Here is a 57,671-nt window from a genome sequence, read left to right on the forward strand (position 1 = left end):
CCCCCTTTTCAAGCAGAAGACGGCATACGAGATGAACATACGGGTCTCGTGGGCTCGGAGATGTGTATAAGAGACAGGCCCATCCCCAAGGGTATAAATAAGTAACACCAAGCCCCACCCAAGCGCACAGAACAAGACCGGCGCACCATTTCAGTGCCGCGAATGCACCGCAAAAACCACCCGCAAACGGTCAAATGCGTCAAAAGTTATACGGATGCGACATTAAGGTACGTTCGTGCCACCGTTTAACGCCGCCGACCGCTCTGGATCTTGCATTGGGTATGGGGCCTGCATAAGTATCCGCAGGCACGACTCACGAGGTCGTACCTCACAACTAAAAAATGACAACAAATCATGAGGCCAACATGCTTAAACACGCGGTCATTCCGTTTCTAGTCGGCGCAGGCTTGTTAGCCTCCGCACCTTTCGCCACCGCTGCGACTAACCTGGTGTTCTGCTCCGAAGGGAGCCCGGCCGGTTTTGATCCAGGCCAGTACACCACCGGAACCGACTTCGACGCCTCAGCCGAAACCATGTTCAACCGCCTGACCCAGTTCGAGCGCGGCGGCACCGCCGTGATTCCTGGTCTGGCGACCAAGTGGGACATTTCCGACGATGGCCTGACTTACACCTTCCACCTGCGTGAAGGCGTCAAGTTCCACACCACCCCGTATTTCAAGCCGACTCGTGAATTCAACGCCGACGACGTGCTGTTTACGTTCAACCGCATGATCAACAAGGACGACCCGTTCCGTAAGGCGTACCCGACCGAATTCCCGTACTTCACCGACATGGGGATGGACACCAACATCACCAAGATCGATAAAGTCGACGACCACACCGTCAAGTTCACTCTGAAAGAAGTCGATGCCGCGTTCATCCAGAACATGGCCATGAGCTTCGCGTCCGTGCAGTCCGCCGAATACGCGGCCCAACTGCTCAAGGATGGCAAAGCCGCCGACATCAACCAGAAGCCGATCGGCACCGGCCCGTTCGTGTTCAAGAGCTACCAGAAAGACTCGAACATCCGTTACACCGGCAACAAGGATTACTGGAAACCTGAAGACGTGAAGATCGACAACCTGATCTTCGCCATCACTACCGACCCATCGGTGCGTATCCAGAAGCTGAAGAAGAACGAGTGCCAGGTCACCCTGTTCCCGCGTCCGGCCGATCTGAAAGCGCTGAAAGAAGACAAGTCGCTGAAGATGCCGGATCAAGCTGGCTTCAACCTGGGCTACATCGCTTACAACGTGATGGACAAGGTCAAGGGCAGCAACGAGGCCAACCCACTGGCTGACCTGCGCGTGCGCCAGGCGCTGGACATGGCCGTGAACAAGCCGCAGATCATCGATTCGGTTTACCAGGGTGCCGGCCAACTGGCGGTCAACGCCATGCCGCCGACCCAGTGGTCCTACGACACCACGATCAAGGATGCCAAGTACGACCCTGAGAAAGCCAAACAGCTGCTCAAGGAAGCCGGCGTCAAGGAAGGTACCGAGATCGTCCTGTGGGCGATGCCGGTGCAGCGTCCGTACAACCCGAACGCCAAACTGATGGCTGAAATGCTCCAGTCCGACTGGGCCAAGATCGGCTTGAAAGTGAAGATCACCAGCTACGAGTGGGGCGAGTACATCAAGCGTTCCAAAGGTGGCGAGAACCAGGCCATGATCATTGGCTGGAGCGGTGACAATGGTGATCCGGACAACTGGCTCAACGTTCTGTTCGGCTGCGACTCGCTGAGCGGCAACAACTTCTCCAAGTGGTGCGACAAGAAGTTCGACGGCCTGGTGAAAGAAGCCAAACGCACTACCGACCAGGGCAAGCGCACCGAGCTGTACAAACAGGCGCAACACGTCCTCAAAGATGCAGTTCCAATGACACCTATCGCTCACTCGACGGTGTATCAACCCATGCGCGCCAACGTGCAGGATTTCAAGATCAGCCCATTTGGCCTGAATTCCTTCTACGGCGTCAGCGTCAGCAAGTAAGACATTGCAACGGCGGCGTTTCTGACGTCGCCGTTGCTTTATCTACCGGGAAAAAAGGAAAAGGCCTACACCCAAATCCGCCGCAGATGATTGCTTCGGTATAGGCGCGTCGACTTTTCCTACGAGCATTAAGGCAATTACGTATTTACTGCCAGAGGCACGGTGCCTACCGTCGCGTACTGACCAGTGTCTGCGTGGGCCACCGGTTTTGCCGTACGTATTGGATTGAGCTCAATGCGACCAGAAAGTCCCGGGATAGGGACCCTGACGCATTGCACAACACTAAAAAGAGGGAGCGTCATGCGCCATACCTTGATTTTTTCCGCACTGTTGGGCGCCGGCCTGTTGGCCGCCACGTCTGCAAGCTACGCCGCCAGCGACAGCCTGGTGTTTTGCTCGGAAGGCAGCCCGGCGGGTTTCGATACCGCCCAGTACACGACGGCCACCGACAACGACGCCGCCGAGCCGCTGTACAACCGCCTCGTCGAGTTTGAAAAAGGCGCGACCAATGTCGTACCGGGCCTGGCGACCAAGTGGGACATTTCCGAAGATGGCCTGAAATACACCTTTCACCTGCGTGAAGGCGTGAAATTTCATACAACCCCTTACTTCAAGCCGAGCCGCGATTTCAATGCCGACGACGTGTTGTTCACGTTCAATCGCATGCTCGATGCGCAACAGCCGTTCCGCAAGGCCTATCCCACCGAGTTTCCGTACTTCAACGGGATGAGCCTGAACAAGAACATCGCCAAGGTCGAGAAGACCGGGCCGCTGACCGTGGAGTTCACGCTCAACAGCGTCGACGCCGCGTTCATCCAGAACATCGCCATGAGCTTCGCTTCGATTCTGTCTGCCGAATACGCCGACAAGCTGCTGGCCGACGGCAAGCCGAGCGACATCAACCAGAAGCCGATCGGCACCGGGCCGTTCGTATTCAAGAGCTACCAGAAAGACTCGAACATCCGTTACACCGGTAACCCGCAGTACTGGGATCCGAGCCGGGTCAAGCTGAAGAACCTGATTTTCGCGATCAACACCGACGCGTCGGTACGTGTGCAGAAGCTCAAGGCCAACGAGTGCCAGATCACCCTGCACCCGCGCCCTGCCGATGTTGAAGCGCTGAAGGCCGACCCGAAACTGCAACTGATTTCCAAGCCGGGTTTCAACCTCGGCTATATCGCCTACAACGTGCGCCACAAGCCGTTCGATCAACTGGAAGTGCGTCAGGCACTGGACATGGCGGTGAATAAACAGGGCATTCTCAACGCTGTTTATCAGGGCGCCGGCCAACTGGCCGTCAACGCCATGCCACCGACGCAGTGGTCCTACGACGACACCATCAAGGACGCTGCCTACAACCCGGAAAAAGCCAAGGAACTGCTCAAGGCCGCCGGCGTGAAAGAAGGCACCGAGATCACCCTGTGGGCGATGCCGGTGCAGCGTCCATACAACCCGAACGCCAAGCTGATGGCCGAAATGCTCCAGTCCGACTGGGCCAAGATCGGTCTGAAAGTGAAGATCGTCAGCTACGAATGGGGCGAGTACATCAAGCGCACCAAGAACGGCGAGCACGACGTCAGCCTGATCGGCTGGACCGGTGACAACGGGGACCCGGACAACTGGCTGGGCACGCTGTACAGCTGCGACGCCATCGGCGGCAACAACTACTCCATGTGGTGCGACCCGGCTTACGACAAGCTGATCAAACAGGCCAAGGTCGTCACCGACCGCGACCAGCGCACCGTGCTTTATAAACAGGCCCAGCAATTGCTTAAACAGCAAGTGCCGATCACGCCTGTCGCCCACTCGACGGTCAACCAGCCGTTAAGCACCCGGGTCGAAGGGTTCAAAGTCAGCCCGTTCGGCCGCAACGTGTTCTCGGGTGTCAGTATCGATTAAACCAACCGATTAGCCGCAATGCTGAGGGGAGCCGTCTACTCCCCTCACGCAAGCGCTTTGCCGAAATTCGCCAATCCGGCCTTTTGCAAACGTTTGCGATGTGTGAACGAGTTCTAAACCAATAACCGGCATACCAAAAAAAGCCGGGATAAAAAGAAAGTAAAGGAGCTTCACCCATGAAACTGAGCAGCACCGCGATACTGGCCCTGGCCATCAGCAGCATCACCGCCACGGCTTATGCGGAAACCCAGAGCCAGGCGTTCACTCCGGTGACCGTCAACGAGAAGAGCGCCCAGGCCGAAGCCACCGGCTTCCTCGAAGGGCAATCGATCAGCGGTTCGACCCGTAACTGGTACGCCAACGAACAACTCAAGCGTGGCGGCAAGTTCGCTTACCGCAAGAATGGCCAGTCCACCGAAACCGATCGCCGGATCAACTGGGTCCAAGGCACGATCATCAAGTACAACTCGGGCTTCACCGAAGGCACTGTCGGCTTCAGCACCGAAGTGGCTGCTTACAACGCGATCGCCCTTGAGCGCGACCGCGAGAACCTCGCCGCAAACAACGGCGGCGCTCCAGGCACTCGCCCAGGCGCAGGCAACAACCGGACCTTGACCCGCGAAGGCGGTGACGCTGTCGGCCAGTGGAGCAAGCTGGGCCTGGCCAACGTCAAGGCGCGCATCTCCAACACCACCCTGACCGCCGGCCGCATGAACTTCAGCAGCCCGCAAGTCGACGTGATCGGTAACCGTCCGCTGCCATCGAGCTTCGAAGGTATCGCGATCCACAGCGAAGAGCTGAACAACCTGGCGTTCGACGTCGCAACCTTCGACCGCGTTTCGCCACGTACCGAAGAAAGCCTGAGCAAGTTCCGCTCCGAATACGGTGACATCAACGCTGAAGCCGATCACGTCAACACCGCCGGTATTTCCTACCAGCCGTTCGCCAGCCTGACCACCAGCCTGTGGGGCACCCAGGCCGAAGACCTGTGGAACCAGTACTACTTCGGCGCTACCCACGTTTTGGGTGACAGCTCGGTACTGAGCCTGACCACCGGTCTGAACTACTACAAGACCGTCGACGAAGGCAAAAAACTGCTCGGCGACATCGACAACGATACCTACTCGCTGTCGTTTGGCCTGACTCATCAGGCCCACACCGTGACCTTCTCGTACCAGGAAGTGAACGGTAACGAGTACTTCGACTACCTGCACGAAACCAACGGTATCTACCTGGCCAACTCCCTGCTCTCGGACTTCAACGGCCCGAACGAGAAGTCCTTCCAGGTTTCCTACGGCCTCAACATGGCTGAGTACGGTGTACCAGGCCTGAAATTCAACATCTACCAGGCACGCGGCTGGGGCATCGACGGCACTCACTACAAGGGTGGCGGCTACGATGGCGTGCAGGCGATGGATGGCGAGCACCACTATGAATACGGCGTCGGTGCAACCTACGCAGTACAGAGCGGCCCGCTCAAAGCCACGACCATTCGCGGCACTTACACCGCTCACCGTGCCAGCGAAAACCAGGCTGACGGCAGCATCAACGAGTTCCGTCTCGTAACCACCATCCCGTTCAACATTCTGTAAAAACGCCAACCAACGGCTGACTCATGATGAGTCGGCCGTTCGGTTTTCTGTCTTCAACCGATTGCAGAGGGTTATCGATGAAAATGCTTCCCCTACGTGCGGCCATCGCGGCTGCGTTGCTGAGTGTCGCTGTCGGCGCCTCGGCCAAACCCTTGGTGGTCTGCACCGAAGCCAGCCCGGAAGGCTTCGATATGGTCCAGTACACAACTGCAGTCACGGCGGACGCTGTGGCCGAAACCATCTTCAATCGCCTGGCCGATTTCAAGCCCGGCACCACCGAAGTGATCCCGGCGCTCGCCGAGTCCTGGGACATCAGCGAAGACGGCCTGACCTACACGTTCCACCTGCGCAAAGGCGTCAAGTTTCACACCACCGAATATTTCAAGCCGACCCGCGACATGAACGCCGACGACGTGGTCTGGAGCTTCCAGCGTCAACTGGACCCGAATCACCCGTGGCACAAACTGTCGAGCGTGGGCTTCCCCTACTTTGAAAGCATGGGCTTCAAGGAACTGCTCAAAAGCGTAGAAAAAGTCGACGACAACACGGTCAAGTTCACCCTGACCCGCCGCGAAGCGCCGTTCCTGGCCGACATCGCCATGGCGTTCTCGTCGATCTACCCGGCCGAATACGCCGACCAGTTGCTCAAGGCCAACAAGACTGGCGATCTGAACAACAAGCCGATCGGTACCGGCCCGTTCATCTTCCAGCGCTACGCCAAGGATGCGCAGGTGCGCTTCAAGGCCAACCCGGACTACTTCCGTGGCAAGCCACCGGCCGATGCGTTGATCCTGGCGATCGCCACCGACAACAACGTGCGCCTGCAAAAGCTCAAGGCCAACGAGTGTCAGGTCGCGCTGTATCCGAAACCGGATGACATCCCGAGCATCAAGAAAGACAGCAAGCTGAAAGTCGACGAGCTGGACGCGATGACCGTTTCGTACATCGCCATGAACACCCAGCACAAGTACATGAGCGACGTACGCGTGCGCAAAGCCATCGACATCGCGTTCGACAAGGAAGCCTACGTCAACGCGCTGTTCGGCAAAGGCAACGCTTCGGTAGCGGTCAACCCGTACCCGCCGACCCTGCTCGGCTACAACCATGATCTGAAAAACCCGCCACGCGACCTGGACAAGGCACGCGCCCTGCTCAAGGAAGCCGGGGTTCCGGAAGGCACCACCTTCACTCTGTTCACCCGTAACGGCGGCGGTCCGACCAACCCCAACCCGATGCTCGGCGCGCAGATGATGCAGGCTGACCTGGCGAAAGTCGGGATCAAGATCGACATCCGCGTGATGGAATGGGGCGAGATGCTCAAGCGCGCCAAGGCCGGCGAGCACGACATGGTCTCGGCCGGATGGGCGGGCGACAACGGCGACCCGGATAACTTCCTGACGCCTATGCTCAGTTGCGAGGCCGCCAAGAACGGCGAAAACTACGCACGCTGGTGCAACGAGAAATTCCAGGCACTGCTGGATGAAGCACGGGCTAAAGTAGATCCGGCCGAACGCGCCGCGCTCTACGAACAGGCCCAAGTGCTGTTTAATCAGGACCAGCCATGGATCAGCATGGCCCATACTCGGATGTTCACTGCAATGCGCAACAATGTAGAGGGCTACCACATCAGCCCTCTCACCACTAATAACTTCGCCACCACCCAGGTGAAGTAGATAAGAAACGCCCGGTGCTCCTGACCTATGGAACACCGGGCACGCCTAACCGGCTGATGAGGTACCACACAAGATGTTTAGTTTTATTGCCCGCCGACTGGGGTTATTGATCCCCACGTTTTTCGGCATCACCTTGCTGACTTTCGCGTTGATCCGCATGATTCCGGGCGACCCCGTGGAAGTGATGATGGGCGAACGTCGGGTCGACCCCGAAATGCACGCTCAGGCAATGGAACGCCTGGGGCTCAACAAGCCGCTGTATGCCCAGTATCTGGACTACATCGGCAAACTGGCCCAGGGCGATCTCGGTGAGTCGTTGCGTACCCGTGAAAGTGTGTGGACCGAGTTCACCTCTCTTTTCCCGGCGACCCTGGAACTGTCCATGGCCGCCCTGCTGTTCGCTGGCATCCTCGGGCTTCTGGCCGGGGTGATCGCGGCACTCAAACGAGGATCGCTGTTCGACCACGGGGTGATGGGCATCTCCCTCGCGGGCTATTCGATGCCGATCTTCTGGTGGGGCCTGATCCTGATCATGTTCTTCTCGGTGAGCCTGGGCTGGACCCCGGTGTCCGGGCGCATCGACCTGCTGTATGACATCGAGCCGAAAACCGGCTTCATGCTGATCGACACGCTGCTGGCCGATGACGTCGGCGCGTTCTTCGACGCTCTGCATCACCTGATCCTGCCGGCCATCGTGCTCGGCACCATTCCGCTGGCGGTGATCGCGCGGATGACCCGTTCGTCGATGCTCGAAGTGCTGCGCGAAGACTACATCCGCACCGCCAAGGCCAAAGGCCTGTCGCCGTCGCGCGTGGTGTTCGTGCACGGTCTGCGCAATGCGCTGATTCCGGTGCTGACCGTGGTCGGCCTGCAGGTCGGCACGCTGCTGGCCGGTGCGGTCCTGACCGAAACCATCTTCTCCTGGCCCGGCATCGGTAAATGGCTGATCGAAGCCATCGGCGCCCGGGACTATCCGGTGGTGCAAAACGGCATCCTGTTAATCGCCTGCCTGGTGATTCTGGTCAACTTCGTGGTGGACATCCTCTACGGCTTTGCCAACCCACGCATCCGTCATCAGCGCTGAGGTCAATACCCATGAGCACTCCAACATCCTCAGTAGCCACCGCCACGTCCGCCGTGGATCAAAGCCTGCTGTACCCGTCGCCGTACAAAGAATTCTGGCAAGCGTTCTCCAAGAACAAGGGCGCCGTTGCCGGCCTGCTGTTCATGCTGCTGATCATCTTCTGCGCGATCTTCGCGCCGTGGGTCGCACCGCATAATCCGAGCGAGCAATACCGTGACTTCCTGCTGACGCCGCCGGCGTGGCTCGAAGGCGGGCAGATGCAGTTCCTGCTCGGCACCGACGAACTCGGCCGTGACCTGCTGTCGCGTCTGATCCAGGGCTCGCGCCTGTCCTTGCTGATCGGCTTGTCGTCGGTGGTGATGTCGCTGATTCCGGGGATCCTGCTGGGTCTGTTCGCCGGTTTCTTCCCGAAAGTGGTCGGCCCGACCATCATGCGCCTGATGGACATCATGCTGGCCCTGCCATCGCTGCTGCTGGCCGTGGCGATCGTCGCCATCCTCGGCCCTGGCCTGATCAACACCGTGATCGCGATTGCTGTGGTTTCCCTGCCGTCCTACGTGCGTCTGACCCGTGCTGCCGTGATGGGCGAACTGAACCGCGACTACGTCACCGCCGCGCGTCTGGCCGGTGCCGGTCTGCCGCGTCTGATGTTCATCACCGTGCTGCCCAACTGCATGGCGCCGCTGATCGTGCAGGCAACCCTGAGCTTCTCCTCGGCGATTCTCGATGCCGCTGCACTGGGCTTCCTCGGCCTCGGCGTACAACCGCCAACCCCTGAGTGGGGCACCATGCTGGCCTCGGCCCGCGACTACATCGAACGCGCCTGGTGGGTGGTAAGTCTGCCTGGCCTGACCATTTTGCTCAGCGTGCTGGCAATCAACTTGATGGGCGACGGCCTGCGCGATGCGCTGGACCCGAAACTCAAGAACGCCGCCTGAGGAGATTCAAATGTCACTGCTAGAAATCAAGAATCTCAACGTCCGCTTCGGCGACAAGACCGCGACCCCGGTGGTCGACGGCCTAGACCTCAAGGTCGACAAGGGCGAAGTGCTGGCCATCGTTGGTGAGTCGGGTTCGGGTAAATCCGTGACCATGATGGCGCTGATGGGCCTGATCGAGCATCCCGGCATCGTCACCGCTGACTCGCTCAGCTTCGACGGCAAGGACATGCTCAAACTCAGCAACCGCCAGCGTCGGCAGATCGTCGGCAAAGACCTGTCGATGGTCTTCCAGGACCCGATGACCGCGCTGAACCCGAGCTACACCGTCGGTTTCCAGATCGAGGAAGTGCTGCGCCTGCACCTGAAAATGTCCGGCAAGCAAGCGCGCAAGCGTGCCATCGAACTGCTGGAAAAAGTCGAGATCCCGGGCGCCGCCAGCCGCATGGACGCCTACCCGCATCAACTGTCTGGCGGTATGAGCCAGCGCGTCGCGATCGCCATGGCGATTGCCGGCGAGCCGAAACTGTTGATCGCCGACGAACCGACCACCGCGCTGGACGTGACGATTCAGGCGCAGATCATGGATCTGCTGCTGGCGTTGCAGAAAGAACAGAACATGGGCCTGGTGCTGATCACCCACGACCTCGCGGTCGTGGCTGAAACCGCCCAGCGCGTCTGCGTGATGTACGCCGGTCAAGCCGTGGAAGTCGGTCAGGTGCCGCAACTGTTCGACATCCCGGCGCACCCGTACAGCGAAGCGCTGCTCAAGGCGATTCCCGAGCACAGCCTCGGCGCCTCGCGCCTGTCGACCCTGCCGGGCATCGTTCCGGGCCGTTATGACCGACCGCAGGGTTGCCTGCTGTCGCCGCGCTGCCCGTACGTGCAGGACAACTGCCGCACCCAGCGTCCGGGCCTTGATCCGAAAGCCAACAGCCTCGCCCGCTGCTTCTACCCGCTGAACCAGGAGGTGGCGTAATGGCCGTCGTACTTACCGCCCGCGACCTGACCCGTCACTACGAAGTCTCCCGTGGCCTGTTCAAGGGCCACGCCACCGTGCGCGCGCTCAACGGCGTGTCGTTCGAACTGGAAGCCGGCAAGACCCTTGCCGTGGTAGGCGAATCGGGCTGTGGCAAATCCACCCTCGCCCGCGCCCTGACGCTGATCGAAGAGCCGTCATCGGGTTCGCTGCAGATCGCCGGCCAGGAAGTTGCCGGCGCCGACAAGGCCGAGCGCAAGCAACTGCGCAAAGACGTGCAGATGGTGTTTCAGAGCCCGTACGCATCGTTGAACCCACGGCAGAAAATCGGTGATCAACTGGCCGAGCCGCTGCTGATCAACACCAAGCTGTCGGCCACCGAACGTCGCGAGAAAGTCCAGGCGATGATGAAGCAGGTCGGCTTGCGCCCTGAGCATTACCAGCGCTATCCGCACATGTTCTCCGGCGGTCAGCGCCAGCGTATCGCTCTGGCGCGGGCAATGATGCTGCAACCGAAAGTACTGGTCGCGGACGAACCGACTTCGGCGCTGGACGTGTCGATTCAGGCCCAGGTGCTCAACCTGTTCATGGATCTGCAGCAGGAATTCAACACCGCCTACGTGTTCATCTCGCACAACCTTGCGGTGGTGCAACATGTGGCCGATGACGTGATGGTGATGTACCTCGGTCGCCCGGTTGAACTGGGTCCGAAAAACGACATCTACGAACGCCCGCTGCACCCGTACACCCAGGCGCTGTTGTCGGCGACCCCGACCATTCACCCGGACCCGAACAAGCCGAAAATCAAAATCGTCGGCGAACTGCCCAACCCGCTGAACCCGCCACCGGGCTGTGCTTTCCACAAGCGCTGCCCGTACGCGACCGAACGTTGCACCACGGAAGAGCCGCTGTTGCGCGAACTGGATAATCGGCAGGTGGCTTGCCACTACGCCGAGCAATTCCTCGACGGCGCGGCGTAGGCCGCGGCAAGACCTGTAGGAGCTGACGAGTGCAACGAGGCTGCGATCTTTTGATTTTCACAATCAAGATCAAAAGATCGCAGCGTTCCGCAGCTCCTACAGGGGATTTGCGTTGAACCAGAGTTAACAAAAACCCCTTGTACCTCGATTGCGCATCAGTCGAGGCCGAAGGGGTTTTTCTTTGCCCTGTGATTTATGTTTGGCTATCGCCTTCGCAGTCCGGATCATCAGTGTCCCACTCATCGTGGTCGAATCGTCGTCCTCGCCGCTGTCGCCCTCATTTATATCTTCTTCGCCAAAAACGCATCTAACTCTTTCTGCGCCCAATCAGCAAACTCAAGGGAGCCCGTCTGGGCATCAAAAGTGCCCTCGCCCACAATGTGAATATCAGATCTGTTACCAAGTGGATCTGTTGCGAACAAATCAAATGAAACCTTGGCTTTACGTCCAGCAAAATTAAATATATCGAACGTGATACTTCCTCGGCTTACATAAGAAATTTCGGTTTCACGCTCCTTGTACGTAAAAGCATAAGGCTTCCCGGGGCCAAGTTCATAAGTCTGCCCCTGTTTAATCGTATCTTGACCTATAAAAAGAAACTCCTGATCAGGTCGGCAGACCGCCAGCAAAGTAAACGGCTGTTCACCCGGATTACCTGAATGAATGGTAAACGACCCACGGTCACCGTTGAAGTCAGGCTTGGAGACTTTTGCAGTCACTTTTGCACTAAAGCCACCTTCATCATGAAAATCCATACCGATCTCCCTTTTAAAATAGATAGAGTTGAAGCCGCATCCCATACTTATTGATGAGAACCAGGTCGTCTACTGTCAAACCTGACAGGTTAACGATTCAGCAACTGCATAACGATGCAATTCCACGCATTTTTTGACAAAAATTCAAACCATTCACACGTGATAAACCAGCTATTTATTTATATTCATCCGAAAATAAAAACCCGCAGCTTTCGCGGCGGGATACGGGGGAAGCCATAAGTGTCTTAATAAATTTAAAGTACTTGCCGGAGCGGATGCGCATATGCGATACGGTCGCCCCTCTGCCTCGATTGCGCATCAGTCGAGGCAGAAGGGTTTTTCTTTGGTCGACTATCTATGTCTGGCTATCGCCTTCGTCATCCGGGTCATCGGTATCCGGATCGTCCGTGGTCGAGTCGTCGTCATCGGCGCTGCCACCCTGATTCATATCCCCCGGTTCCGACTCGGACTTGGCGAGCATCAGCCCGCTATGCCCGACCTGCCCATTGAACGCTTGAGATTCGTGATCCTCGCACTCGGCCCATGCCGTTGCGGTGCCGAGGGATAGCATCACCATCACTTTCAACAACATCAAAACCCGTAGCAATCTGCTTTTCATGGCCGACTCCATCCTGTTGCGCTAAGACATGCTTGCCGGACTGGCTCGATGTGAAATCTAGTTGCGATCCGACCGGCTCACCACTTAGGACGCGACCGCGCAGGCAGAAATGCCATCGAACGCCAGATTGCTTTCGAATAACCCCGATAACTGAAACAGCTAAGCGCCGCGCGTGGCCTGCCAGGTCAACGGAATAGAGAGCAGCACCAGCAGCGCACTCATCAGCCACACACTGTGCCCGCCAAACTGGCCGTAGAGTTGACCGCTGAGCACCGGCGACAACAACGCGCTGGCGCTCCAGCTCATGAAGAACAGCCCGAAGTACTGACCGCTCTTGCCGCTCTGCGCGAACTGCATCGCCAGCACATTCAATGGCGGCATGAACAGCGCCTCGCCCAGCGTCCAGATCAGCGTCGAAAAACAGACAAAAGCCAACCCGGAACCGTACGGCAACATGCCCAATCCGCAGGCCAACAGCACACTGCCGACGAGCATTTGCCAACGCGAGCCCCAACGCTCGACCGAGTGCGACAGCGGAATCTGCAGCGCGATCACCAACAGCGCATTGAGCCCGAACTGCCAGCCGATCGCTTCGGTGCTCAGGTGGTAGTAATCACGCAGATAATTGCCCAGCGTGCTGTACACCGTGTCGAAAGCGATGCCCAATACGGCCGTCGCCGCCAGCAGCCAGAGGAACGGCTTGTCGCGATACGGCAGGCTTGAGCCATCGATCGATTCGTCTTCAACCACTAGCACCGCCCGCCGCCACGTCGTGCGCACGAACCACAGCAACGCCAGCATCGTCATCGCCGCACTGGCGAAAAACACCCAACGAAAATCCGCCTGAGCCAACACTCCGCCCGCCACCCCGGCAGCGGCCATGCCCAGATTACGCGCTACCCGGCTCAGCGCTTGCGCACGGGAACGTTGCGCGACTTCGCAATACTCCATGATCAGCCGCTGATGCAACGTCCGAATCGCGCCATCGATGACACCGCTGAGCAACAGCAAACCGGCCAGCCACGGCACCTGCGGCACCAGCCCCAACAGCATCAGCACCCACACCGAAACGAAAAACAGCGCCGCCGTCAGCCGCGCCGTGCGCACATGATCACTGAGCCAGCCGCCGAGCATCGAACCGACCAACAACCCCGCGCCATACGCCGAGAGCAGCCAGCCCACGGTTTCAATCGCCAGGCCCAGCTCCTGACGCAGGTACAACGCCATGAACAGCTTGACCATGGCGCTGAGGCGATTGATGAACAACAGAGCCGCGAGGACCCAGGCCATGGGGGTGAAATAGCCTTTAAGAAGCAACAGAGGATTCAGCCGACTCGTCACTCCATTGACCTCTTCGAACGACTTGCAGGGACTGGAACACTACCGGTCAGCATGGCGGTTGTCGCATACCTGCACACCAAAACCAGGAAAAAAAGGATTCGCCCTACAACCTGCTGTAGGACATGCCGCAGGCCGAGAACTCTTGACCTTGATTTTCAAGCTCGCATTCTCCAACAGCCGAGCTGGATTGATTGCATCAAACAGAAAATCGTCGGCTCGCAGATCGCCTTCGCGAGCAGGCTCGCTCCCACAATTGGATTGGGGACGACCTCAAGAAACAGGTCGGCTGTCAGAGCAGGCTCGCTCCCACAGAAAAGCAAAGCAGCGCAGTTGCCCGCGGCAAAGCCGCCCCACTCAACAATGAGCGCAAGCTCGAGTGCTTTTGATCTTGCTGTTGATCCACCGGCGACGTCGGAAGGCTGAGTGGAGGGATTGATCCGGGGGGGGGAGCGTAGCGACCGTTCGACGAAGTCGAACACAGCGGAAGGAGGTGCAGCGAAGCAAACCGTAGCCGCTGCGCCCGGATCAGTCCCGGAGCGAAGGAACCCGAGCCTGCGAGGGCCGAACGCAGGAGCAAGCCTTTTCGGTTACCTTTTCGGCGTTTGGAAAAGGTGACTCGCCGTAAGGGCGAAACCGCCAGCCGCAGCACCCGCAGCAACGGATATTCACCCAAAACCCCAACAGCCTGGTCGGCCCAAAGGCCGCCAAGACCAAAACCGGCAGCCCATAAAAAAGCCCCCAAGGCCTACACCTCAGGGGCTTTCAGAAAAACACCTCAAATCTTAATGATGCTCCCGCGTCGCGCGGAATTTCACATCCGGCCAGCGCTCTTCCATCAACGCCAGATTCACCCGTGTCGGCGCCAGGTAAGTCAGGTGACCACCGCCATCGAGCGCGAGGTTCTCCACCGCCTTGTTGGAAAACTCCTCAAGCTTCTTCTTGTCGTCGCACTCGATCCAGCGCGCCGAATACACGGTGATCGGCTCATACGAGCACTCGACCTTGTATTCCTCTTTCAAGCGGCTGGCGACCACATCGAACTGCAGCACACCAACGGCGCCGAGAATGATGTCGTTGCTGCGCTCGGGGAAGAACACCTGCGTCGCGCCCTCTTCCGCCAACTGCTGCAGCCCCTGACGCAACTGCTTGGATTTCAGCGGATCACGCAGACGCACGCGACGGAACAGTTCCGGGGCGAAGTGCGGAATACCGGTGAAACCGAGGACTTCGCCTTCGCTGAAGGTGTCGCCGATCTGGATCGTGCCGTGGTTGTGCAGACCGATGATGTCGCCGGCGTAGGCCTCTTCCAGTTGCTCACGCTCGGAGGAGAAGAACGTCAGGGCGTCGCCGATGCGCACGTCCTTGCCGGTACGCACGTGGCGCATCTTCATGCCTTTTTCGTACTTGCCCGAGCAGATACGCATGAAGGCGATGCGGTCGCGGTGTTTCGGGTCCATGTTCGCCTGGATCTTGAAGATGAAACCCGAGAACTTCTCCTCCACCGGCTCGACAGTACGCTCGTTGGCCACACGGGCCAGCGGACGCGGCGCCCAATCGACGACAGCATCGAGCACGTGGTCGACACCGAAGTTGCCCAGCGCGGTACCGAAAAATACCGGGGTCAGTTGACCGTCGAGGAATTCCTGCTGGTTGAATTCGTGGCAGGCGCCCTGCACCAGCTCCAGCTGTTCGATGAAGCGCTCGTACTCATCGCCCAGGTGCGCGCGCGCCTCGTCGGAGTCGAGTTTCTCAATGATCTTGGTTTCGGTGCGCTCGTGACCGTGACCGGCGGTGTAGACAATGATGTAGTCGTCGGCCAGGTGATACACGCCCTTGAAATCGCGGTAGCAACCGATCGGCCAGGTGATCGGCGCAGCCTTGATCTTCAGAACGGCTTCGATCTCGTCGAGCAGTTCGATCGGGTCGCGGATGTCACGGTCGAGTTTGTTGATGAAGCTGACAATCGGTGTGTCACGCAGACGGCAGACGTCCATCAGCGCAATGGTCCGTGGCTCAACACCCTTACCGCCGTCGAGCACCATCAGGGCCGAGTCCACCGCTGTCAGGGTGCGGTAGGTGTCTTCGGAGAAGTCTTCGTGGCCCGGAGTGTCGAGCAGGTTGATCATGTGTTCGCGATAGGGGAACTGCATGACCGACGTGGTAATGGAAATACCCCGCTGTTTCTCCATCTCCATCCAGTCGGATGTCGCATGGCGATCGGATTTACGGGATTTCACCGTACCGGCCACTGCAATCGCCTTGCCCATCAACAGGAGCTTTTCGGTGATCGTGGTTTTACCGGCATCGGGGTGGGAAATAATGGCGAAAGTGCGGCGTTTCGCGACTTCGGCGGCCTGTTGGGTCATGGGAAATCGCCTGGCGGTGATTCAAAAAAGGGCCGCGATTATAGCCCAACTCGCTGCAATAACCGAACCGTTGAGCACATTAAGGGTGGCCAAATGCTGCCTCAGATGGGAACCTTTTAAAGCACGGAGACGTCCATCCCCTGTTACGAACTTTCGTCAGGGGCTGAAAAATCAGCAAGTTAGCCTGACGAGGCTGCGCTCATGGCTCGCTTTCAGACCGCTTTGCCGGCTCTGAAAAACGGCTACTTTTCGCGAACGACGCTCCCGGCAGCCAAGGCTTGGCATGCCACACGGGACTGCGCTCGCCGACTACAAAAAAGGAGTCCGCCTGTGGCTATCCGCTATGGCAAAGGGCTGATGGGAGGTGCGGTGGTGATCGCGCTCCTGGCCCTGCTGATCCACTGGATCGGCATCAACACGATCGAACACTACCGCGACGATTTGTTGTTTTACCTGCAAGCTCATCTGATTCTCGTCCTCGCCTCCATGCTGGCCGCCCTTGTCGTGGGCATCCCCGCCGGTATCTTCCTCAGCCGCCCGAGCATGGTCGGCCGCGCCGAACGCTTCATGCAGATCTTCAACATCGGCAACACCGTGCCACCGCTGGCCGTGCTCGCGATTGCGCTGGGCATCCTCGGCATCGGCAGTGGCCCGGCGATCTTCGCCCTGTTCCTCGCCTCGCTGTTGCCGATCGTGCGCAACACCTATGAAGGCCTGAAAAATGTGCAGGGCTCGCTGAAAGAAGCCGCTGTCGGCATCGGCATGACGCCGCGCCAAGTGCTATGGAAAGTCGAATTGCCCAACGCCGTGCCGATCATCGTCGGTGGCGTGCGGGTCGCACTGGCGATCAACGTCGGCACCGCGCCGCTGGCGTTCCTGATCGGCGCCAACAGCCTCGGCAGCCTGATCTTCCCCGGCATCGCCCTGAACAATCAGCCGCAACTGCTGCTCGGCGCCGCGTGCACCGCGCTGTTGGCGCTGTTGCTCGATGGCGTGGTCACCCTCGCCAGCCGTCTCTGGCTGGAACGCGGTTTGCGCCCGTCTTAAGGCTTTGCGAAGGAATATTTATGAAACGACTTAGCTTGATCTTAGGCTGCGTCCTGCTGTTCGCAGGAATCGCGCAAGCCGCTGAAAAACCGCTCATCCGCCTCGGCGCTCGGGTCTTCACAGAGCAGACCCTGCTCGCCGAAATCACCGCGCAATACCTGCGCAGCAAAGGCTACGACGCGCAGATCACCGGCGGTCTGGGCAGCAACCTCGCGCGCAGCGCCCACGAAAGCGGCCAATTGGACCTGCTCTGGGAATACACCGGCGTGTCGCTGGTGGCCTACAACCATGTCACCGAGAAACTCGACAGCGCGCAATCCTACGCCCGGGTCAAAGAACTCGACGCGAAAAAAGGCCTGGTCTGGCTGACGCCGTCGAAATTCAGCAACACCTACGCCCTCGCTTTGCCGAAAAAAGTCGCCGAGCAATACCCGCAGATCGGCAATATCAGCCAGCTCAACGAAGTACTGCGCGCCGAAGCCAAGACCAACCACCTGGTGGCGCTGGATACCGAGTTCGCCAACCGCTCCGACGGGCTCGATGGCATGGTCAAGCTCTACGACATGAACCTGACCCGCAAGAACATCCGCCAGATGGACGCCGGCCTGGTCTACACCGCGCTACGCAACGGTCAGGTGTTTGCCGGCCTGGTCTACACCACCGATGGCCGTCTCAATGCCTTCGGCCTGAAATTGCTGGAAGACGACAAGCATTACTTCCCCGACTACACCGCCGCTCCCGTGGTGCGTCAGGCCACGCTGGACGCCAACCCGAAACTGGCCGAACAACTCAAGCCGCTGGCCGAACTGTTCGACGACGAAACCATGCGCCAACTCAACGCGCGGGTCGACGTCGACCACGAAAGCCCATCGTCCGTTGCCGCCGATTTCCTGCGCCAGCACCCACTGAATTAAGAGAGGAGAAGTCATGGAATTTCTGAACGCCTTTTCCCATCTCGACTGGCAGCAGGTGATGCACCTGACCTGGCAGCACATCACTCTGGTCGGCATCGCCGTGACCCTGGCGATTGTCGTTGGCGTGCCACTGGGCATCCTGATGACCCGCTTTCCGACCCTTGCCGGGCCGTTGCAGGCCAGCGCCACGGTGCTGCTGACCGTGCCGTCGATTGCCCTGTTCGGTCTGCTGTTGCCGTTCTACTCCAAGTTCGGCCAGGGCCTCGGGCCACTGCCAGCGATCACTGCCGTGTTCCTTTATTCACTGCTGCCGATCATGCGCAACACCTACCTCGCCCTGACCGGCGTCGAGCCGGGCATCCGCGAAGCCGCGCGCGGCATCGGCATGACCTTCGGCCAGCGCCTGCGCATGGTTGAACTGCCGATCGCGGTGCCGGTAATCCTCGCTGGCGTGCGCACCGCCGTGGTGATGAACATCGGCGTGATGACCATCGCCGCGACCATCGGCGCCGGCGGCCTCGGTGTGTTGATCCTCGCCTCCATCAGCCGCAGTGACATGTCGATGCTTATCGTCGGCGCGCTGCTGGTCAGTCTTCTGGCGATTTTCGCCGACCTCGTTTTGCAGTGGCTGCAACGCTCGCTGACTCCAAAAGGATTACTCAAATGATCGAACTTCAAAACCTCAGCAAAACTTTCCAAAGCAACGGCAAAGATGTCAAAGCCGTGGACTCGGTAAGCCTGACCGTCAATGAAGGCGAGATCTGCGTGTTCCTCGGGCCATCGGGTTGCGGCAAAAGCACCACGCTGAAAATGATCAACCGCCTGATCAAACCGACCTCGGGCAAGATCCTCATCAACGGCGAAGACACCACCGATCTCGACGAAGTGACGCTGCGCCGCAACATCGGCTACGTGATTCAGCAGATCGGTCTGTTCCCGAACATGACCATCGAAGAGAACATCGTCGTGGTGCCGAAACTGCTCGGCTGGGACAAACAGAAATGCCACGACCGCGCCCGCGAACTGATGAGCATGATCAAGCTCGAGCCCAAGCAGTATCTGCATCGCTACCCGCGTGAATTGTCCGGCGGTCAGCAACAGCGTATCGGCGTGATTCGTGCGCTTGCGGCTGACGCCCCACTGCTGTTGATGGACGAGCCCTTCGGCGCGGTCGACCCGATCAACCGCGAGATGATCCAGAACGAGTTCTTCGAGATGCAGCGCGCGCTTAACAAGACCGTGATCATGGTCAGCCACGACATCGACGAAGCGATCAAGCTGGGCGACAAGATCGCCATTTTCCGCGCCGGCAAACTGCTGCAAATCGACCACCCGGACACCCTGCTGGCGCATCCGGCGGACGATTTCGTCAGCAACTTCGTCGGTCAGGACAGCACGCTCAAGCGCCTGCTGCTGGTGAAGGCCGAAGACGCGGCGGACAACGCGCCGTCGGTCAGCCCGGAAACGCCAGTGGCCGATGCGCTTGAATTGATGGACGAGCACGACCGCCGTTATGTCGTGGTTACTTGCGCAGAGAACAAGGCGCTGGGTTACGTGCGCCGTCGCGACCTGCATCGCCAGACCGGCACCTGCGCGCAATTCCTGCGTGAGTTCAACGCCACCGCAGCGTACGACGAGCACCTGCGCATCCTGTTGTCGCGCATGTACGAGTTCAACCGCGCCTGGCTGCCGGTGATGGATGCCGAACGGGTATTCCTCGGTGAAGTGACGCAGGAGTCGATTGCGGCATACCTCAGCTCGGGACGTTCGCGGGGGATGAAGACCAGTATCGTCTCGCCGGCTGAGACGGTGGTCGCATAATCCGTCTGCGTGGTTGAAACCCGATCCCTGTGGGAGCGAGCCTGCTCGCGAAAACGCAATATCAGTCGACGCTGATGGCGGCTGTGAAAATGCCTTCGCGAGCAAGCTCGCTCCCACAGGATTGCGTGATTTCGTTGATCTTCACAGGGTGACAAAGAATCTCAACAGCCTCTCCCGCAAGAGCGTCGTCAATTCAGCTTTTTCAAGGTCCAAATCCCCCCTCAACACCCTCTCTCGACGCCAACGTCGCCGATGTTGCCGCTATCACACTTACCCGCGATCTAGCTGACAAAAGCCCCGAACGTGCAGATATGTTTAACACTCGAAAATTCGCCGGGAACATCTGCCCGTCATCTCGGTCGGGTAGAAGGAGTGATGAACGCGACGCACGTCAGAAGCGTGCAAAAACGCGACATTTTTAGTTGATCTCGCGCCCCTCACGCCCTAAAGTTCGCGCCGAACGTCCATGCTGGAAACGATCCATCCGGCTCAAGTACTGACGACGAGACAGCAAGGCCAAGGGATAGCTGCACATCTCTGGGCCTTTTTGCTTTCGGCGACATGCCTTGGGAAGTAGGCGAACCAAAGTGGGGATACGGAGGGCGTTCATGCACCCATTGTTTTTACGAGTTTGCCCATAGGAGCACCCAGCATGTCGATCCAGGTCGAAGATTATTTCGCGCGCGCTACATTCGACAAAATGAAGGCGTTCGCCGACAAACAGGAAACCCCGTTCGTGGTGATCGACACCGCGATGATCGCCCAGGCCTACGATGACCTGCGCGCCGGTTTCGAATTCGCCAAGGTCTACTACGCGGTCAAGGCCAACCCGGCCGTCGAGATTATCGACCTGCTCAAAGACAAGGGCTCGAGCTTCGACATCGCCTCGATCTACGAGCTGGACAAGGTCATGGATCGCGGCGTCAGCCCGGACCGTATCAGCTACGGCAACACCATCAAGAAATCCAAGGACATCCGCTACTTCTATGAGAAGGGCGTGCGTCTGTTCTCCACCGACTCCGAAGCCGACCTGCGCAACATCGCCAAGGCTGCACCGGGTTCGAAAGTCTATGTGCGCATCCTCACTGAAGGTTCGACCACCGCTGACTGGCCACTGTCGCGCAAGTTCGGCTGCCAGACCGACATGGCCATGGACCTGCTGATCCTGGCTCGCGACCTGGGTCTGGTGCCGTACGGCATCTCGTTCCACGTCGGCTCGCAACAACGCGACATCAGCGTCTGGGACGCGGCGATCGCCAAGGTCAAAGTGATCTTCGAACGTCTGAAAGAAGAAGACGGCATCCACCTCAAGCTGATCAACATGGGCGGCGGCTTCCCGGCCAACTACATCACCCGCACCAACAGCCTGGAAACCTACGCCGAAGAGATCATTCGCTTCCTCAAGGAAGATTTTGGTGATGACCTGCCGGAAATCATCCTCGAGCCGGGCCGTTCGCTGATCGCCAACGCCGGTATTCTGGTCAGCGAAGTGGTACTGGTTGCGCGCAAGTCGCGCACTGCTGTCGAGCGCTGGGTGTATACCGATGTGGGCAAGTTCTCCGGCCTGATCGAAACCATGGACGAAGCGATCAAGTTCCCGATCTGGACCGAGAAGAAAGGCGAGATGGAAGAAGTCGTGATCGCCGGCCCGACCTGCGACAGCGCCGACATCATGTACGAGAACTACAAGTACGGGTTGCCGCTGAACCTGGCGATTGGTGATCGTCTGTACTGGTTGTCGACCGGTGCGTACACCACCAGCTACAGCGCGGTCGAGTTCAATGGCTTCCCGCCGCTGAAGTCGTTTTACGTTTAAGGAGCAGCTGCAAGAGAAAAGCCCATGACGTGTCATGGGCTTTTTTGTGTCCGCAAATCCCATGTAGGAGCTGCCGCAGGCTGCGATCTTTTGATCTGGCTTTTAAAAAAATCAAAGGCAAAAGATCGCAGCCTGCGGCAGCTCCTACAGGGATTGCGCGTAGCGTTGGGAATATTGATTGGCCATGGCCTGGATTCTGGGATCCGTAGCGCTCGCCAGCGTCTGACTCGCCACCCGCAGGAAATTCAGATTCCCCCCGGCCAAGGCTTTCTCCAGCCAATCGACCGCTTCATCAACCCGCCCCTCCGCCGCCAACACCGCCGCATAACTGAACTGCCCACGAAAATCCCCTGCCTCGGCAGAACGCCGATACCACTCGCGCGCCGCCAGCGGATCCGCCGGACACACTTGCCCTTCCTCCAGATAACGCCCCAGCAGATTCATCGATTTCGCATGGCCCAACTCAGCCGCGCGCCGGTACAACGCCAGCGCCTGCTGATGATCAACCGTCACCCCGCGCCCGGTCGCCAGCAAGTTGGCCAGGTTGTACATCGCCCAATCAAGCCCCGCCTCGGCGGCGGCTCGATAATGCTGCGCCGCCACCGAGGCATCCGCCGCACATCCCCAACCATGCTCATGGCAACGCCCCAGCATGTTGCGCGCCATCAGATGCCCGCGATTGGCGGCAATAGCGAACCAGCGCAGCGCCAATGGCTGATCCTGGGCGATGCCTTGGCCATCCAGCAGGATCTGCCCAAGCAACGCCTGCGCTTCAACCTCGCCCTCGCCCGCCGCCAGCAAAATCGCCTGCGCAGCGCGGGCCGGGCTTTCTTCAAGCATTGCCGCCAACCCGGCCGCATCGAGGACTTCCTCGCGGCGTAGCTGGAAACTCATACCTCGACCCAACGCCGCAGCAAGTTGTGATAAGTGCCGGTGAGGCGGATCAGCGAAGGGTGATCGGGGACGTCCTGAGTCAGTTGCTGAATCGCCCCGTCCATCTCGAACAGCAACGCGCGCTGGCTGTCTTCGCGCACCAGGCTCTGCGTCCAGAAAAATGACGCATAACGCGCACCACGTGTGACCGCATTGACCTTGTGCAAACTGGTGCCCGGATACAACACCATGTCGCCGGCCGGCAGCTTCACGCGCTGGGTGCCGTAGGTGTCCTGAATCTCCAGTTCGCCGCCGTCATAATCTTCAGGCTCGCTGAAAAACAGCGTCGCCGACAAATCGGTGCGCACTCGCTCGATGCTGCCCTTCGGCTGGCGCACGGCGTTGTCGATGTGAAAATCGAAACTGCCGCCGGCCGTGTAGCAGTTCACTAGCGGCGGGAAGACTTTGTGCGGCAGTGCGGCAGACATGAACAGCGGATTTTTCCACAGCCGCTCAAGCATCGCCGCGCCGATTTCCTTCGCCAGCGGGTGGCCTTCGGGCAGTTGCAGATTGTGCTTGGCCTTGGCCGACTGGAAGCCGGCGGTGATCTTGCCGTCGGCCCAATCCGCTTGCTCCAGAGCCTGGCGGATGCGCTGCACTTCGTCTTTTGCGAACAGCCCGGGAATGTGCAGCAGCATGGCGATGTCACCTGATGGCAAGAAGGCGGCAATGGTATTGATTCTTATTGACCGTGTAAAACCCGCAAGACGGATGAACAGGCAGAAACCGTAAGGGCAAATTGTAAAGAATGTAAATTCAATGCGAATAACAATGTTTCGCAATTGATACGAATACCTGTTTACCCTATATTCCGCCGCCTCAAATCCTTGGGGAGGGGAATAAAAATGGCACGTCAACACGCACAATTACCGGTCAGTTCACCACGTCTGCTCGCCTCGGCAATCGGTGTCGCAATCACCGCCGGCTCCGCTGGGCAGATGGTCTTCGCGGCGGAAAAAACCGAGAGCAAAACTTCCGGCAACGCCATTGCCCTGGATGCCACCGCCATCACCGGCGAAGCCCAGGACTCGACCTCCTATCAGGTCGAAAAAGCCTCCTCGCCCAAGTACACCGCGCCACTGGTCGACACGCCGCGCTCGGTCACCGTCATCCCGCAACAAGTGCTCAAGGACACCGGCGCGCTGAATATGCAGGACGCCTTGCGTACCGTGCCGGGCATTACCTTCGGTGCCGGTGAAGGCGGCAACCCGCAGGGCGACCGTCCATTCATTCGCGGCTTCGATGCTCAGGGTGACACTTACCTGGACGGCGTGCGCGACACCGGTTCGCAGAGCCGCGAAATCTTCGCTGTTGAAAACATCGAAGTCAGCAAAGGCCCGAACTCGGCGATTGGCGGTCGTGGCGCCGCCGGCGGCAGCATCAACCTGGTGAGCAAGAAAGCCCATCTGGGCAACTCGTTCGACGGCGGCTTCACCTACGGCTCCGACCAGACCCAACGCTACACCCTCGACGGCAACTACCAGTTCAGCGACAGCGCCGCCGGCCGTCTCAACCTGATGAGCCACGAGAGCAACGTCGCCGGTCGCGACAAGGTCGATTACGACCGCTGGGGCATCGCGCCGTCGCTGGCCTTCGGCCTGGGCACCGATACCCGCGTCAACCTCGACTACTACCATCTGGAAAGCAACGACACCCCGGACTCGGGCATCCCGTACACCATTCCCACCGGTGGTTCGGCCGCACGCACCAAGTCCAACCCGGACAAGCCGTACGCCGGTGGCGATCACGACAATTTCTACGGTCTGGATCGTGACTTCCGCAAGGGCCGCACCGACACCGCGACCTTCGCCATCGAGCACGACCTGAACGATGCGCTGACCATCAAGAACACCCTGCGCCACGGCAGCAGCATGCAGGATTACATCCTCACCCAGCCGGACGACAGCAAGGGCAACGTCAACAACGGCAGCGTCTGGCGTCGGGCCAACACGCGGGTGAGCAACACCGAAACCACCACCAACCAGACCGACCTGTTCGGCACCTTCTACGTGGCCGGTTTCAAGAACAGCTTCTCCACCGGTGTCGAATACACCCGTGAGCAGAGCGAGAAATCCTCCTACAACGTCAACACCGACACCACCCCGCGCACCAGCGCCGTCACCACCAACTGCAACCCGGGCCTGATCGGCGCCGCCAGCGGTTACAACTGCACCTCGCTGTCGAACCCGAATCCGAACGATCCGTGGAACGGCGCGATCTCGCGCAACTACGCCGGCACCGACACCCAGGCCGACACCTACGCGCTGTACGTGTTCGACACGCTGGAGTTGTCCGAGCAGTGGCTGGTGAACATGGGCCTGCGCTACGACCACTTCGACACCGACTACAAGACCTACAACGCCGCAGGCACCACCACCTCCAAGGGTGATGACACCAGCGAATTCGTCACCGGCCAGTTCGGCGTGGTCTACAAGCCGGCGGAAAACGGCAGCATCTACGCCTCGTATGCAACCTCGGCGACACCGCCGGGCAACACCTTGGGCGAAGGTCAGGAAGGCAACCCGCTGGGCGGCACCCCGGATCGCAGCGGCAACCTGCTGAGCAGCGACATGGAGCCGGAAACCACCAAGAACTACGAGATCGGCACCAAGTGGGATCTGCTCAACGATCGCCTGTCGCTGACCGCCGACATCTTCCGCACCGAGAAGGAAAACGCTCGCGTGCAGGTCGACACCAGCTCCTACGAGAACGCCGGCAAGACCCGCGTACAAGGCTTCGAACTGTCGGCCAGCGGCAAGATCACCGACAAATGGCAAGTCTTCGCCGGTTACGCCTTCATGGACAGCGAACAGGTTGATGGCGGCCCGCTGGGTCGCGCCAACGACGGCAACGATCTGCCGAACACACCGAAAAACAGCGCCAGCCTGTGGACCACGTATCAGGTCACGCCAAAGCTGACGATCGGTGGTGGCGCGTTCTACGTCGACGACGTCTACGGCAGTGTTGCCAACACGACGATGGTCGATTCGTACGTGCGTTACGACGCGATGGCGGCCTACAAGCTGACCAAGAACGTCGACCTGCAACTCAACGTGCAGAACCTGACCGACGAAACCTATTACGACAAAGCCTTCTCGACCCACTTCGCCAATCAGGCGGCGGGACGCACGGCGCTGTTGAGCACCAATTTCCACTTCTGACCCTGTAGGAGCTGCGGCACGCTGCGATCTTTTGATCTTGCTTTTGATTCTGCAAAAAAATCAAAAGATCGCAGCCTTCGGCAGCTCCTACAAAGAACAATCGGCCCCGTTCATTCAGTTGAACGGGGCTTTTGTGTGTTACGCAAAACGCTTCTTGATAACCCACGGCATAATGCGCGCCGTGATGACAATTTCCGAACGGACGGCGAGTGACGTGTTGAAGAAAACCCTGTTCCAGTTGCACTGGTTTTTTGGCATCACCGCAGGGCTGGTGCTGGCGCTGATGGGCATCACCGGCGCGGCCTATTCGTTTCAGGACGAGATCCTGCGCGCGCTCAATCCGTCCGTTCTGCAAGTGGAAAAGCAGGTCGCTGGAGTGCTGCCGCCAGTGGAACTGGTGGAACGCATTGAAGCTGCGTCCGGCAAGAAAGTCGCGATGCTCTGGGTCGAGACCGACAGCGGTCACGCCGCACGGGTATTCTTCACTCCGCCCAAGGGCGAACGGCGTGGCGCGATGCGCTACTTCGATCCGTACACTGCCGAATTCAAGGGCGATGCCACCGGCCAGGACTTCTTCGGCCTGATGCTGCAACTGCACCGCTTCCTCGCCATGGGCGACACCGGGCGCAACATCACCGGCGCCTGCACCTTGATGCTGTTGTTCTTCTGCCTTTCTGGTCTGTATTTGCGTTGGCCGCGTCAGTGGAACAGCTGGCGCGTGTGGTTGACCCTGGACTGGAAAAAGAAGGGCCGCGCGTTCAATTGGGATCTGCACTCGGTGGCCGGCACCTGGTGCCTTTTGGTTTATCTGCTGCTGGCGTTGACCGGTTTGTCATGGTCGTACGAGTGGTACAACAAAGGCCTGACCCGACTGCTTTCCGACGCGCCGCAAAACGAACGCGTACGCGGCGGTCGCGGCCCGGCGCCGGAAGGCCCGGCACCGACCGCCGACTACGCGGCGATGTGGAGCAGCATCTACAGCGCTGCCGGCCCGGGTCTGGCCGCGTACAACATTCGCATGCCGGCGGTGGCCGGCCAGCCGGCGACGGTGTTCTACCTGCTCGACAGCTCGCCCCATGACCGCGCGCTGAACCAGATCACCCTCGATCCGGCCACCGGAGTGGTCAAACGCGTCGACCGCTATGCCGACAAAAGCTTCAAGGCCCAACTGCTGACCAGCATTTATGCCCTGCACGTCGGCAGTTATTTCGGTCTTGTCGGGCGCATCATCGTGACGATTGCGGCGGTGTGCATGCCGCTGTTTTTCATCACTGGCTGGCTGCTGTATCTGGACCGTCGGCGCAAGAAAAAGCAGATCAAGGATGCCCGCCAAGGTCTCGCACAACCGTCCGCCGATGCTTCGGCATGGCTGATCGGTTTCGCCAGCCAGAGCGGTTTCGCCGAACAACTGGCGTGGCAGACCGCCGGACAATTACAGGCCGCCGGGCTGCCGGTCAACGTGCAGCCGCTGGCCAATCTGAGCGAACAGGATCTGCGTGAGTCGAACAACGCATTGTTCGTGGTCAGCACCTTCGGCGACGGCGAAGCGCCGGACAGCGCCCGTGGTTTCGAACGCAAAGTGCTGGCCAAGGCCTCGACACTCGACAGCCTCAACTACGCCGTGCTCGGCCTCGGCGATCGGCAGTACGCGCACTTCTGCGGCTTCGCCAAGCGCTTGCATCAATGGCTCGGCGAGCACGGCGGCAAGACGCTGTTCGCCCCGGTGGAAGTCGATAGCGCCGATCCCTACGCGCTGCGGCACTGGCAAACCCAACTCGGCCAGCTAACCGGACAGGCGCCGAGCGAAACCTGGCAAGCACCGAGCTACGACAACTGGACGCTGGTCCGTCGCGAACTGATGAACCCCGACAGCAGCGGCGCGCCGGTCTTTCTGCTCGGCCTCAAAGCCCCGGACACCCGCAGTTGGCTGGCCGGTGACCTGGTCGAAGTGCTGCCACGCAACTGCCCGTGGGCCATCGAACATTTCCTCGACGGCCTCGGCATTCGTGGCGAAACTCAGGTGAAGGTCAACGGCATCGACGAGCCGCTGGAAGTCGCCCTCGCCTCACGCCAACTGCCCGAACACCGCGCACATCTGGTCGGTTTGCATGCGCAGTCGCTGGTCGACGCGATGGTGCCGCTGGCGATGCGCGAATACTCGATCGCCTCGATTGCCGCTGACGGCGTGCTGGAACTGATCGTGCGCCAGGAACAGCACAACGACGGCAGCCTCGGCATCGGCTCCGGCTGGCTCACCGAGCATGCGCCGGTTGGCGGCAGCATCAGCCTGCGCGTGCGGCGCAACAGCGGTTTCCATCTGCCGAACGAGCCGGTGCCGATGATCCTGCTGGGCAACGGCACTGGTCTGGCCGGCCTGCGCAGCTTGCTCAAGGCACGCATTGCCGACGGCCAGCAACGGCAGTGGCTGCTGTTCGGCGAGCGTAACCGCGAGCACGATTTCCTCTGCCGCGCCGAGCTGGAGGAATGGCTGGTCAATGGTGATCTGGCGCGGCTGGATCTGGCGTTTTCACGGGATCAGGCTGAGAAGATTTATGTGCAGGATCGCTTGCGTGAGTCGGCGGATGAATTGAAGAAATGGTTGGCAGATGGTGCCGTCATCTATATCTGCGGCAGCCTTCAAGGTATGGCCTCAGGCGTGGACCAGGCCCTCAACGATATCCTCGGCAGCGCCGAAGTCGAACGCCTGATCGAACAGGGCCGCTATCGCCGGGATGTTTACTGACCCAACACCATCCCCTTGTGGTGCGAGCCTGCTCGCGAAGGCGATTTAACAGTCAACATTGGTGTTGGCTGTAAGTCCGCTTTCGCGAGCAGGCTCGCTCCCACAGGGGACGCGTTGCTCAGACCGGTTGGAGTTTCTGTTCGAAAACAGCGATGCCATCCAGATCCCGCAACACCACGCTCATCTCGCCGCTCTGCCCTTCGATATTCACCTCACCAAAAAACTGAAACCCGGCAAACGGCGAGGTGTTCTGTGCGGGCGGTGCTTTCTCGAACACCACCTCTGGGCCAAACGTCTTGTCCAGTGGATTCGGCCCGAAACTGCCGGCGTTCAACGGCCCGGCAACAAATTCCCAGAACGGTTCGAAATCCTGAAACGCGGCACGGTCCGGGTGGTAGTGATGCGCGGCGCAGTAATGCACGTCCGCCGTCAGAAACACGAAATTACGCACCTGCTGCGCACGTAAAAATCCGAGCAATTCGGCAATTTCCAGTTCACGCCCCTGCGCCGGGCCGGGGTCGCCGTTGGCCACGGCTTCCCAACGCGCAACGCCCGGGCTGACCTCGCCGTCCGGAACGCCCAGGCCGATGGGCATGTCGGCGGCGATGACTTTCCACTGCGCCGTCGACGCCTGCAATTCACGCTTGAGCCAGTCCAGCTGTTCACGCCCGAGAAACGGTTTTGCCACGCCGAGGTTGTCGTCGTTGGCTTCTCGATAGCTGCGCATATCCAGCACGAACACGTCGAGCATCGGCCCGTAGCTGAGCTTGCGATAAATGCGCCCGCCGCCGTCCGCCGCTTGTAAACGCATCGGCGCATATTCCAGCCACGACTGCCGCGCGCGGCCGACCAGCTTGTGGATATCTTTCTCCTGATAGCGCTCATCCAGCTGCTTGCCCGGTGACCAGTTGTTGACCACTTCGTGATCGTCCCACTGCCAGATCTGCGGCACTTCGGCGTTGAAGCGGCGGATGTTTTCGTCCATCAGGTTGTAGCGATAGTTGCCGCGATAATCGTCGAGGGTCTGCGCGACTTTGCTCTTGGCTTCGGTGGTGATATTGCGCCAGATGCGCCCGCTTTCGGTGGTCAGTTGCGCGGGCACCGGGCCGTCGGCGTAGATGGTGTCGCCGCTGTGTATAAAGAAGTCCGGCAGGCGCAGGCGCATGGCTTCGTAGATGCGCATGCCGCCGATGTCCGGGTTGATCCCGAAACCCTGGCCGACGGTGTCACCGCTCCAGACAAACCGAATGTCGCGTTTTGTCGTTGGCACGCTGCGCAGATGGCCGAACCACGGTTCGCTGGCGACGCCGCTCTGGGCGTCTTCGAAGTGCACGCGATAGAAAATTGCCTGGTTGGCCGGCAGGCCGGTGAGTTCGACGCGGGCGGTGAAATCGCTGCGCGCATCGGCCAGTGGCGAGACGAATTTGCGCGGGTTGCCGAACAGGCTGCCGGTGTCCCACTCGACCACCATGCGCGCCGGCCGATCGCTGCGGCTCCAGATCATCGCGCGGTCGCCGAGCAGGTCGCCGGACTGCACGCCGTCGGTGAGTTGCGGACGATCCTTGACCGAGGCAATCACCGCCGGCGCCAGCCCCGGCAGCAACAGCCCGGCGCCGACCGCTTGCATGACGCGACGCCGACCGAGATTGAAATCGCTCATGGTGTTCTCCCTGCAAAAGGGAAAACTTAAGCACGGGTGTATGAACCCGCTATGACAATGCAGACTCCTGTGGGAGCGAGCCTGCTCGCGAAGGCGTCCCGCCAGTTACCACATCTTCAGCTGACACTCCGCTTTCGCGAGCAGGCTCGCTCCCACAGGGATTTGGTGCTGTCGGTCAGGCCTTGGCGGGCTCCAGCGGTAGTTCGACAGCCTCAGGCCGTTTGAGCAGCGCATATACCACCGCCGTTACCAGGCTCCCCGCGACGATCGCCAGCAGATACAGCAGCGCATGGTTGATCGCATTGGGGATCGCCAGCACAAACAAGCCACCGTGCGGCGCCATCAGTTTGCAGCCGAAGTACATCGACAAGGCGCCGGTCAGCGCGCCGCCAGCGATGCTCGCCGGGATCACCCGCAGCGGATCTTTCGCGGCAAACGGAATCGCCCCTTCCGAGATAAAGCACAGGCCCAGCACGAACGCCGCTTTGCCGGCCTCGCGCTCGGTCTGGGCGAACTTGCGCCGGGCAATGAAGGTGGCGATGCCCAGGCCAATCGGCGGCACCATGCCGGCGGCCATGGTCGCGGCCATCGGTGCGTAACTCTGCGAGGCCAGCAGCCCCACCGAAAACGCATAGGCAGCCTTGTTGATCGGCCCGCCGAGGTCGACGCACATCATGCCGCCGAGCAACACGCCGAGCAGAATCGCGTTGGTGGTGCCCATGCTGTCGAGGAACTGGGTGAGCGCGGCGAGCATGCCGGCGACCGGTTTGCCGACCACGTAAATCATCACCAGGCCGGTGGCCAGACTGGCCAGTAACGGGATGATCAAGATCGGCTTCAGCGCTTCCAGGCTCTGCGGCAATTTCACATAGCGGGCGATGGCTTTGGCGGCATAACCGGCGATGAAACCGGCAATGATGCCGCCGATGAATCCGGCGCCCAGAGTGCCCGCCAGCAAGCCGCCGATCATCCCCGGCGCAAGGCCCGGGCGGTCGGCAATCGAGTAAGCGATGTACCCGGCCAGCAGCGGCACCATCAGCTTGAACGCGGTTTCGCCGCCGATCTGCATCAGTGCCGCCGCCAGCGTGCCTTCTTCCTTGTACGCGGTGATGCCGAACACGAAGGACAACGCGATCAGCAAACCACCCGCCACCACCATCGGCAGCATGTACGACACCCCCGTGAGCAGGTGTTTGTAGACGCCGGTTTTTTCCGACTTGGCCGCAGCCTTGCCGTCGCTTGCCGCACTTTCCACTGCGCCTTCGGCCAGGGCTTTTTTCAGGGTCGCTTCGGATTGCTTCAGGGCAACGCCAGTGCCGCAGCGATAGATTTTCTTGCCGGCGAAACGCTCGGTGGCGACGTCGATATCCGCCGCCAGCAGCACCACGTCTGCGTCGGCGATGGCCGTTGCGCTGAGCGGGGTTTTCGCGCCCACCGAGCCTTGGGTTTCGACCTGCAATTCATAACCCAGGCGCTTGGCAGTCTGCTGCAACGCTTCGGCGGCCATGAAGGTGTGGGCGACGCCGGTCGGGCAGGCCGTGATGGCGACGATGCGTGGCGCACGTGGCGCATCAATAGCCGGTTCGACTTCGCTCGCCACATAGACTTCGGCTTCTTCAGCACCGCGACGCAGCACCGCTTCGACATCCTGCAAGGCCTGCGCCGGAGCGATCTGGAACACGCGCTTGCCGACAAAGCGACTCATGTCCACCGCGCCAGTGGTGACCAGCAACACCCACTCGGCGGCTTCGATGGTCGCCGCCGACAATTCGCGTTCCGGGTGCGCCGGATCGACCACTTCAACGCTGGTGCTCCAGCCCTGACGCTGCGCCGCTGCATCGAGCAGACGCGCGCACAGCACACTGGTGACCATGCCGTTCGGGCAAGCCGTAACAATGGCTAACTTCATGACAAACCCTCTTATTGTTCTGTCAGGGGACGCACGCGCACGCCCTGTTCGAGCTGCGCCAGTTGCGCAGCGTCGTTGATACCAAAACCGATCTGGGTCACCGCCATTGCCGCAATCGCGGTGGCGGTGCGCAGGGTTTGCTCGGGGGTGTCGGCGCTGAGCAGACCGTGGAGCATGCCGGCCAGCAAGGAATCGCCGGCACCGACCGTGCTGGCCACGCTGACCTTCGGCGGCGAGGCATGCAGGGCCGAGCCGACACTGAACCAGTTGACCCCGTCGGCGCCGTGGGAGATCACCACGTGCTCGATGCCTTGCCCGTGCAGACGTGCGGCGGCTTGTGCTTCGGCGATTGGCGAGACCACTTCGCAGCCGAGTGCGTGGGCCAGTTCCTCGGTGTTCGGCTTGATCAACCAGGGGCTGGCCTGCAACGCGGCGCGCAAGGCTTCTCCGCTGGAATCGAGGGCGACTTTCAAGCCGAGCGCGTTCAAGCTTTCAATCAGCTCGCGCAACCATTGCGCGGTGACGCCACGCGGCAGACTGCCGGCGACCACGACGGCATCGTGCCCCGGTGCGATCTGCTGCAAGCGATCAAGCAAGGCTTGCTGCGCCGTTGCATCGACCACCGGGCCTGGCCCGTTGATGTCGGTGATGCGCCCGTCCTGCTCGGCGACCTTGATGTTGCTGCGCGTCTCGCCCGGCACGCGGATGAACGCGTCGACGAAACCGCGCTTGGCGAACAGGGTTTCGAACGCTTGCTGATTGTCTTCGCCGAGAAAGCCGCTGACGGTGACCTGATGGCCAAGATCCGCCAGCACTTGGGCGACGTTGACGCCTTTGCCCGCAGCGTGGGTGTGCATCTCCTCGCTGCGATTGACCTGACCGGCATCCAGCCGTGACAGCTCGACGGTGAGGTCGAGTGCCGGGTTGAGGGTCAGGGTAAGAATCTTGGCCATTTACAGGGCCTCCACTAATGCGCGCACTTCATTCGCGCTGCCCACGGCCAGGGCCTGTTGGGCGAGGGTTTGCGCCTGGGTCAGGCTGAGTTCACGGATGCGCGCCTTGACTTCGGCAATGCTGCGACCGGACACGCTAAGCTCGTCGACACCGAGGCCAACCAGCACCGGCACCGCCAGCGGATCAGCCGCCAGTTCGCCGCAGACGCCCACCCATTTGCCATGGGCATGGGCGGCGCGCACGGTGATGTCGATCAGTTGCAGCACCGCCGGGTGCAAGCCATCCGCTTGAGCAGACAGGGTCGGGTGACCACGGTCGATGGCCAGGGTGTATTGGGTCAGGTCGTTGGTGCCGACGCTGAAGAAGTCGACTTCCTTGGCCAGAACCGGCGCGAGCAGTGCGGCGGATGGCACCTCGATCATGATCCCCAATTGCAGGTCGGCGACTGGAATTTCCAGACGCAGGCGTTCGGTCATGTCGCGGGCCTGGCGCCACTCTTCGACGCTGCCGACCATCGGGAACATGATCCGCAGCGGACGGTTGTCGGCCGAGCGCAGCAAGGCGCGCAGTTGCGCTTCCATGATCTGCGGCCGCTGCAGGGTCAGGCGGATGCCGCGCACGCCGAGGAACGGGTTTTCTTCCTTGGCGATCGGCCAATACGGCAGCGGTTTGTCGCCGCCGACATCGAGCGTACGCACCACCAGCGGCCGCCCGGCCAGACCATCGAGGACGCGACGGTATTCGGCTTCCTGGGTCGCCTCATCCGGGGCCTGTGGGTGGGCCATGAAAATCAGTTCGGTGCGCAGCAGACCAATGCCTTCGGCGCCCTGCTCCACCGCGCTGGTCACGCCTGCGCTTTCGCCGATGTTGGCGAACACTTCGACGGCGTGGCCGTCGGTGGTGTGTGCCGGTTGATGGCGTTGTTCGGCGGCGATCTTCAGGCGTTGCTCGCGGGTGTCGCGCTCTTCAGCGGCACGCTTGAGGGTCGCGGCATCGGCGTCGACATGCAGACGGCCACGCTGACCGTCGAGCAACAGCGGCGTGCCCGGCTCGAGCAACAGCACCGCTGCACCCGCGCCGACCAGTGCTGGAATACCGAGCGCGCGGGCGACGATGGCGCTGTGCGCGGTAGCACCGCCGCGCGCGGTGAGAATCCCTGCCACTCGCGCAGGATCCAGGCGCGCGACATCGGACGGGCCGACTTCGTCCATCACCAGAATGTACGGTTGCTCAGGTTCGTTCGCGGTTTGCACGCCACACAGCTGCGCCAGCACCCGGCGACCGATGTCGCGCAGATCGGCGGCACGCTCGGCGAGCAAAGCGTCCTGCAGCGATTCCTGCTGTTTGGCGGCGGCTTCGATCACCGCCATCCACGCCGCTTCGGCGCTTTCGCCTTGCTTGAGGCGGGTGTCGACTTCGTCGGTCAGATCCGGGTCGTCGAGCATTTCCTGGTGAGTGATGAAAATCTCGCGAATTGCCTTGGCCTTGCTGCGTTCGATCAAGCCTTGGATGTCGCGGCGCACGTCGCTCAGCGCTTGCTTGAGGCGCTCGCGCTCGATTGCCGCCGACTCGCCGCGCAACGGGTAATCGATGGCTTGCAGCACCTGAATGTGCGCAGGGCCGATGGCGATGCCCGGTGCGGCAGGAATCGCCTGCAACAGGCTGCCGGAGGCCGGCGCGATCAGCACTTCGGCGATGTCGGCGATCACTTCGCGCTGCTGACTCACGGCCGGCAGCGGCTCGACTTCCTCACCGAGGCCTTCTTCAATCGCCGCGAGCAAGGCCGGCAAGGCATCGCTGGCGATGCTCGGTTCGGCGATCAGCTCCAGCACCTGACCGCGCCGGGCGCCGAGGCTGAGCAGTTTGCTCAGGCTCTTCACCGACACGGCGCTGTCCTGGCTGTCGACGATGCGCACGCGGATTTCGCCATCAAAGCTTTTCGCCAACTGCGCGAGAATTTTCGCCGGGCGTGCGTGCAAGCCATGGGCGTTGGCCAAGGCAATGCGCGCACTCGGCCAATCGGCAGGCAATTCACCGCCGAGCACTTCGAGGACTTTGCGGCTGCTGGTGGCGCGGCCCAGTTCGTGGCCGCGACCTTCGATCAGCAACGCGCACAAACGCTCGAGCAACGCCTGATGCGCTTCGCCCAGACTGGCGAGGCAGAACAGACCGCTGAGCGGCTGGCCGAGGTAGCGCATCGGTTTGTCCGGGGTGACGAACGCCAGCCCCGGACGCTTCACGGTCTGCTCGCTGTGCAGCCACCACAGGCCATCGCCCAGTGGCAGCGCTTCGACTTGTTGCAACACGCCGGCAAAGCCGTTGCTCACACAATCGGCCTGACGCAGCAGACGTGCGCCGCGCCAGACCAGTTCTTCGAAATCGTCGGCCGACACGCCGAGGCCGATCATCTGCGCATCCAGCGCCAGTTCCTGCGGCGCGCCTTGCAGCAGTTTCAGCAGCGCTTCGGGCGAGCTGGCACGACGGAGGGCCTGGCCCAGATCGGTCTCGCCGAGGGCGCGGGTCAGCAGTTGCAGCAGGCGCAGGTGTTCGTCGGATTTCGCCGCGATGCCGATCGCCAGATAAACGATCTGGCCATCGCCCCAATCGACGCCGTCGGGAAACTGCATCAGGCGCACGCCGGTGGCGAATACCTGATCGCGGGTTTCCGGCGTACCGTGGGGAATGGCGATGCCTTGACCGAGAAAGGTCGAGCCCTGGGCTTCCCGGGCCTGCAGGCCGGCGAGGTAGCCGTCGGCAACCAGACCGTCGGCAACCAGATGACTGGCCAGCAATTGCAGGGCAGCGGGTTTATCCACGGCCGACTGGCCCATGGATATCTGCTCTATAGTGAGCTCGAGCATGCGATCTCCTTTTTGGCGCAGTTCAACGCCAGGTATTGTTTTGAATGGTTCACAGCTTAGGCGCTCTGCCGCGCTTTTCAGCGGCAGTTTTGGCGGTTTCACGGCAGGACCGGCCAAAGGCACCTAAAACGTAGAAAATACGCTTGCTGAAACGTTTAATCTAGATTGATCGGCACGTTACTCGATAATGTCTCATCCTTGAAGTCCAACTGGTCGGATCTGCCCAGGCAATAAGTCGGCTGCCCTTATCGGGTAGGATTGGCGAAAATGTCGCGGCATGCTCGAAAAAACAAGGAAATACCGGGTTGAAACTCAGTGATATCGCGCGGTTGGCCGGCGTCTCCGTCACCACCGCCAGCTACGTCATCAACGGCAAGGCCGAACAGCAACGCATCAGCAACGCGACCGTCGAGCGCGTGCGCGCGGTGGTCGATCTGCATGGCTTTACGCCCAATCCGCAAGCGGCCGGCCTGCGCAGTCGGCACACGCGCACCCTGGGCTTTATCCTGCCGGATCTGGAAAACCCCAGTTACGCGCGGATCGCCAAGTTGCTCGAACAAGGCGCGCGGGCGCGCGGTTATCAATTGCTGATCGCCAGTTCCGACGATGCGCCGGACAGCGAGCGCCAGTTGCTGCAACTGTTCCGCGCGCGTCGTTGCGATGCGCTGATCGTCGCCAGTTGCCTGCCGGCCGGTGATGACAGCTATCGGCAGTTGCAGGCCAAGGGTCTGCCGATCATCGCCATCGACCGGGTCATGGAACCGGAGCATTTCTGCTCGGTGATCAGCGACGACCGCGAGGCCAGCCTGCATCTGACCCAGAGCCTGCTCGATCCGCAGCTCAAACAGATCGTGCTGCTCGGCGCACGGCCGGAGCTGAGCATCAGCCAGGAGCGTGCCGCCGGCTTCCGCGCAGCGCTCAACGATTTCAAAGGCGAGGTGCTGGTCGAGCACGCCGAGTCGTTCAGCCGCGAGTGCGGCAAGCAATTGATGGAAGAACTCCTGCAGCGGCTGGGGCATTTGCCTGACGCGCTGGTGACCACTTCCTACGTGCTGCTGCAAGGCGTGTTCGATGCGCTGCATGATTTCCCGCTGAAATCGCGGCCGCTGCGCCTCGGCACCTTCGGTGACACGCAGTTGCTGGATTTCCTGCCGCTGCCGGTGAACGCCATGTCCCAGCAACACCAGTTGATCGCCGACAAGGCCCTGGAACTGGCCCTGGCCGCCGTCGAGCAGGACGATTATCAACCGGGCGTGCAAGCCATTGCGCGGACCTTCAAGCAGCGTATTCATCGGGACTGAATCGTGGAGCTGATCGACAGCCACACCCACCTCGACTTCCCCGACTTCGACGCCGATCGCGCAGAGTTGCTGGCCGAAAGCCGCGCCCTCGGCGTGCGGCGCATCGTCGTGCTGGGCGTGCATCAGGGCAACTGGCAACGGGTGTGGGATCTGGTGCAGAGCGATGCCGACCTGTACGCCGCGTTCGGATTGCACCCGGTATTTCTCGATCAGCATCGCCCCGAAGATTTGAGCGCGCTGGGGGGCTGGCTGACGCGCTTGCGCGGGCATCGACAGTTATGCGCGGTGGGCGAAATCGGCCTGGATTACTTCATCGAAAACCTCGATCGCGAACGGCAACAGGCGTTGTTCGAAGCGCAGCTGCAACTGGCGGCGGACTTCGAGTTGCCGGCGCTGATCCACGTACGCCGCAGCCACGCAGCGGTGATCGCCACGCTCAAGCGCTTCAAGCTCAAACGCGCGGGCATCATCCACGCCTTCGCCGGCAGTCGCGAGGAAGCGCGGGAGTACATCAAGCTCGGGTTCAAACTGGGTATCGGCGGCGCACCGACCTGGCCGCAGGCATTGCGCATGCATCGGGTGCTGCCGGAACTGCCGCTGCAATCGGTGGTACTGGAAACCGACTCACCAGACATGGCCCCCGCCATGTTCCCCGGCCAGCGCAACAGCCCGGCGCATCTGCCGGCGATTTGTGCGGCGCTGGCCGAGCTGATGAATATCACGCCTGAACAACTGGCCAACGCCAGCACCGCCAACTGCTGCGAAGTCTTCGGCTGGTAACACCGCAATCCCCTGTGGGAGCGAGCCTGCTCGCGAAAGCGGTGTGTCAGTTACAGCTATTTTTCAGACAGACCGCTATTACGAACAGGCTCTCCCCTACATTCTAGATTGTGCTAAATGATGTAATCACTTAGTGCTTTCAGCACACTACTGCGAAATATTAGATATTCCAATAAGTTCAAGGAATTTGACCAAGACCACAAAGCGGAGGGCACAGAACAGCACATACCACGGCCAAAGTTTGATTTAACCTGCCTACTTCTAAACAGCAAGTCACTTTCCGGGAAAAGTATAGAAGACGGAATTCTCCCCGCTCTCATCAGAGAAAGGAAGATCAAAATCAAACCTGACATACACTCGAGCTTTTTTATTTGCCCCTACATACCCTCCGACAGCCCACTCGTTCCACTTATCGTCCTGTCGCATATTGTCTTCAGAATCTTCACCCCACCATTGAACATCATCAAAACTGAAATGTATGTTGGCCTTATGCCTTCCAAAATAATCTGGATCATTAATTGTGTACTCCGTGGAATAACAGTAAAAAATACTTCCATCGCTACTCCACCAATATCTGTATCTTATTTGTCCCCGGTAAGCTCCCCTGACCGCATGAAGCTCCCCGTCATATAAAGTCGCGTTCTTGCTAAGCCTTTCAAAATTCTCTTTGGTGATAGTATTTTTTTTAGAAACGTTCTCTACACCAGGCGCAGGTCTGCCACCGGAAAATCTGTTACTTGCTTTCATGATCGCTCCTTAAAACATAGTAAAGACAAGATGAAAATAGGTCGGGTCGTTCAGGCCAATTTAGTAAATCCGATTGACCCAACTCGTCCTACTGTAAAACCTGACAGTCCCGACGAGCGGCTTCACTCAGCCGTGCCGAAATCAAGAATCTACGAAGATGCTTGCGCTGAACGCGAAAACGGAAAACTGCGATGGATGTCTAAAGGGCGAGCGAGAGGCAGGGGGATACATCAAGCGGGATTCAACTGGGTCTCGGCAGTGCAACGACCTGCCGGAACTGCCGCTGCAATCGGTGGTACTGGAAACCGACTCACCAGACATGGCCCCCGCCATGTTCCCCGGCCAGCGCAACAGCCCGGCGCATTTGCCGGCGATTTGTGCGGCGCTGGCCGAGCTGATGAATATCACGCCTGAACAACTGGCCAACGCCAGCACCGCCAACTGCTGCGAAGTCTTCGGCTGGTAATACTGCCGTCCCCTGTGGGAGCGAGCCTGCTCGCGAAAGCAATCTGTCAGTGACATCGTCAATGCCTGACCCACCGCCTTCGCGAGCAGGCTCGCTCCCACATTTTTGATCCGGTTCCAGCCTTTCAGACGCGAAATGCGCTGATCAGTTGTTTGAGCTCAACCACCTGCGCCGACAGCGCGCGGCTGGCATCTTCGGTCTGGTGCGCACCTTGTGCTGTGCGTTCGCCAGCGCGGTTGATCTCGACGATGTTCTGATCGATGTCGTGGGCCACGGCGGTCTGCTGTTCGACGGCAGCGGCGATCTGCTGGTTCTGGTCGACGATCATGCCCACCGCGCCAAGAATGTTCTCCAGCGCCTGCTGAACTTTCTCCGACTGGCCCACCGTGCCGTTGGCCATCTGATGGCTGACGCCCATGGCCTTCACCGCCGCGCCGACGCCGCCATGCAGTTTGGCGATCATCTGCTCGATTTCTTCGGTCGATTGCTGGGTACGCTTGGCCAAGGTGCGCACTTCATCTGCGACCACGGCAAAGCCGCGCCCCTGCTCGCCGGCTCGCGCCGCTTCGATCGCCGCATTGAGTGCTAGCAGGTTGGTCTGCTCGGCGATGCTCTTGATCACTTCCAGTACACGGCTGATCGACTGGCTGTCGCTGGCCAGTTGATTGATCACCAGCACCGACTGATCGATTTCGCTGGCCAGTGCGGCAATGCTGCCCTGCTGCGATTCCACCAGCCCGCGCCCGCTGAGGGTTTCGTCGTTGACGCTGTGGGCGCTGCTCACCGCCGCAGCAGCACTGCGCGCGACTTCCATTGAAGTCGCCGACATCTGGTTCATCGCCGTCGCCACTTGTTCGATCTGCGACCGCTGCCCAGCGACAGCCTGATTGCTCTGCGCCGACACGCTTTCGACCTGGCCGGCCTGACGCTCGACCTCGCCAACGGTGTGGCCGACGCGCTCGATCAGGTCGTGAATCTTCTTCACCGTGCCGTTGAACACCTCGCCCAACTCGCCCAGTTCATCGCGGCTGCTGGCCTTGAAGTTGACGGTCATGTCACCGGCGGCGACCTTGTCCATCATGGCGCCAAGGCTTTTCAGGGTGGTCCGGGTCGAGGCGTAGAAACCGCCATAAAGATAGAAAATCAGCACAAAGACCACCGACAGCGCCGAGGCTTGCAGAATCATGTGCGTGCGGTTCTGCGCCAGACGCTGCTGCAATTGGCTGTCGAGGAATTTCAGCGTGGCCTGATTGAGCTGGTAGGTGTGTTCCATCAGCCCGGTCACTTGGTCGTAAAACGCCTGCCACGGCGCATCGAGGGTGTCGGCCATCACCACTTGTTCTTCGAACAGCTCGCTGGCCTGCTTGAGCGAAGCCTTGCTGCTGTCGGCCTGGGCACTGAGGGATTCGCGTGCGGCGTTGCTGGAGCCGAGGGCGTCTTGCAGTTTCAGGGCGTACTCGGCCTGGAGTTTTTCGAGCTGCACCAACAACTCGTCAAAACGCGTGCTCGAGGAACTGTTGAGAAAGCCCTGGCCCAACGAATACGAACCCATCGCCCGGCCTTCGCCGAGGGTCTGCGTGACGCTGGGGGTGATCAGCGTAACCAGTTCGCTGAGCTGACGAATGTCGCTCTGGTTGTCGCGGCTCAACCCGGCCTGACTGGTGATGATCTGGCTGAAAATCTGCGCACTGGCCAGCAACTTGCCGATCAACGCGCTTTTGCTTTGCAGCGAGCTCTCTGCTTGCTGGGCCTTGAACGCGGCGATCATTTCATCGCGCTTGGCCTCGAATTGCTTGATCTGCTCGGGGTCTTCGGTCATCGCCGTCAGCCCTTCGAGGCGCGCGAGCAAAGCCTGCTCCAGCGTCTGGATCTGCGCTTCGACATTGCCGGCCTTGCCGGACTGGCCGAGGGTGACGTCGATCTGCACCAGATTGTTCAGGGTTTCCAGATCCCGGCGCAGGGTCAGGCTGCTGCCCAGCAGGTCGAGGCTCTGCAATTCGACACGGGTGCCCTGAAATTCGCGATAGGAATCGCGTACCAGATAGAAATTGGTCACCAGCATCGGCACCAGGAACAGCACGCTGATCAGGCTGAACTTCATGCCGAAGCTCAGACGGTTCATCAGCGAGACGGCGGGATAGAGCAAGCTCTTCACTGGAAGTCTCCCTTGGTTTTTCTTGTTTTTATTGGCAGGCGCGGGACGACAGCAGATAGCCACTATCGGGCGCTATCTCTGTATAGCGTAAATCGGCGGGAGGTTTTGTAACTTATGGTTACTGATGAATGGTGGAACAGGGTTTTCAGGGCTGCGACGCAGCCCATCGGGGATAAATCCCCTCGCCACAATGAGTTTCACGCTGGCTTATCAGTGAACCAGAACCGTCCACAAGGCAAACCCGGCATACCACAGCACTGCCGCGCGCAGCAGCAGTTCCCACAGGCAATCGAGGGTGTTGATGCCGTCCGGGCCGACCACTGGCGGTGGAACTTCCCCGGCTGCCAGGCCGACCTTGTTGATCAACTGCGCAGCGCTGATGTTCCAGTTGAGCAGCTCATGCAGCATCACTCGGCTGACCGCAACGAAGTTGCCGACCAGCGCAAGACTTGCCGCCAGCAAACGCACCGGCACCCAATCGAAAGCGTGACGCAATTGCGCAGCACGCTCGACCAGCGCCGGATTGCTGCCGTGCTCTTGGGCCAGCGCCAACAGGCGATAAGCCAATGCCGCCACCGGACCGAGGAGGAAGTACCAAAAGATCACCGCAAAGAAACTCTGGTAGGCCTGCCACAGCAGATGCCCCTGCACTTGTTCAAGCAATTGCTCGCCGCTGTCGGCGCAGATGTCCAGGTCGCGCTTGGCCACGTGGGCCGCCGCTTGCAGATCCTCACGGCGCCAGGAATCGCGGAACGGTCCGAGGCCGCCGAGCAGGTCGCCACGCCCGAGGCTGTAAATCACCACCAGCAAATGCACCGGCAGCGCCAGCAGACCGTACGCCACCGGTTCCAGCACCAGCAGCAACAGCGCCAGCAACGCCACCGGGCACAGCACCAGAATCGTCAGCACCAGCCACGGTTGCCTGGCCAGCCGTTTGCTGTTTTCGAGTTTGTGCAGTTCGCGGATCCATCCGCCGTCGCGTTGAAGCCGATGACGCAGGGCCGAAAACTTCTCGATCCACACCGCCAGCAGTAACACCAGAAAACTCATTGTCCTTCCTCTTTTGCCAGGGCTGCGCGGTAGCGTGCCCAGTCGAATGCCGGTCCCGGATCGGTCTTGCGCCCCGGCGCGATATCGCTGTGGCCACAGATACGCTGATCGGTGATCGCCGGAAAGCGCTTCTGCAACTGCCGGGTCAGCGCAGTCAGCGCGCGATATTGCTCGTCGGTGAACGGCAGATCATCGGTGCCTTCCAGCTCGATGCCCACGGAAAAATCGTTACAGGTTTCACGACCTTCGAACATCGAAATACCGGCATGCCACGCCCGCGCAAGACAAGAGACAAACTGGGTGACCTTGCCGTCACGTTCAATCAGAAAATGCGCCGAGACGCGCAGGTCAGCGATGCCTGCAAAGTAGGGATGTTCGGTGACATCCAGACGATTCTGGAAAAATTCCTGCACCTTGCCCGTGGCGAATTGCGCCGGCGGCAGGCTGATGTTGTGGATGACCAACAGGGACACTTCGCCCGCCGGGCGCTCATTGAAGTTGGGCGACGGGCAGATCTGCACGCCATGACACCACCCGCTCGCGGGATCCAACTGCATACCGATTCCTTCAACGCCGACCATGTGGGCGCCCAGTATGCCGCGATCCGCACCCGGCGCGCGATCACTTGCCGCGATTGAGTCGCCGCAGGTCGCCCAGCACCGATTCCAGTGCGCGGTCGAACAGCAAGGTGTCATCCAGCGCACGCGCGGCGCCACGGCTGAAAGCCAAGGCGAGGTCGGCGCGGCTGTGCTCCAGCACTTTCGTCCCGGTGCGGTCGACGAAGACATATTTGCCGGTCTCTTCGATGATCGCGGCGAGTTTGCAACGCAAGGTCTGTTCGTCGTCTGCGTCGAACACCACCCAGTGGCCCACACGCAACTGCTCGACCTGAGACAGGCCGGCAGCGTCTTGCGCCAGGCGCGGCGCCGGGGTGGCTGCCGTCTGGCCGGCACTGTGCTGCAAGAGCTCGTGGGTAACTTCGATCAGCGGCGTGGTGCTGTGATCGGCATCGTCGAAACGCTCCAGCACGCGTACGTGCAGAGCCTCCAGTTCGCTGAAAAATTCGCTGGTGGCAAACGGGTCGAACGCGGTACTGCTCAGGCCATCTCGCAGCGACTTGAGCAAACCCGGGACCAGTGCCAGCAGGCGCAGGCTGGATTCGCCGTCGTCATGGCGCTGCACGCTCCAGACCAACTGTTCCATGGTCTGCACGTCGGCGTGCCATTCGGCAGACTGATCGCCATGCTTGAGGCAGGTCAGCAACAGCACTTTGCTCCAGGCCTGCTGGACGAAACTCACCACCGTCGCCGGCAGCACTTTGCCCAGTAGCGCCTGTTGCAACGCCTGCGCGACACGCCGTTGAGCCAGCTCGGCCTTCGCCCGGCCTTCCTCGGCGTCCCGCAAGCGTTGTTCAAGCAGTCCAGTGCGCCGGCGCTCTTCCTGAGTGAAGGCGAGGAAGTCGGCGAGCAGTTCGGAGAAGATCGCCGGGTCGTCAACAAAATCACTCAGCAAGCGCTGCACCACTTGCTCGATGCGCACGTAGAGGTTGTCGCGCTCAGCGCCGTCGCAATCGCTCCAGCCCATTGCGGCCTCGGCGATTTCGTTGAGCAGGCGCCGCGCCGGGTGCGTGCTGCGGCTGAAGAAACTCTTGTCGAGCACGGCGACCTTGAGCATCGGAATCTGCAATCGGCCGATCAGCGCCTTGAGCGCGTCAGGCACGTTGCGATCGTCGAGGATGCAGTCGAAGACCATGGCGATCAGGTTGATCACATCTTCGTCGGCAGTCGCGACGACGCGGGAGCGGCCACTTCTGACGCTGACCCGGGTCAGCAGTTGTTCGAGCTGATGGCGCAGATCGAAATCTTCCTGAGCCTCCAGCGCCGGTACGTATTGCTGCAAGTGCGACAACAACCGCAGCAGGTCGCGGGTGTTGATCGGATGCGCCGGGGCGCCGGGCTCCAGGGTCGGTGTGACGCGGCCGCGCACCTGGGCGAGCAATTGCTGCATCGCGGCGAACACTTCCTCGATGCCTTCGTCCGCTGGCGGCTCGTCGAGATCTTCAATCAATGTGTCGCTGTCCGCAGGCTCGACCATGCGACGAGCCACGGCGGGTTTCAGATGTGGCAACACGCCGGTCGCGAGCAACAGCTGATTGGCCTCGCCATACAGCTGCTCGGTGTCAGCCAGCACATAGCGTTCGAACAGCTTGAGCAGGATCAGCTTGACCTTGATCTCGACGCCGAGGTTACGCCCGGCCTGCAGGAAATATTCGCAGAGCATCGCCGGACTCAGCGGGTTGTGCTGATCGTCCAGACGCTTGCCGAGCATCGAGCTGAAGCGGGCGGTCAGTTGGTCGAGAGCGAAGCCGTCGCGCTTGAGCACGCGACTGACCATGGTCTGCACGGCGACGGTACGCTCCATGGCATCGGTGCGCGGCGCCGACTCTTCGACCACCGGCGTGCGTGGCAGGGTGTTGGCGGCGGGGTCGTATTGGGTAAGGCCGGCGAAGGCTTCAAAGAACAGTTCAAGAAAGCCGCGCTCGATATTCTTGCGCTTGAGGCGCAGGTCGCGCATGGCTTCGAAAAAGATGTTCTGATCGACGTCGTTGCGCGCCCGGTCGGCCATTTCGAACAGCGTGTCGTCGGCGTTATCGAACAGCTCCTGCAAATCGTGGCGCAGCTGCTGCGCAGCCTTGTCGCGGACCTGCAGCAGAATCACCGGCAAGCGGGCAAGCGGCGAGTGGTCCGCCAGATCGGCAGTCGCCCGGTGCAAAGGCACCACTTTCCCGTCGTTGCGCATCCAAGCCTCCTGGAACGGTGATTCGGTTCGTCGCTTTCGACACTGCCCCAGCGGAGTCGTTCGTCAAAGCCATGACGTCAAATACAAGGCGGATTATCTGGCAAAAGAGGCCGGCGATGCTATAGGCCTCAGGGTTTCCCCTATACGCCATACACCTCGCACTCAGCGCAGGAAAATCGACCAGATGCGCCAGGCACGCACGTTCTCGCCTTGGGTTGGCTCGCGCCCTGCCCCTATAATCGAACCACTTTGTTTGTGGAGTCCGTTATGCCGAATCTACGTCTCGCCGATCTGACCGCCGAAATCGAAAACAACGTGCGCCGTGCGTTGCTCGAAGACGTCGGCAGCGGCGACATCACCGCGCAACTGATCCCGGCCGAACGCCTGGCCAAAGCCACCATCATCACCCGTGACGACGCCGTCATCTGCGGCACCGCGTGGGTCGATGCGGTGTTTCGCCAGCTCGATCCGCGCGTGGCGGTGCATTGGCAAGTGGTCGACGGCCAGCGCGTCAAAGCCAATCAGCCGCTGTTTCACCTCGAAGGCCCGGCTCGCTCACTGCTGACCGGCGAACGCAGCGCATTGAACTTCCTGCAGTTGCTGTCTGGCGTGGCGACGCGCGCGCAGTACCTGGCAGACTTCGTCGGCGAGACGCAGGTCAAGTTGCTCGACACCCGCAAAACCCTGCCCGGCCTGCGTCTGGCACAGAAATATGCGGTGACCTGCGGCGGCTGCCACAACCATCGCATCGGTCTCTACGACGCCTTCCTGATCAAGGAAAACCACATCGCCGCCAGTGGTGGCATCGCCGAAGCCGTGGCCGCCGCACACAAGATCGCCCCGGGCAAACCGGTGGAGATTGAAGTGGAAAGTCTTGAAGAGTTGAAGCAGGCGCTGGAAGCCGGCGCCGACATCATTATGCTCGACGAACTGAGCCTGGACGACATGCGCGAAGCGGTACGCCTGACCGCCGGCAAAGCGAAACTGGAAGCCAGCGGCGGCATCAACGAAAGCACGCTGCTGCCGATCGCCGAAACGGGTGTGGATTACATTTCGATTGGTGCGATGACCAAGGATGTCAAAGCGGTGGACCTGTCGATGCGACTGAGCCTCTAAACGCAGCGGCAAGCTACAAGCTACAAGCTACAAGCTACAAGCCAAGCGACTCTGCTTTGACTTGCAGCTTGCAGCTTGTAGCTTGTAGCTAGAAGCTCACAGCTGCTCTTATACGACGAGATTATTCATCTCGCAGTACTCTTCCCACTCGACACCCAATACTTCCGCCGCTTCCTTGTGCAGCACGAGGCGCTGCGCCTCGAACTCCTCCGGCGTGCTCGTGTACTTGAGCGTCAGCTCCCACGGCTGCAAGCCCTGCGCTTCGGCTTCGTCTTCGAAGGCCCACTGGATCTGGTCTTTCTGATCATCGGGACTCAGGTCCTTGATCTCTTCCTTCAGGTCCGGCACATCCAGAAGGTATTTTTCCAGCGCTTGTTCGTGGCGTTGCTCTTGGGTCAATTCAGTCATGGGGTTCTCGCTGATCTTAGGAATGGAGGATGGATCTGGATCATCAAGGATCTCTCTGACGCGGACTGGCCGGCCTTCGGAACCATTCGGGATCATCTGAAAACTGCTAAGCGATGCTCATGCAGGCACCGAATATAGGACGTTTGCATGACGAATTACACGGCTCTTTACATCTCTTGCACAAAAAGCTGACCTGCGGAACATGTATCGACGTGGCACGCTGAGGAGTTGGTGCCCGAGACAGGAATCGAACCTGCGACCTTCGCGTTACGAGTGCGCTGCTCTACCGGCTGAGCTACACGGGCGGTGGGCTAAACCTAGCACCGGTCTCGAGCTGCGGCAAATTTGTGGGTTGTCTGATGGTTTTCTTTTGAGAACCACATTTGTGGCGAGGGGATTTATCCCCGTTGGGCTGCGAAGCGGCCGTGAATCTGGCACCTCGGTGTTTCAGGCGGTCCGCAGTGTCTGGTTTTACGACTGCTTCGCAGCCGAACGGGGATAAATCCCCTCGCCACAATTTCTTTATTTCAGATAAAAAAATGCCCCCGCCGTTTGCACGGCGGGGGCATCTTCATTGCGCTAAAGCGTTGGGGTGATTAAACGCCCGAAGCCTTGGCAGCTGCCACGTCTTTGATGGACAGCTTGATACGGCCGCGGTTGTCCACGTCCAGTACCAGCACTTCCACTTCCTGACCTTCTTTCAAAATGTCGGTGACTTTCTCTACGCGAGCGTCGCTCAGCATCGAGATGTGCACCAGACCGTCCTTGCCCGGCAGGATGTTGACGAATGCGCCGAAGTCGACGATGCGCTCAACCTTACCGACGTAGATCTTGCCGATCTCGGCTTCTGCAGTGATGCTCAGAACGCGTTGACGAGCAGCTTCTGCAGCATCCTTGGTTTCGCCGAAGATCTTGATCGAGCCGTCGTCTTCGATGTCGATCGAAGCCTTGGTTTCTTCGCAGATCGCACGGATGGTCGCGCCACCTTTACCGATAACGTCACGGATCTTGTCGGTATCGATCTTCATCGCGATCATGGTCGGAGCGTTGGCCGACAGTTCGGTACGCGACTGGCCAATGATCTGGTTCATCTGGCCGAGGATGTTCAGGCGCGCTTCAAGGGCCTGGCCCAGAGCGATTTCCATGATCTCTTCGGTGATGCCCTTGATCTTGATGTCCATCTGCAATGCGGTAACGCCTTTGGCGGTACCGGCTACCTTGAAGTCCATGTCGCCCAGGTGATCTTCGTCGCCGAGGATGTCGGTCAGAACGGCGAACTTCTCGCCTTCTTTAACCAGACCCATGGCGATACCGGCCACCGGTGCCTTCATCGGTACACCAGCGTCCATCAGTGCCAGGGAAGCACCGCACACGGAAGCCATCGAGCTCGAACCGTTGGATTCGGTGATTTCCGACACCACGCGGATGGTGTACGGGAACACGTCAGCGGCTGGCAGCATGGCCGAAACCGAACGACGGGCCAGACGGCCGTGACCGATTTCGCGACGACCGGCGCCACCCATGCGACCACACTCGCCCACCGAGAACGGCGGGAAGTTGTAGTGCAGCATGAACGGGTCTTTCTTTTCGCCTTCCAGGGTGTCGAGCAGTTGTGCGTCACGGGCGGTGCCCAGTGTTGCAACAACCAGTGCCTGGGTCTCGCCACGGGTGAACAGTGCCGAACCGTGAGTCTTCGGCAGAACGCCGACTTCGATGTTCAGCGGACGTACAGTCTTGGTGTCGCGACCGTCGATACGTGGCTTGCCGTTGACGATGTTTTCGCGAACGGTGCGGTATTCGATTTCGCCGAAGGCGGCTTTGACTTCAGCAGAGCTTGGCTGGCCTTCTTCACCGGACAGCTTGGCAACCACTTGGTCCTTCAGCTCACCCAGGCGAGCGTAACGGTCGGCCTTGATGGTGATGGTGTAAGCCTGGGAGATCGCTTCGCCAAACTCGGCGCGGATAGCGCCCAGCAGTTCGGTGGCTTCTGGCGCAGGAGCCCAGTTCCAGGTTGGCTTGGCGGCTTCGGCAGCCAGTTCTTTAACTGCGTTGATCACAACCTGGAATTCGTCGTGAGCGAACAGTACCGCGCCCAGCATCTGGTCTTCGGTCAGCTCTTTGGCTTCCGATTCAACCATCAGCACGGCGTCGGAAGTACCGGCAACGACCATGTCCAGGCTCGAAGCGGCCTGCTGCTCGTAAGTCGGGTTCAGCAGGTAGCCGGTGCTTTCGTGGAAAGCCACGCGAGCGGCGCCGATCGGGCCGTCGAACGGAATGCCGGAAATGGCCAGGGCAGCCGAGGTACCGATCATCGCAGCGATGTCCGGATCGGTCTTCTTGCTGGTGGAAACGACGGTGCAGACAACCTGCACTTCGTTCATGAAGCCTTCTGGGAACAGCGGACGGATCGGACGGTCGATCAGTCGGGAAGTCAGGGTTTCTTTCTCGGAAGGACGGCCTTCACGCTTGAAGAAACCGCCAGGGATCTTACCGGCAGCGTAAGTCTTTTCCTGGTAGTGCACGGACAGAGGGAAGAAACCCTTGCCCGGATCGGCTTGCTTTGCACCGACAACAGTCACCAACACGCTGACGTCGTCGTCAACGGTGACCAATACTGCGCCGGAGGCCTGACGGGCGATACGGCCTGTCTCGAGGGTAACGGTCGATTGACCGAACTGGAATTTTTTGATTACCGGGTTCACGGTGTCCTACCTTCTTTGTGGCTCTTGGGGGAAACGGTTTCTTGCGAATTCTTGGGCAATCTCGGGAATCGGCCCGATGGCAATTGTCCGGGTGCTACAGGTAAAGCCATGCTGCAGATAAAACTTGAGGCTGGGAGCCTGCAAGACGCCAGCGGAAAACCGCTGACGCCCGACAAACCACCAACCTCATAGCGCAATCGCTGATTAGCGACGCAGACCCAGGCGAGCGATCAGCGCGGCGTACCGGCTTACGTCCTTGCCTTTCAGGTAGTCCAGCAGCTTGCGACGCTGGTTAACCATGCGGATCAGACCACGACGGGAGTGGTGATCTTTACCGTTGGCCTTGAAGTGACCTTGCAGTTTGTTGATGTTGGCGGTCAGCAGTGCAACCTGCACTTCTGGCGAACCAGTGTCACCAACAGCTTGCTGGTAGTCAGCAACGATTTGAGCTTTTTCTTGAACGTCGAGAGCCATGAGGCAATCCTTCCTTATCAGGAAACTGTTTCAGGGAAACAGCTTCAACAGGCCAGGGACAAATCCCTGTATCTATAAATGAGTAGTGACCATGCCTGTTAACAGCCACACTCGCCGGCCCGCTTAACGCAGACCGGTTCCGGTCATTCTGACCGAATCAAGCGACGCGGCGCGATACGCCCGTCTTCGCTCACTTCACCGATACCGATAAAGCGACCATTGTGATCCTGTACTCGTACCATGCCGAACTTCGGTGCATCCGGGGCACGTACCGGCTGGCCGTTGAGCCAGTAGAACGCACTCGCTTCCGAGAAATGCAGCAGCGGCCAATCCTGCAGGCCGCTGTCCGATGGCATCAGGAAGCGATCGACCGCTTCGTTGCCGCCTTCGGCATGTACCGCTTCCAGCTCTTCGAGGGTCACGGTCTGCGCCAGGGTGAAAGGCCCGGCCTGGGTCCGACGCAATTCTGCGACGTACGCACCACAACCGAGTTGCTCACCGATATCCTCCACCAGGGTGCGAATATAGGTGCCCTTGCTGCAGCCCACCGCAAGCCGCGCAGTATCGCCTTCGAAGGCCAGCAATTCCAAGCGCGCAATAGTAACAGAACGCGGTTCGCGCTCCACTACTTCGCCTGCACGTGCCAGTTTGTACAGCGGCTGGCCATCACGCTTGAGTGCCGAGTACATCGGCGGTATCTGACTGATTTGCCCACGAAATTTCGGCAGAACCGCTTCGACATCGGCGCGACCAACGGTCACCGGACGCTCCTGCAAAACCTCGCCTTCGGCATCGGCCGTGGTGGTGGTCTTGCCCAGTTGCGCCAGGGTCTCATAGCCCTTGTCGGAATCGAGCAGGTATTGCGAGAACTTGGTCGCCTCGCCGAAGCACAGCGGCAACACGCCGGTGGCCAACGGATCGAGGCTGCCGGTGTGCCCGGCCTTCTCGGCATTGAGCAGCCAGCGCACCTTCTGCAAGGCAGCGTTGGAGGTGAACCCCAACGGCTTGTCGAGCAGGATGATGCCGCTGACGTTACGACGGATACGTTTGACCTGAGCCACCGAATTACTCCTTGGTGTCTTCAGGTGCTGGAGCGGCAACGTGCTGATTGTCTTCAGCCACGGCGCGCTCGATCAATGCCGACAGGTGTGCACCACGCACGACCGATTCGTCGTAGTGGAAATGCAATTGCGGCACGCTGCGCAGCTTCATTTCGCGGGCCAACTGCATGCGCAGGAAGCCTGCGGCGGCGTTGAGCACCTTGATGCTTTGCGCGATGTCTTCAGCGTTGTCCTGCCCCATCACGGTGATGAAAATCTTCGCATGACCGACGTCACGGGACACTTCCACAGCAGTGATGGTGACCAGGCCGACGCGCGGGTCTTTGACTTCGCGACGGATCAATTGCGCCAGCTCGCGCTGCATCTGATCGCCGATACGTTGGGTACGGCTGTATTCTTTTGCCATGATTTGTTACCTGTTACTGCCCAGCGGTGAAACCCGCAAGGTCTGAAAGCGGCAAACGCCCGGCCTGACAAAAGCCAGACCGGGCGTTGCGTTTAGAGTCCGGACGCTGTGCCGTGCATTTGCATGCTACGGCCCATCGTGGCCCTTGAAGTGCGCGAGTCAGAGGCTGCGAGCAACCTGAACCTTCTCGAAGACTTCGATCTTGTCGCCGACTTTGACGTCGTTGTAGCTCTTCACGCCGATACCGCATTCCATGCCGGCACGTACTTCGGAAGCGTCATCCTTGAAGCGGCGCAGGGATTCCAGCTCGCCTTCGAAGATAACGATGTCTTCACGCAGTACACGGATCGGACGGTTACGGTGCACGACACCTTCGATCACCATGCAACCGGCGATCGCGCCAAATTTCGGCGAACGGAACACGTCACGCACTTCGGCCACACCCAGGATGTTCTCGCGAACATCGCTGCCGAGCATGCCGGTCAGGGCTTTCTTGACGTCTTCGATGATGTCGTAGATCACGTTGTAGTAACGCATATCCAGACCTTCCTGCTCGACGATCTTGCGAGCGCCGGCATCGGCACGCACGTTGAAGCCGAACAGTACAGCGTTGGAAGCCAGTGCCAGGTTGGCGTCGGATTCGGTGATACCACCGACACCGCCACCCACTACGCGCACTTGTACTTCGTCGTTGCCCAGGCCATTCAAGGCACCGTTCAGCGCTTCCAGCGAACCACGGACGTCGGATTTGAGGACGATGTTGAGCGTCTTCTTCTCGGCCTGACCCATGTTTTCGAAAATGTTTTCCAGCTTGCCGGCGTGAGCGCGAGCCAGTTTGACTTCGCGGAACTTGCCTTGACGGAACAGAGCCACTTCACGGGCTTTCTTCTCGTCGGCAACTACGCTCATCTCGTCGCCAGCGTCCGGGGTACCGTCCAGGCCGAGGATCTCGACAGGGATGGATGGACCGGCTTCCTTGATCGGCTTGCCGTTCTCGTCGAGCATGGCACGTACACGGCCGTAGTTCGAACCGACCAGAACCATGTCGCCTTGACGCAGCGTACCGTCCTGAACGAGCACGGTTGCCACCGGGCCACGACCCTTGTCGAGACGCGATTCAACCACCACACCACGGCCAGGAGCCGACGGAGTAGCTTTCAGTTCGAGAACTTCGGCCTGCAGCAGAACGGCTTCAAGCAGCTCGTCCACGCCAGTACCCATCTTCGCCGAAACCGGAACGAATGGCGTGTCGCCACCCCAGTCTTCGGAAGTCACGCCGTGAACCGACAGCTCGCTGCGGATGCGATCGAGATCGGCGCCCGGCTTGTCGATCTTGTTCACTGCTACCACCAGCGGCACGCCAGCTGCCTGAGCATGCTGAACCGCTTCGATGGTTTGCGGCATCACGCCGTCGTCCGCTGCAACCACGAGGATCACGATGTCGGTCGCCTTGGCACCACGGGCACGCATTGCGGTAAACGCAGCGTGACCCGGGGTATCGAGGAAAGTGACCATGCCGCGATCAGTCTCAACGTGGTATGCACCGATGTGCTGGGTGATACCGCCGGCTTCGCCAGCAGCTACCTTGGCACGACGGATGTAGTCGAGCAGGGAAGTCTTACCGTGGTCAACGTGGCCCATTACGGTCACGACTGGTGCACGGGAGAACGACTCACCTTCAAACTTCAGGGACTCGGCCAGGGAATCTTCCAGAGCGGTGTCGCTGACCAGGGTCACTTTGTGGCCCAGTTCTTCGGCTACCAGTTGAGCAGTTTCCTGATCAAGCACCTGGTTGATGGTCGCTGGAGTACCCAGTTTGAACATGAACTTGATGATTTCAGCCGCTTTGACCGACATCTGGTTGGCCAGATCGCCAACCGTGATGGTCTCGCCGATCTGCACGTCACGCACGACAGGGCCGGTCGGGCTCTGGAAACCGTGGGCGTTGCGCTTCTTCAGCTTGGCCTTGCCGCGACCACCACGACGGAAGCCATCGCTTTCTTCGTCGGTAGTGCGTGGCGCCACGCGTGGTGCCGGGGCTTTTTCTTTGACCGATGCGCGATGCGGAGCGTTTTTGCGCTCGCCATCACCGCCGCCGCTGCGACGATTGTTGTCGTCGGCACGCGGCTTGTCCGGACGGCGCTGTTCGTTCTGCTTGTTGCGAACGTCAGCCGATGGAGCAGGAGCAGCAGCCACCGGTGCGCTTTCGCGAACAGGTTCGGCAGCAGCCGGCGCCGCAACGGCGTCGCTGGCAGCGGTTTGCGCAGCAGCAGGCTGGCGACGCGCTTCTTCTTCGGCGCGTTGCTTGGCTTCTTCTTCAGCCTTCTGACGGGCAGCATTTTCTACTGCGCGACGCTCATCCAGTTCACGCTTGCGCTCGGCTTCGATTTCTTCCGGGCTACGCTGTACGAAAACTTTCTTCTTGCGAACTTCAACGCTGATGCTCTTGCTACCAGCCACACGAAGGGTGCTGGTGGTTTTACGCTGCAGCGTGATCTTGCGTGGTTCTTCCACTTTCGCCTTGTGACTGCTCTTCAAGTGAGTCAGCAGGGATTGCTTCTCACTGTCAGTCACATTTTCGTCGGCGGCGGTGTGCGGCAGACCTGCCTCACGCATCTGCTGCAACAGGCGCTCTACCGGTGTTTTGACCTCATCGGCCAGTTGTTTCACCGTGACTTGCGTCATGCACTTCTCTCCTCAGGCCGCGCCTAATTACTCGAACCAGTGGGCTCGGGCGGCCATGATCAACTTGCCGGCACGATCATCGTCAATGCCGTCGATGTCGAGCAGGTCGTCAATAGACTGCTCGGCCAGGTCTTCGCGGGTAATTACGCCGCGCACCGCCAGTTCCATCGCCAAATCCTTGTCCATACCCTCAAGCGAGAGCAGGTCTTCGGCCGGATGGGCGTCTGCCAGCTTTTCCTCAGTAGCGATGGCTTTGGTCAACAAGCGATCCTTGGCGCGAGCACGAAGCTCGTTGACGATGTCCTCGTCAAAGCCGTCGATGTTGAGCATCTCCTCCACCGGTACGTAGGCAATCTCTTCCAGGCTGGTGAAGCCTTCATCTACCAGCACCTGAGCCAGTTCTTCGTCGACTTCCAGCTCGTCGATGAAGTTGCGCAGGATGTCGCCGGTTTCTGCTTGCTGCTTAGCCTGGATGTCCGATTCGGTCATCACGTTCAGGGTCCAGCCAGTCAACTGGCTGGCCAGACGCACGTTCTGACCACCGCGACCGATGGCCTGAGCCAGATTGTCTGCGCCAACGGCGATGTCCATGGCATGGGCATCTTCGTCAACGATAATTGCCGCAACCTCGGCCGGGGACATGGCGTTGATGACGAACTGGGCCGGGTTGTCGTCCCACAGCACGATATCAACACGCTCACCGCCCAACTCACCCGATACCGCCTGGACGCGCGAACCGCGCATACCGATGCAGGCACCTTGCGGGTCGATGCGCTTGTCCTTGGAACGGACGGCGATCTTGGCTCGCGAACCCGGATCACGGGAGGCGGCCATGACCTCGATGAGGCCTTCGGCGATTTCCGGCACTTCGATACGGAACAGCTCGATCAGCATTTCCGGCGCGGTACGCGACAGGATCAGCTGCGGGCCGCGGTTCTCGGTGCGGATTTCCTTGAGCAGCGCACGCAGACGCACGCCGACACGGAAGGTTTCGCGAGAAATGATGTCTTCACGGGCCAGCAATGCTTCAGCATTGTTGCCCAGATCGACGATCACGTTGTCGCGGGTGACTTTTTTCACGGTGCCGGAGATGATTTCTCCCAGGCGCTCGCGATAGGCGTCAACCACTTGAGCGCGCTCGGCTTCGCGAACTTTCTGCACGATGACCTGCTTGGCAGTCTGTGCAGCGATGCGGCCGAACTCGATGGATTCGATTTTCTCTTCGACGACGTCACCAACCTTGGCGCCAGGATGCGTTTCGGCAACCTTGCTTGGCCAGGTCTCGATGGCCGGATCGTCGAGATCATTCTCTTCGACGACCGTCCAGCGACGGAAGGTTTCGTAGGAACCGGTGTGGCGGTTGATTTCCACACGCAGGTCCACTTCGTCTTCAAAACGCTTTTTGGTAGCAGTGGCCAGAGCCAGCTCCAGCGCTTCAAAAATTACGCTTGCCGGTACACCCTTTTCATTGGATACCGACTCAACAACCAGCAGTACTTCTTTGCTCATCGTACGCCTCGCCTTTCGCAAGCCATTGGATCCGCGGGATCCGCGTCTCAGTCAAAACTGGGAATAATGTTGGCCTTGTCGATCATATCGATCGGCAACAGGAACTCGTGGTCTTCTACCTGCACCACGACGTCCTGCTCTTCTACACCGCGCAGAAGGCCCTGAAAATTGCGTCGACCTTCGAAAGGCGAACGCAGCTTGATCTTCACTTGTTCACCGGCAAATTTGGCAAACTGCTCAAGAGTGAACAGCGGGCGCTCCATGCCAGGCGAGGAAACTTCAAGGGTGTATTCAACGGAGATCGGATCTTCAACATCCAGAACACCGCTGATCTGACGGCTGACAATGGCGCAATCGTCCACCAGCACGCCACCCTCTTTATCGATATAAACGCGCAACATCGAGTGACGACCCTGAGCCGAAAACTCGATACCCCAGCATTCATAGCCCAGGGCCACGACCACCGGGGCCAGCAAGGCCTGCAACTCTTCTAGCTTGCTCGACACCTGAACCCCCTAGTGCATGATATGTGCATGCTTTGCAAAATAAAAAAATGGGCATAACGCCCATCCTTGAAACGCCGTCGAACAGCGGCGTTGAAAGTATCCAGCTAACAAAAAGCCCCTTAAAAGGGGCTCCTTAAACTGGTTGCGGGGGCCGGATTTGAACCGACGACCTTCGGGTTATGAGCCCGACGAGCTACCAGACTGCTCCACCCCGCGACAAAGCTGGGGCGGAAGTATACGACCGATCCCTTTTAGGGTCAATGTAACCTTCCACCTGCAAGAAAGCCCGCAACAGCGGGCTCTCCTGACTAATTGGTACCGAGAAGGGGACTCGAACCCCTACACCCTATGGGCACAACCACCTCAAGGTTGCGTGTCTACCAATTCCACCACCTCGGCAATACTACGTTTGAAACCCTTCTTACTTCTGCTCTTGAGCTGGAGGCACGTCAGTCGCTGGAGTAGCCGACTTTTGCTCTTGAAGCACCGGGACATCATCAGAAGCCGGTTGTTGCTTAGGTACTTCCAACACTGCTGGATCTGGCAGACCTGCTTGAGTCAGCTGATGAGCTTTCTCTTTAGCAAAGTAACCTAACCCCAAGCTGGTTATGAAGAAACCGGCGGCAAGTATAGCAGTAAACTTACTAAGAAAGGTAGAGGAACCTTGGCTTCCGAACACAGTATTTGAAGCACCTGCTCCGAAAGACGCGCCAGCGTCCGCACCCTTACCCTGCTGCAGCAAAACCAGAGCAACTACGCCCAATGCACCCAGCAGATGAAAAACGACTACGACTGTTTCCAGCATTTTTTCAGTTTCCCGCGGCGCGACAGATCGCACCGAACTCATCTGCATTCAGGGAAGCTCCACCAATGAGCCCCCCATCGATATCCGGCATGCCGAACAGTTCGACCGCATTGGCCGCCTTCACGCTGCCGCCGTATAGAAGCCGCACACCTCGTGCGACTTCAGAATTCTCTGCCGCCAACTGCTCGCGAATGGCTTTATGCACATCCTGAGCCTGTTGCGGCGTTGCAGTCAGCCCGGTACCAATGGCCCAGACCGGCTCGTATGCAATCACTGCCTTGGCAAAAGCACCGACACCCAGCTCCTCGATGATGCTGCCCAGCTGACGCCCGACAACTTCAAGAGTTTTTCCGGCTTCGCGCTGCTCGAGGGTTTCCCCGACACACAACACCGGAATCAAGCCACATGCCTGCGCCGCTGCGAACTTGCGATTCAGCATCCCGTCTCGCTCGCCCATAATCTGGCGGCGCTCGGAGTGCCCGACAAGCACCAGGGAACAACCTGCATCCACCAGTTGGCTGGGAGCAATCTCACCAGTCAACGCACCTTGCATGGCTTCCACCGCAGAATTCTGCGCGCCGACCGAAATCGACTTGCCTTTCAAGCCATCAATCACTTGATTGATATACAAGCAAGGCGGGAACACCGCGACATCAACACCGCTT

43 protein-coding genes, 3 tRNA genes and 2 pseudogenes (1 of these 48 running past the window's edge) are annotated in these 57,671 nt (G+C 59.9%); 19 read left to right on the top strand and 29 right to left on the bottom strand.

What is annotated here, in order from left to right; genetic code table 11:
• Window positions 1–365 precede the first annotated feature (365 nt).
• From AC0IXA_RS20750 to AC0IXA_RS20785, 8 genes are all read left to right on the top strand, one after another.
• On the top strand, window positions 366–1,991 hold the full coding sequence (locus AC0IXA_RS20750; RefSeq protein WP_016771716.1) for an ABC transporter substrate-binding protein: 1,626 nt from the start codon (window positions 366–368) through the stop codon (window positions 1,989–1,991).
• 300 nt (window positions 1,992–2,291) lie between these two features.
• Window positions 2,292–3,890 carry an ABC transporter substrate-binding protein gene (locus tag AC0IXA_RS20755; protein WP_122508212.1) on the top strand — a complete coding sequence of 533 codons (1,599 nt, stop codon included), beginning with the start codon at window positions 2,292–2,294 and terminating at the stop codon, window positions 3,888–3,890.
• 176 nt (window positions 3,891–4,066) lie between these two features.
• On the top strand, window positions 4,067–5,482 hold the full coding sequence (locus AC0IXA_RS20760) for an OprD family porin (protein ID WP_122508211.1): 1,416 nt from the start codon (window positions 4,067–4,069) through the stop codon (window positions 5,480–5,482).
• Window positions 5,483–5,559: 77 nt separating this feature from the next.
• The gene (locus AC0IXA_RS20765) at window positions 5,560–7,155 is read left to right on the top strand and encodes an ABC transporter substrate-binding protein (protein ID WP_024011590.1); all 1,596 of its coding nucleotides are present in this window, start codon (window positions 5,560–5,562) and stop codon (window positions 7,153–7,155) included.
• Window positions 7,156–7,228: 73 nt separating this feature from the next.
• The gene (locus tag AC0IXA_RS20770; protein WP_016771720.1) at window positions 7,229–8,239 is read left to right on the top strand and encodes an ABC transporter permease subunit; all 1,011 of its coding nucleotides are present in this window, start codon (window positions 7,229–7,231) and stop codon (window positions 8,237–8,239) included.
• Window positions 8,240–8,250: 11 nt separating this feature from the next.
• Window positions 8,251–9,177 carry an ABC transporter permease subunit gene (locus AC0IXA_RS20775; protein WP_016771721.1) on the top strand — a complete coding sequence of 309 codons (927 nt, stop codon included), beginning with the start codon at window positions 8,251–8,253 and terminating at the stop codon, window positions 9,175–9,177.
• A 10-nt stretch (window positions 9,178–9,187) separates the two neighbouring features.
• A complete protein-coding gene (locus AC0IXA_RS20780) occupies window positions 9,188–10,156 on the top strand; it encodes an ABC transporter ATP-binding protein (RefSeq protein WP_016771722.1) in 969 nt (322 codons plus the stop codon).
• The gene (locus AC0IXA_RS20785; RefSeq protein ID WP_016771723.1) at window positions 10,156–11,136 is read left to right on the top strand and encodes a peptide ABC transporter ATP-binding protein; all 981 of its coding nucleotides are present in this window, start codon (window positions 10,156–10,158) and stop codon (window positions 11,134–11,136) included. The genes AC0IXA_RS20780 and AC0IXA_RS20785 overlap by 1 nt, the downstream gene beginning before the upstream one ends.
• Before the next feature lie 281 nt (window positions 11,137–11,417).
• Here the strand turns inward: AC0IXA_RS20785 and AC0IXA_RS20790 are convergent, their stop codons facing one another.
• The 4 genes from AC0IXA_RS20790 to AC0IXA_RS20805 all read right to left on the bottom strand — a co-directional run bounded on the left by AC0IXA_RS20790 (window position 11,418) and on the right by AC0IXA_RS20805 (window position 16,217).
• Window positions 11,418–11,891, bottom strand: a complete 474-nt coding sequence (locus AC0IXA_RS20790) for a hypothetical protein (RefSeq protein ID WP_471814420.1) — start codon at window positions 11,889–11,891, stop codon at window positions 11,418–11,420.
• A gap of 355 nt (window positions 11,892–12,246) precedes the next feature.
• Complete coding sequence (locus tag AC0IXA_RS20795; protein WP_071174375.1) at window positions 12,247–12,510, bottom strand: hypothetical protein; 264 nt, start codon at window positions 12,508–12,510, stop codon at window positions 12,247–12,249.
• 159 nt (window positions 12,511–12,669) lie between these two features.
• Window positions 12,670–13,800 (bottom strand): MFS transporter, encoded by a 1,131-nt coding sequence (locus tag AC0IXA_RS20800; protein WP_341639075.1) that lies wholly within the window; start codon window positions 13,798–13,800, stop codon window positions 12,670–12,672.
• Window positions 13,801–14,633: 833 nt separating this feature from the next.
• Complete coding sequence (locus AC0IXA_RS20805) at window positions 14,634–16,217, bottom strand: peptide chain release factor 3 (RefSeq protein WP_016771727.1); 1,584 nt, start codon at window positions 16,215–16,217, stop codon at window positions 14,634–14,636.
• Between the two features lie 357 nt (window positions 16,218–16,574).
• Between AC0IXA_RS20805 and AC0IXA_RS20810 the strand changes: the two genes are divergently transcribed.
• From AC0IXA_RS20810 to AC0IXA_RS20830, 5 genes are all read left to right on the top strand, one after another.
• Entirely contained in the window at window positions 16,575–17,264 is a 690-nt protein-coding gene (locus AC0IXA_RS20810; RefSeq protein ID WP_471814465.1) for an ABC transporter permease, read from the top strand.
• A 20-nt stretch (window positions 17,265–17,284) separates the two neighbouring features.
• Window positions 17,285–18,178, top strand: coding sequence for a glycine betaine ABC transporter substrate-binding protein (locus AC0IXA_RS20815; RefSeq protein WP_341639074.1), 894 nt, complete (start codon window positions 17,285–17,287; stop codon window positions 18,176–18,178).
• Window positions 18,179–18,191: 13 nt separating this feature from the next.
• Window positions 18,192–18,845, top strand: a complete 654-nt coding sequence (locus AC0IXA_RS20820) for an ABC transporter permease (RefSeq protein ID WP_341639073.1) — start codon at window positions 18,192–18,194, stop codon at window positions 18,843–18,845.
• Window positions 18,842–19,999: an osmoprotectant ABC transporter ATP-binding protein OsmV gene (locus AC0IXA_RS20825; RefSeq protein WP_016771732.1), complete on the top strand. Its 1,158-nt coding sequence runs from the start codon at window positions 18,842–18,844 to the stop codon at window positions 19,997–19,999. Before AC0IXA_RS20820 ends, AC0IXA_RS20825 begins: the two co-directional genes overlap by 4 nt.
• 652 nt (window positions 20,000–20,651) lie before the next feature.
• A complete protein-coding gene (locus AC0IXA_RS20830) occupies window positions 20,652–21,815 on the top strand; it encodes a type III PLP-dependent enzyme (protein ID WP_016771733.1) in 1,164 nt (387 codons plus the stop codon).
• A 144-nt stretch (window positions 21,816–21,959) separates the two neighbouring features.
• Here the strand turns inward: AC0IXA_RS20830 and AC0IXA_RS20835 are convergent, their stop codons facing one another.
• Window positions 21,960–22,709 carry a tetratricopeptide repeat protein gene (locus AC0IXA_RS20835; protein WP_471814421.1) on the bottom strand — a complete coding sequence of 250 codons (750 nt, stop codon included), beginning with the start codon at window positions 22,707–22,709 and terminating at the stop codon, window positions 21,960–21,962.
• Window positions 22,706–23,386, bottom strand: coding sequence for a Fe2+-dependent dioxygenase (locus AC0IXA_RS20840; protein ID WP_024011586.1), 681 nt, complete (start codon window positions 23,384–23,386; stop codon window positions 22,706–22,708). The genes AC0IXA_RS20835 and AC0IXA_RS20840 overlap by 4 nt, the downstream gene beginning before the upstream one ends.
• Window positions 23,387–23,593: 207 nt before the next feature.
• On the opposite strand from AC0IXA_RS20840, the gene AC0IXA_RS20845 reads away from it, so the two are divergent.
• Window positions 23,594–25,909, top strand: coding sequence for a TonB-dependent receptor (locus AC0IXA_RS20845; RefSeq protein WP_122508207.1), 2,316 nt, complete (start codon window positions 23,594–23,596; stop codon window positions 25,907–25,909).
• Window positions 25,910–26,123: 214 nt separating this feature from the next.
• Complete coding sequence (locus AC0IXA_RS20850; RefSeq protein WP_471814466.1) at window positions 26,124–28,652, top strand: PepSY domain-containing protein; 2,529 nt, start codon at window positions 26,124–26,126, stop codon at window positions 28,650–28,652.
• 118 nt (window positions 28,653–28,770) lie between these two features.
• Here the strand turns inward: AC0IXA_RS20850 and AC0IXA_RS20855 are convergent, their stop codons facing one another.
• The 4 genes from AC0IXA_RS20855 to ptsP all read right to left on the bottom strand — a co-directional run bounded on the left by AC0IXA_RS20855 (window position 28,771) and on the right by ptsP (window position 36,036).
• Window positions 28,771–30,312, bottom strand: a complete 1,542-nt coding sequence (locus tag AC0IXA_RS20855) for an alkaline phosphatase D family protein (RefSeq protein WP_471814422.1) — start codon at window positions 30,310–30,312, stop codon at window positions 28,771–28,773.
• A 175-nt stretch (window positions 30,313–30,487) separates the two neighbouring features.
• Entirely contained in the window at window positions 30,488–32,221 is a 1,734-nt protein-coding gene (locus tag AC0IXA_RS20860) for a PTS fructose-like transporter subunit IIB (RefSeq protein ID WP_471814423.1), read from the bottom strand.
• Window positions 32,222–32,232: 11 nt separating this feature from the next.
• Window positions 32,233–33,174, bottom strand: coding sequence for a 1-phosphofructokinase (gene pfkB, locus AC0IXA_RS20865; RefSeq protein ID WP_471814424.1), 942 nt, complete (start codon window positions 33,172–33,174; stop codon window positions 32,233–32,235).
• The gene (ptsP, locus tag AC0IXA_RS20870) at window positions 33,175–36,036 is read right to left on the bottom strand and encodes a phosphoenolpyruvate--protein phosphotransferase (RefSeq protein ID WP_339100561.1); all 2,862 of its coding nucleotides are present in this window, start codon (window positions 36,034–36,036) and stop codon (window positions 33,175–33,177) included.
• 305 nt (window positions 36,037–36,341) lie between these two features.
• On the opposite strand from ptsP, the gene cra reads away from it, so the two are divergent.
• A complete protein-coding gene (gene cra / locus AC0IXA_RS20875) occupies window positions 36,342–37,337 on the top strand; it encodes a catabolite repressor/activator (protein WP_341639065.1) in 996 nt (331 codons plus the stop codon).
• Window positions 37,338–37,340: 3 nt separating this feature from the next.
• Window positions 37,341–38,117 carry a TatD family hydrolase gene (locus tag AC0IXA_RS20880; protein ID WP_471814425.1) on the top strand — a complete coding sequence of 259 codons (777 nt, stop codon included), beginning with the start codon at window positions 37,341–37,343 and terminating at the stop codon, window positions 38,115–38,117.
• Between the two features lie 273 nt (window positions 38,118–38,390).
• On the opposite strand, the gene AC0IXA_RS20885 is transcribed toward AC0IXA_RS20880, so the two are convergent.
• Window positions 38,391–38,864: a hypothetical protein gene (locus AC0IXA_RS20885; RefSeq protein WP_341639063.1), complete on the bottom strand. Its 474-nt coding sequence runs from the start codon at window positions 38,862–38,864 to the stop codon at window positions 38,391–38,393.
• Window positions 38,865–39,132: 268 nt separating this feature from the next.
• On the opposite strand from AC0IXA_RS20885, the pseudogene AC0IXA_RS20890 reads away from it, so the two are divergent.
• Window positions 39,133–39,330 (top strand): annotated as a pseudogene (locus AC0IXA_RS20890) (TatD family hydrolase); the annotation flags it as partial.
• Between the two features lie 124 nt (window positions 39,331–39,454).
• On the opposite strand, the gene AC0IXA_RS20895 reads toward AC0IXA_RS20890, so the two are convergent.
• From AC0IXA_RS20895 to AC0IXA_RS20915, 5 genes and pseudogenes are all read right to left on the bottom strand, one after another.
• On the bottom strand, window positions 39,455–40,384 hold the full coding sequence (locus AC0IXA_RS20895; RefSeq protein WP_371915159.1) for a methyl-accepting chemotaxis protein: 930 nt from the start codon (window positions 40,382–40,384) through the stop codon (window positions 39,455–39,457).
• Window positions 40,361–41,452: pseudogene (locus tag AC0IXA_RS20900) on the bottom strand (methyl-accepting chemotaxis protein); the annotation flags it as partial. The pseudogene AC0IXA_RS20900 and the gene AC0IXA_RS20895, both read right to left, overlap by 24 nt.
• Window positions 41,453–41,695: 243 nt before the next feature.
• Window positions 41,696–42,535 (bottom strand): regulatory signaling modulator protein AmpE, encoded by an 840-nt coding sequence (ampE, locus tag AC0IXA_RS20905; RefSeq protein ID WP_471814426.1) that lies wholly within the window; start codon window positions 42,533–42,535, stop codon window positions 41,696–41,698.
• Window positions 42,532–43,092, bottom strand: a complete 561-nt coding sequence (gene ampD / locus AC0IXA_RS20910; RefSeq protein WP_471814427.1) for a 1,6-anhydro-N-acetylmuramyl-L-alanine amidase AmpD — start codon at window positions 43,090–43,092, stop codon at window positions 42,532–42,534. Before ampD ends, ampE begins: the two co-directional genes overlap by 4 nt.
• Window positions 43,093–43,156: 64 nt before the next feature.
• Complete coding sequence (locus AC0IXA_RS20915) at window positions 43,157–45,334, bottom strand: DUF1631 domain-containing protein (protein WP_471814428.1); 2,178 nt, start codon at window positions 45,332–45,334, stop codon at window positions 43,157–43,159.
• A 267-nt stretch (window positions 45,335–45,601) separates the two neighbouring features.
• Here AC0IXA_RS20915 and nadC point away from each other — a divergent pair, with 267 nt between their 5' ends.
• On the top strand, window positions 45,602–46,450 hold the full coding sequence (gene nadC, locus AC0IXA_RS20920; RefSeq protein WP_016771747.1) for a carboxylating nicotinate-nucleotide diphosphorylase: 849 nt from the start codon (window positions 45,602–45,604) through the stop codon (window positions 46,448–46,450).
• A 108-nt stretch (window positions 46,451–46,558) separates the two neighbouring features.
• Here nadC and AC0IXA_RS20925 read toward each other — a convergent pair whose 3' ends face one another.
• From AC0IXA_RS20925 to tpiA, 13 genes are all read right to left on the bottom strand, one after another.
• Window positions 46,559–46,858 carry a DUF6388 family protein gene (locus AC0IXA_RS20925; RefSeq protein ID WP_024011573.1) on the bottom strand — a complete coding sequence of 100 codons (300 nt, stop codon included), beginning with the start codon at window positions 46,856–46,858 and terminating at the stop codon, window positions 46,559–46,561.
• Window positions 46,859–47,087: 229 nt separating this feature from the next.
• Window positions 47,088–47,163 (bottom strand) — tRNA-Thr (locus tag AC0IXA_RS20930).
• Window positions 47,164–47,454: 291 nt separating this feature from the next.
• Window positions 47,455–49,560 (bottom strand): polyribonucleotide nucleotidyltransferase, encoded by a 2,106-nt coding sequence (gene pnp / locus AC0IXA_RS20935; RefSeq protein ID WP_471814429.1) that lies wholly within the window; start codon window positions 49,558–49,560, stop codon window positions 47,455–47,457.
• Between the two features lie 204 nt (window positions 49,561–49,764).
• Window positions 49,765–50,034, bottom strand: coding sequence for a 30S ribosomal protein S15 (gene rpsO, locus AC0IXA_RS20940; RefSeq protein WP_016771751.1), 270 nt, complete (start codon window positions 50,032–50,034; stop codon window positions 49,765–49,767).
• A 143-nt stretch (window positions 50,035–50,177) separates the two neighbouring features.
• Entirely contained in the window at window positions 50,178–51,095 is a 918-nt protein-coding gene (truB, locus tag AC0IXA_RS20945; RefSeq protein ID WP_471814430.1) for a tRNA pseudouridine(55) synthase TruB, read from the bottom strand.
• A 4-nt stretch (window positions 51,096–51,099) separates the two neighbouring features.
• Entirely contained in the window at window positions 51,100–51,501 is a 402-nt protein-coding gene (gene rbfA, locus AC0IXA_RS20950; RefSeq protein WP_016771753.1) for a 30S ribosome-binding factor RbfA, read from the bottom strand.
• Window positions 51,502–51,660: 159 nt separating this feature from the next.
• On the bottom strand, window positions 51,661–54,186 hold the full coding sequence (gene infB, locus AC0IXA_RS20955; protein WP_041477933.1) for a translation initiation factor IF-2: 2,526 nt from the start codon (window positions 54,184–54,186) through the stop codon (window positions 51,661–51,663).
• Between the two features lie 27 nt (window positions 54,187–54,213).
• Complete coding sequence (nusA, locus tag AC0IXA_RS20960; RefSeq protein WP_024011569.1) at window positions 54,214–55,695, bottom strand: transcription termination factor NusA; 1,482 nt, start codon at window positions 55,693–55,695, stop codon at window positions 54,214–54,216.
• A 47-nt stretch (window positions 55,696–55,742) separates the two neighbouring features.
• Window positions 55,743–56,201 (bottom strand): ribosome maturation factor RimP, encoded by a 459-nt coding sequence (gene rimP, locus AC0IXA_RS20965; RefSeq protein ID WP_007973115.1) that lies wholly within the window; start codon window positions 56,199–56,201, stop codon window positions 55,743–55,745.
• 139 nt (window positions 56,202–56,340) lie between these two features.
• Window positions 56,341–56,417 (bottom strand) — tRNA-Met (locus tag AC0IXA_RS20970).
• 97 nt (window positions 56,418–56,514) lie between these two features.
• A tRNA-Leu gene (locus tag AC0IXA_RS20975) sits at window positions 56,515–56,600 on the bottom strand.
• 22 nt (window positions 56,601–56,622) lie between these two features.
• Window positions 56,623–57,006 carry a preprotein translocase subunit SecG gene (gene secG / locus AC0IXA_RS20980; RefSeq protein WP_016771756.1) on the bottom strand — a complete coding sequence of 128 codons (384 nt, stop codon included), beginning with the start codon at window positions 57,004–57,006 and terminating at the stop codon, window positions 56,623–56,625.
• A gap of 4 nt (window positions 57,007–57,010) precedes the next feature.
• A protein-coding gene (gene tpiA / locus AC0IXA_RS20985; RefSeq protein ID WP_007915248.1) for a triose-phosphate isomerase crosses the window boundary here: on the bottom strand, window positions 57,011–57,671 show its 3' portion. Its footprint extends 95 nt past the window's final position; only the last 661 of its 756 coding nucleotides appear in the window; its start codon lies beyond the right edge, outside the window; its stop codon occupies window positions 57,011–57,013.

This window comes from Pseudomonas sp. AC083 (assembly GCF_979253165.1).

Excerpts from the sequence above, each read along its gene's own strand:
- AC0IXA_RS20785 (WP_016771723.1), top strand. The coding sequence starts at position 10,156 with ATGGCCGTCGTACTTACCGCCCGCGACCTGACCCGTCACTACGAAGTC.
- AC0IXA_RS20925 (WP_024011573.1), bottom strand. The coding sequence starts at position 46,858 with ATGACTGAATTGACCCAAGAGCAACGCCACGAACAAGCGCTGGAAAAA.
- AC0IXA_RS20885 (WP_341639063.1), bottom strand. The coding sequence starts at position 38,864 with ATGAAAGCAAGTAACAGATTTTCCGGTGGCAGACCTGCGCCTGGTGTA.
- ampE (WP_471814426.1), bottom strand. The coding sequence starts at position 42,535 with ATGAGTTTTCTGGTGTTACTGCTGGCGGTGTGGATCGAGAAGTTTTCG.
- secG (WP_016771756.1), bottom strand. The coding sequence starts at position 57,006 with ATGCTGGAAACAGTCGTAGTCGTTTTTCATCTGCTGGGTGCATTGGGC.
- nadC (WP_016771747.1), top strand. The coding sequence starts at position 45,602 with ATGCCGAATCTACGTCTCGCCGATCTGACCGCCGAAATCGAAAACAAC.
- ptsP (WP_339100561.1), bottom strand. The coding sequence starts at position 36,036 with ATGCTCGAGCTCACTATAGAGCAGATATCCATGGGCCAGTCGGCCGTG.
- AC0IXA_RS20760 (WP_122508211.1), top strand. The coding sequence starts at position 4,067 with ATGAAACTGAGCAGCACCGCGATACTGGCCCTGGCCATCAGCAGCATC.
- AC0IXA_RS20775 (WP_016771721.1), top strand. The coding sequence starts at position 8,251 with ATGAGCACTCCAACATCCTCAGTAGCCACCGCCACGTCCGCCGTGGAT.
- ampD (WP_471814427.1), bottom strand. The coding sequence starts at position 43,092 with ATGCAGTTGGATCCCGCGAGCGGGTGGTGTCATGGCGTGCAGATCTGC.
- AC0IXA_RS20815 (WP_341639074.1), top strand. The coding sequence starts at position 17,285 with ATGAAACGACTTAGCTTGATCTTAGGCTGCGTCCTGCTGTTCGCAGGA.
- infB (WP_041477933.1), bottom strand. The coding sequence starts at position 54,186 with ATGACGCAAGTCACGGTGAAACAACTGGCCGATGAGGTCAAAACACCG.
- AC0IXA_RS20750 (WP_016771716.1), top strand. The coding sequence starts at position 366 with ATGCTTAAACACGCGGTCATTCCGTTTCTAGTCGGCGCAGGCTTGTTA.
- AC0IXA_RS20765 (WP_024011590.1), top strand. The coding sequence starts at position 5,560 with ATGAAAATGCTTCCCCTACGTGCGGCCATCGCGGCTGCGTTGCTGAGT.
- AC0IXA_RS20860 (WP_471814423.1), bottom strand. The coding sequence starts at position 32,221 with ATGAAGTTAGCCATTGTTACGGCTTGCCCGAACGGCATGGTCACCAGT.
- AC0IXA_RS20780 (WP_016771722.1), top strand. The coding sequence starts at position 9,188 with ATGTCACTGCTAGAAATCAAGAATCTCAACGTCCGCTTCGGCGACAAG.
- AC0IXA_RS20845 (WP_122508207.1), top strand. The coding sequence starts at position 23,594 with ATGGCACGTCAACACGCACAATTACCGGTCAGTTCACCACGTCTGCTC.
- AC0IXA_RS20855 (WP_471814422.1), bottom strand. The coding sequence starts at position 30,312 with ATGAGCGATTTCAATCTCGGTCGGCGTCGCGTCATGCAAGCGGTCGGC.
- AC0IXA_RS20770 (WP_016771720.1), top strand. The coding sequence starts at position 7,229 with ATGTTTAGTTTTATTGCCCGCCGACTGGGGTTATTGATCCCCACGTTT.
- AC0IXA_RS20840 (WP_024011586.1), bottom strand. The coding sequence starts at position 23,386 with ATGCTGCTGCACATTCCCGGGCTGTTCGCAAAAGACGAAGTGCAGCGC.
- pfkB (WP_471814424.1), bottom strand. The coding sequence starts at position 33,174 with ATGGCCAAGATTCTTACCCTGACCCTCAACCCGGCACTCGACCTCACC.
- AC0IXA_RS20915 (WP_471814428.1), bottom strand. The coding sequence starts at position 45,334 with ATGCGCAACGACGGGAAAGTGGTGCCTTTGCACCGGGCGACTGCCGAT.
- AC0IXA_RS20835 (WP_471814421.1), bottom strand. The coding sequence starts at position 22,709 with ATGAGTTTCCAGCTACGCCGCGAGGAAGTCCTCGATGCGGCCGGGTTG.
- AC0IXA_RS20820 (WP_341639073.1), top strand. The coding sequence starts at position 18,192 with ATGGAATTTCTGAACGCCTTTTCCCATCTCGACTGGCAGCAGGTGATG.
- rbfA (WP_016771753.1), bottom strand. The coding sequence starts at position 51,501 with ATGGCAAAAGAATACAGCCGTACCCAACGTATCGGCGATCAGATGCAG.
- AC0IXA_RS20810 (WP_471814465.1), top strand. The coding sequence starts at position 16,575 with ATGGGAGGTGCGGTGGTGATCGCGCTCCTGGCCCTGCTGATCCACTGG.
- AC0IXA_RS20830 (WP_016771733.1), top strand. The coding sequence starts at position 20,652 with ATGTCGATCCAGGTCGAAGATTATTTCGCGCGCGCTACATTCGACAAA.
- AC0IXA_RS20790 (WP_471814420.1), bottom strand. The coding sequence starts at position 11,891 with ATGGATTTTCATGATGAAGGTGGCTTTAGTGCAAAAGTGACTGCAAAA.
- AC0IXA_RS20755 (WP_122508212.1), top strand. The coding sequence starts at position 2,292 with ATGCGCCATACCTTGATTTTTTCCGCACTGTTGGGCGCCGGCCTGTTG.
- AC0IXA_RS20800 (WP_341639075.1), bottom strand. The coding sequence starts at position 13,800 with ATGGCCTGGGTCCTCGCGGCTCTGTTGTTCATCAATCGCCTCAGCGCC.
- AC0IXA_RS20805 (WP_016771727.1), bottom strand. The coding sequence starts at position 16,217 with ATGACCCAACAGGCCGCCGAAGTCGCGAAACGCCGCACTTTCGCCATT.
- rpsO (WP_016771751.1), bottom strand. The coding sequence starts at position 50,034 with ATGGCTCTCGACGTTCAAGAAAAAGCTCAAATCGTTGCTGACTACCAG.
- nusA (WP_024011569.1), bottom strand. The coding sequence starts at position 55,695 with ATGAGCAAAGAAGTACTGCTGGTTGTTGAGTCGGTATCCAATGAAAAG.
- AC0IXA_RS20795 (WP_071174375.1), bottom strand. The coding sequence starts at position 12,510 with ATGAAAAGCAGATTGCTACGGGTTTTGATGTTGTTGAAAGTGATGGTG.
- AC0IXA_RS20825 (WP_016771732.1), top strand. The coding sequence starts at position 18,842 with ATGATCGAACTTCAAAACCTCAGCAAAACTTTCCAAAGCAACGGCAAA.
- AC0IXA_RS20895 (WP_371915159.1), bottom strand. The coding sequence starts at position 40,384 with ATGACCGTCAACTTCAAGGCCAGCAGCCGCGATGAACTGGGCGAGTTG.